General features: G+C 57.4%; 53 protein-coding genes (2 of these 53 cut by a window edge). 45 read left to right on the forward strand and 8 right to left on the reverse strand.

Annotation, left to right across the window (positions count from 1 at the left end):
* Positions 1–402: the 3' portion of a purine nucleoside transporter PunC gene (punC, locus tag HX868_RS15880; protein ID WP_177003499.1), read on the forward strand. It extends 783 nt beyond the left edge of the window; only the last 402 of its 1185 coding nucleotides appear in the window; its start codon lies off the left edge, out of view; its stop codon occupies positions 400–402.
* Here the strand turns inward: punC and HX868_RS15885 are convergent.
* Positions 399–1232, reverse strand: a complete 834-nt coding sequence (locus HX868_RS15885; protein WP_177003500.1) for a nucleoside-binding protein — start codon at positions 1230–1232, stop codon at positions 399–401. The genes punC and HX868_RS15885 overlap by 4 nt on opposite strands.
* A gap of 158 nt (positions 1233–1390) precedes the next feature.
* Between HX868_RS15885 and HX868_RS15890 the strand changes: the two genes are divergently transcribed.
* Positions 1391–2893 (forward strand): nucleobase:cation symporter-2 family protein, encoded by a 1503-nt coding sequence (locus tag HX868_RS15890; protein ID WP_177003501.1) that lies wholly within the window; start codon positions 1391–1393, stop codon positions 2891–2893.
* A 104-nt stretch (positions 2894–2997) separates the two neighbouring features.
* Here the strand turns inward: HX868_RS15890 and HX868_RS15895 are convergent, their stop codons facing one another.
* Complete coding sequence (locus tag HX868_RS15895) at positions 2998–3930, reverse strand: proline iminopeptidase-family hydrolase (protein WP_177003502.1); 933 nt, start codon at positions 3928–3930, stop codon at positions 2998–3000.
* A gap of 92 nt (positions 3931–4022) precedes the next feature.
* Positions 4023–4787: a LuxR family transcriptional regulator gene (locus tag HX868_RS15900; RefSeq protein WP_177003553.1), complete on the reverse strand. Its 765-nt coding sequence runs from the start codon at positions 4785–4787 to the stop codon at positions 4023–4025.
* Positions 4788–4971: 184 nt separating this feature from the next.
* On the opposite strand from HX868_RS15900, the gene HX868_RS15905 reads away from it, so the two are divergent.
* Genes HX868_RS15905 through HX868_RS15930 form a run of 6 tightly spaced genes read left to right on the forward strand, consistent with a single transcriptional unit; the run spans position 4972 to position 11135 of the window.
* Positions 4972–5859 (forward strand): proline iminopeptidase-family hydrolase, encoded by an 888-nt coding sequence (locus tag HX868_RS15905; protein WP_016975311.1) that lies wholly within the window; start codon positions 4972–4974, stop codon positions 5857–5859.
* Between the two features lie 3 nt (positions 5860–5862).
* The gene (locus HX868_RS15910) at positions 5863–6810 is read left to right on the forward strand and encodes an ABC transporter permease (protein ID WP_095015217.1); all 948 of its coding nucleotides are present in this window, start codon (positions 5863–5865) and stop codon (positions 6808–6810) included.
* Positions 6807–7664 (forward strand): ABC transporter permease, encoded by an 858-nt coding sequence (locus tag HX868_RS15915; RefSeq protein WP_177003503.1) that lies wholly within the window; start codon positions 6807–6809, stop codon positions 7662–7664. The genes HX868_RS15910 and HX868_RS15915 overlap by 4 nt, the downstream gene beginning before the upstream one ends.
* Positions 7661–8617, forward strand: a complete 957-nt coding sequence (locus tag HX868_RS15920) for an ABC transporter ATP-binding protein (protein ID WP_177003504.1) — start codon at positions 7661–7663, stop codon at positions 8615–8617. The genes HX868_RS15915 and HX868_RS15920 overlap by 4 nt, the downstream gene beginning before the upstream one ends.
* Positions 8614–9585, forward strand: a complete 972-nt coding sequence (locus tag HX868_RS15925) for an ABC transporter ATP-binding protein (protein ID WP_028619463.1) — start codon at positions 8614–8616, stop codon at positions 9583–9585. Before HX868_RS15920 ends, HX868_RS15925 begins: the two co-directional genes overlap by 4 nt.
* Positions 9586–9620: 35 nt before the next feature.
* Positions 9621–11135 (forward strand): ABC transporter substrate-binding protein, encoded by a 1515-nt coding sequence (locus tag HX868_RS15930; protein ID WP_177003505.1) that lies wholly within the window; start codon positions 9621–9623, stop codon positions 11133–11135.
* 120 nt (positions 11136–11255) lie between these two features.
* Here the strand turns inward: HX868_RS15930 and HX868_RS15935 are convergent, their stop codons facing one another.
* The 4 genes from HX868_RS15935 to HX868_RS15950 form a co-directional block, all read right to left on the reverse strand.
* On the reverse strand, positions 11256–11996 hold the full coding sequence (locus tag HX868_RS15935; protein WP_016975315.1) for a YciK family oxidoreductase: 741 nt from the start codon (positions 11994–11996) through the stop codon (positions 11256–11258).
* Between the two features lie 178 nt (positions 11997–12174).
* Positions 12175–12846, reverse strand: coding sequence for an N-acetylmuramic acid 6-phosphate phosphatase MupP (gene mupP, locus HX868_RS15940; RefSeq protein ID WP_033902529.1), 672 nt, complete (start codon positions 12844–12846; stop codon positions 12175–12177).
* Positions 12847–12850: 4 nt separating this feature from the next.
* Positions 12851–13549 (reverse strand): bifunctional 2-polyprenyl-6-hydroxyphenol methylase/3-demethylubiquinol 3-O-methyltransferase UbiG, encoded by a 699-nt coding sequence (ubiG, locus tag HX868_RS15945; protein WP_010211967.1) that lies wholly within the window; start codon positions 13547–13549, stop codon positions 12851–12853.
* 64 nt (positions 13550–13613) lie between these two features.
* Positions 13614–14945, reverse strand: coding sequence for a TRZ/ATZ family hydrolase (locus HX868_RS15950; protein WP_177003506.1), 1332 nt, complete (start codon positions 14943–14945; stop codon positions 13614–13616).
* A gap of 109 nt (positions 14946–15054) precedes the next feature.
* On the opposite strand from HX868_RS15950, the gene mtnA reads away from it, so the two are divergent.
* From mtnA to HX868_RS16125, 35 genes are all read left to right on the forward strand, one after another.
* A complete protein-coding gene (mtnA, locus tag HX868_RS15955) occupies positions 15055–16131 on the forward strand; it encodes an S-methyl-5-thioribose-1-phosphate isomerase (RefSeq protein ID WP_177003507.1) in 1077 nt (358 codons plus the stop codon).
* 303 nt (positions 16132–16434) lie between these two features.
* Positions 16435–19089 carry a DNA gyrase subunit A gene (gyrA, locus tag HX868_RS15960; protein ID WP_005786294.1) on the forward strand — a complete coding sequence of 885 codons (2655 nt, stop codon included), beginning with the start codon at positions 16435–16437 and terminating at the stop codon, positions 19087–19089.
* 216 nt (positions 19090–19305) lie between these two features.
* Positions 19306–20391, forward strand: coding sequence for a 3-phosphoserine/phosphohydroxythreonine transaminase (gene serC, locus HX868_RS15965; protein ID WP_177003508.1), 1086 nt, complete (start codon positions 19306–19308; stop codon positions 20389–20391).
* Positions 20391–21485, forward strand: a complete 1095-nt coding sequence (gene pheA / locus HX868_RS15970; RefSeq protein WP_003172650.1) for a prephenate dehydratase — start codon at positions 20391–20393, stop codon at positions 21483–21485. Before serC ends, pheA begins: the two co-directional genes overlap by 1 nt.
* Positions 21486–21494: 9 nt before the next feature.
* The gene (gene hisC, locus HX868_RS15975) at positions 21495–22607 is read left to right on the forward strand and encodes a histidinol-phosphate transaminase (protein WP_177003509.1); all 1113 of its coding nucleotides are present in this window, start codon (positions 21495–21497) and stop codon (positions 22605–22607) included.
* 28 nt (positions 22608–22635) lie between these two features.
* Complete coding sequence (locus HX868_RS15980) at positions 22636–24846, forward strand: bifunctional prephenate dehydrogenase/3-phosphoshikimate 1-carboxyvinyltransferase (RefSeq protein ID WP_246355535.1); 2211 nt, start codon at positions 22636–22638, stop codon at positions 24844–24846.
* Positions 24843–25532, forward strand: a complete 690-nt coding sequence (gene cmk, locus HX868_RS15985; protein WP_003172653.1) for a (d)CMP kinase — start codon at positions 24843–24845, stop codon at positions 25530–25532. Before HX868_RS15980 ends, cmk begins: the two co-directional genes overlap by 4 nt.
* A 120-nt stretch (positions 25533–25652) precedes the next feature.
* Entirely contained in the window at positions 25653–27338 is a 1686-nt protein-coding gene (gene rpsA, locus HX868_RS15990; RefSeq protein ID WP_016975322.1) for a 30S ribosomal protein S1, read from the forward strand.
* A gap of 163 nt (positions 27339–27501) precedes the next feature.
* Positions 27502–27786, forward strand: a complete 285-nt coding sequence (locus tag HX868_RS15995; protein ID WP_177003511.1) for a hypothetical protein — start codon at positions 27502–27504, stop codon at positions 27784–27786.
* A gap of 132 nt (positions 27787–27918) precedes the next feature.
* Positions 27919–28221 carry an integration host factor subunit beta gene (ihfB, locus tag HX868_RS16000; RefSeq protein ID WP_053132474.1) on the forward strand — a complete coding sequence of 101 codons (303 nt, stop codon included), beginning with the start codon at positions 27919–27921 and terminating at the stop codon, positions 28219–28221.
* A gap of 19 nt (positions 28222–28240) precedes the next feature.
* Positions 28241–28486 carry a LapA family protein gene (locus tag HX868_RS31225; RefSeq protein WP_177003512.1) on the forward strand — a complete coding sequence of 82 codons (246 nt, stop codon included), beginning with the start codon at positions 28241–28243 and terminating at the stop codon, positions 28484–28486.
* A 786-nt stretch (positions 28487–29272) separates the two neighbouring features.
* The gene (gene wbpA / locus HX868_RS16010; protein WP_177003513.1) at positions 29273–30586 is read left to right on the forward strand and encodes a UDP-N-acetyl-D-glucosamine 6-dehydrogenase; all 1314 of its coding nucleotides are present in this window, start codon (positions 29273–29275) and stop codon (positions 30584–30586) included.
* 17 nt (positions 30587–30603) lie between these two features.
* Complete coding sequence (wbpB, locus tag HX868_RS16015; RefSeq protein ID WP_177003514.1) at positions 30604–31554, forward strand: UDP-N-acetyl-2-amino-2-deoxy-D-glucuronate oxidase; 951 nt, start codon at positions 30604–30606, stop codon at positions 31552–31554.
* Positions 31555–31561: 7 nt separating this feature from the next.
* Positions 31562–32146 (forward strand): UDP-2-acetamido-3-amino-2,3-dideoxy-D-glucuronate N-acetyltransferase, encoded by a 585-nt coding sequence (wbpD, locus tag HX868_RS16020; RefSeq protein ID WP_177003515.1) that lies wholly within the window; start codon positions 31562–31564, stop codon positions 32144–32146.
* Positions 32143–33234: a DegT/DnrJ/EryC1/StrS family aminotransferase gene (locus HX868_RS16025; protein ID WP_177003516.1), complete on the forward strand. Its 1092-nt coding sequence runs from the start codon at positions 32143–32145 to the stop codon at positions 33232–33234. The genes wbpD and HX868_RS16025 overlap by 4 nt, the downstream gene beginning before the upstream one ends.
* A gap of 205 nt (positions 33235–33439) precedes the next feature.
* Positions 33440–34579, forward strand: coding sequence for a DegT/DnrJ/EryC1/StrS family aminotransferase (locus tag HX868_RS16030; RefSeq protein WP_218168691.1), 1140 nt, complete (start codon positions 33440–33442; stop codon positions 34577–34579).
* Positions 34569–35072 carry an acyltransferase gene (locus HX868_RS16035; protein ID WP_177003517.1) on the forward strand — a complete coding sequence of 168 codons (504 nt, stop codon included), beginning with the start codon at positions 34569–34571 and terminating at the stop codon, positions 35070–35072. Before HX868_RS16030 ends, HX868_RS16035 begins: the two co-directional genes overlap by 11 nt.
* Positions 35073–35075: 3 nt before the next feature.
* Positions 35076–36032: a Gfo/Idh/MocA family oxidoreductase gene (locus tag HX868_RS16040; RefSeq protein WP_177003518.1), complete on the forward strand. Its 957-nt coding sequence runs from the start codon at positions 35076–35078 to the stop codon at positions 36030–36032.
* Positions 36029–36997, forward strand: a complete 969-nt coding sequence (locus HX868_RS16045) for a dTDP-glucose 4,6-dehydratase (RefSeq protein WP_177003519.1) — start codon at positions 36029–36031, stop codon at positions 36995–36997. The genes HX868_RS16040 and HX868_RS16045 overlap by 4 nt, the downstream gene beginning before the upstream one ends.
* Before the next feature lie 204 nt (positions 36998–37201).
* Positions 37202–38002 carry an NAD-dependent epimerase/dehydratase family protein gene (locus HX868_RS16050; protein WP_177003520.1) on the forward strand — a complete coding sequence of 267 codons (801 nt, stop codon included), beginning with the start codon at positions 37202–37204 and terminating at the stop codon, positions 38000–38002.
* Entirely contained in the window at positions 37999–38514 is a 516-nt protein-coding gene (locus HX868_RS16055) for an acyltransferase (RefSeq protein ID WP_177003521.1), read from the forward strand. The genes HX868_RS16050 and HX868_RS16055 overlap by 4 nt, the downstream gene beginning before the upstream one ends.
* Before the next feature lie 40 nt (positions 38515–38554).
* Positions 38555–39853, forward strand: a complete 1299-nt coding sequence (locus tag HX868_RS16060) for a glycosyltransferase (protein WP_177003522.1) — start codon at positions 38555–38557, stop codon at positions 39851–39853.
* The gene (locus HX868_RS16065; protein WP_177003523.1) at positions 39846–41306 is read left to right on the forward strand and encodes a lipopolysaccharide biosynthesis protein; all 1461 of its coding nucleotides are present in this window, start codon (positions 39846–39848) and stop codon (positions 41304–41306) included. The genes HX868_RS16060 and HX868_RS16065 overlap by 8 nt, the downstream gene beginning before the upstream one ends.
* 84 nt (positions 41307–41390) lie before the next feature.
* Positions 41391–43232, forward strand: a complete 1842-nt coding sequence (gene asnB / locus HX868_RS16070) for an asparagine synthase (glutamine-hydrolyzing) (protein ID WP_343048243.1) — start codon at positions 41391–41393, stop codon at positions 43230–43232.
* 20 nt (positions 43233–43252) lie between these two features.
* Positions 43253–44377, forward strand: coding sequence for a glycosyltransferase (locus HX868_RS16075; protein WP_177003525.1), 1125 nt, complete (start codon positions 43253–43255; stop codon positions 44375–44377).
* A 24-nt stretch (positions 44378–44401) separates the two neighbouring features.
* On the forward strand, positions 44402–45481 hold the full coding sequence (gene wecB / locus HX868_RS16080; protein ID WP_177003526.1) for a non-hydrolyzing UDP-N-acetylglucosamine 2-epimerase: 1080 nt from the start codon (positions 44402–44404) through the stop codon (positions 45479–45481).
* A gap of 4 nt (positions 45482–45485) precedes the next feature.
* The gene (locus HX868_RS16085; protein WP_177003527.1) at positions 45486–46694 is read left to right on the forward strand and encodes a glycosyltransferase; all 1209 of its coding nucleotides are present in this window, start codon (positions 45486–45488) and stop codon (positions 46692–46694) included.
* 124 nt (positions 46695–46818) lie between these two features.
* The gene (locus HX868_RS16090) at positions 46819–48030 is read left to right on the forward strand and encodes a glycosyltransferase family 4 protein (protein WP_177003528.1); all 1212 of its coding nucleotides are present in this window, start codon (positions 46819–46821) and stop codon (positions 48028–48030) included.
* Between the two features lie 362 nt (positions 48031–48392).
* A complete protein-coding gene (locus HX868_RS16095; RefSeq protein WP_177003529.1) occupies positions 48393–49253 on the forward strand; it encodes a dTDP-4-dehydrorhamnose reductase family protein in 861 nt (286 codons plus the stop codon).
* Between the two features lie 18 nt (positions 49254–49271).
* Entirely contained in the window at positions 49272–50282 is a 1011-nt protein-coding gene (locus tag HX868_RS16100; RefSeq protein ID WP_177003530.1) for a polysaccharide biosynthesis protein, read from the forward strand.
* The gene (gene wecB, locus HX868_RS16105) at positions 50275–51402 is read left to right on the forward strand and encodes a non-hydrolyzing UDP-N-acetylglucosamine 2-epimerase (RefSeq protein WP_177003531.1); all 1128 of its coding nucleotides are present in this window, start codon (positions 50275–50277) and stop codon (positions 51400–51402) included. Before HX868_RS16100 ends, wecB (HX868_RS16105) begins: the two co-directional genes overlap by 8 nt.
* Before the next feature lie 8 nt (positions 51403–51410).
* Positions 51411–52367: a UDP-glucose 4-epimerase family protein gene (locus HX868_RS16110; protein WP_177003532.1), complete on the forward strand. Its 957-nt coding sequence runs from the start codon at positions 51411–51413 to the stop codon at positions 52365–52367.
* Positions 52368–52423: 56 nt separating this feature from the next.
* The gene (locus HX868_RS16115) at positions 52424–54430 is read left to right on the forward strand and encodes a polysaccharide biosynthesis protein (RefSeq protein WP_177003533.1); all 2007 of its coding nucleotides are present in this window, start codon (positions 52424–52426) and stop codon (positions 54428–54430) included.
* Between the two features lie 80 nt (positions 54431–54510).
* Positions 54511–55533, forward strand: a complete 1023-nt coding sequence (locus tag HX868_RS16120; protein ID WP_177003534.1) for an MraY family glycosyltransferase — start codon at positions 54511–54513, stop codon at positions 55531–55533.
* Between the two features lie 162 nt (positions 55534–55695).
* A complete protein-coding gene (locus tag HX868_RS16125) occupies positions 55696–56028 on the forward strand; it encodes a ComEA family DNA-binding protein (RefSeq protein ID WP_177003535.1) in 333 nt (110 codons plus the stop codon).
* An 18-nt stretch (positions 56029–56046) separates the two neighbouring features.
* On the opposite strand, the gene HX868_RS16130 is transcribed toward HX868_RS16125, so the two are convergent.
* Positions 56047–56625, reverse strand: coding sequence for a TetR/AcrR family transcriptional regulator (locus tag HX868_RS16130; protein ID WP_177003536.1), 579 nt, complete (start codon positions 56623–56625; stop codon positions 56047–56049).
* A gap of 120 nt (positions 56626–56745) precedes the next feature.
* Between HX868_RS16130 and HX868_RS16135 the strand changes: the two genes are divergently transcribed.
* Together HX868_RS16135 and HX868_RS16140 are read left to right on the forward strand one after the other, a co-directional pair.
* Positions 56746–57390: a GntR family transcriptional regulator gene (locus HX868_RS16135; protein WP_095015247.1), complete on the forward strand. Its 645-nt coding sequence runs from the start codon at positions 56746–56748 to the stop codon at positions 57388–57390.
* A 15-nt stretch (positions 57391–57405) separates the two neighbouring features.
* Positions 57406–57671, forward strand: partial view of an urea carboxylase-associated family protein gene (locus tag HX868_RS16140; protein WP_177003537.1) — the 5' portion only. It continues 583 nt past the right edge of the window; 266 of the gene's 849 nt are visible here — the first part of the coding sequence; its start codon is at positions 57406–57408; the stop codon falls past the right edge of the window.

The raw sequence follows: 57671 nt of genomic DNA on the forward strand, positions 1-57671 counted from the left end.
AGCGCGTTGCAGCACTTCCAGGGCAAGACCTTGTTGCCCTGGTTGCTGCTGGCGTATTGCATCAGCATGGTGGCGTTGTACCTGGTTGCCACGCTGACGGTGCCGACCCTCACCACCTTGCTGATTCCGTTCTGCCTGATGGCGCTGGTCAACGGTGCCAGTTACCCCATCGTCGTGGCGAATGCGCTGATGCCGTTTGCGGAAAATTCCGGCAAGGCGGCGGCATTGCAAAACACTCTGCAACTAGGCCTTTGTTTCCTCAGCAGCCTGCTGGTGTCGTCGTTGATCGACCAGCCGCTGCTGATCACCGTAATCGTGATGCTGGCGACCGCGCCACTGGCGGTGTTGGGTTACTGGCTGGCGCGGCCGAAAGCCGGTGATTCGGAGCTGGCGACTGCCTAGAACGTTACTTCCAGGTTCACCGTCGGCGTCGATGTGCGGCTACCCCGGCCGCCGTCCACGCCGAACTTGTTATGCCAATACTCGTAACCCACCCCCAGGTACAGGTTTGGCTTGACGCTTTTACCCGGCCGCACCGCCACCATCAGCGCGGTGCGCATCAGGGCCTCCGGCGCAGTATCGCGGCCATGGTAGTCCTCGCCTTTTTCCCCGACGTAATTGATGAAACCCTGGAATTTCGCCGCATGGTTGGCGATTTCGAAGGGGCGCATCCACGTGAGGTTGAGCATGTAGGTGTCGTCAAACGTGTGGTTCGACTCCTTCGCGCCGGGGATGCCGGTGTGGTTCCTTTCCTTGTAGTACATCAGGCTCAGATCCAACACGCCGACGGTGTTGAACTTCAACGTCGGGCCGATCACCAGTGCGCGTTTCTTGGCTGAGGCGAAGTTGTTGTTACGGTTGGCGTCAAACCCCAGGGTCAGCGCGTAATCTTTCACCAGTCCGGTGCCCAGCGGCACATCGAATACCCGCGATGCGTACAGCTGATGGCGATATACCGCGTACACCTCACTCCCACCATGATCAGTGCCCTTGCGTGGGTCACGGCTGTCGGACAGGAACACATCGAGGTTGAGGAAGTTGCTGCCGTACTGGTAGCCGCTGGCGTGGGTGAAGCTGTAGATGCGCTTGCTGAATTCATCGGGGTTATTCGGATTGGTGAACTGCTGGCCGTAGCGAAATCCTACGCTGTTGTTCATCCATTCCACTGCGACGGCCTCCCCGCCGCCGAGCAGAGTGAGTGCGACGGTTGCGCCCTGTAGTGCCTTTTTCATTGTTCTGGGTCCTTTGGCGTTCTGGCTCATCACGGCCGGATTGTTTTTGTAACGCCGATGGAGGGTAACTTGTTCGATTGATTGTATACAACTCTATGGACATCCAGTCCAAACATTGCATACAGTGGCCGCACAACAAAAACAGAGAACCCCTCACCATGACTATCCCGAAGGCATCACCGCAGCGGCCAGAAGATGAGAATCTCGGCGTCGCCGCCAACATGGCTTACGGCCTGCAGCATGTGCTCACGATGTATGGCGGCATTGTTGCGGTCCCCCTGATTGTCGGCCAGGCGGCCGGGTTGTCCCCGGCGGATATCGGCCTGCTAATCGCTGCGTCGCTGTTTGCCGGTGGCTTGGCCACGCTGTTGCAAACCCTGGGTCTGCCGTTTTTTGGCTGTCAGTTGCCGTTGGTGCAGGGCGTATCCTTTGCCGGCGTGGCAACCATGGTGGCGATTGTCGGCAGTGATGGCGCCGGGGGCGTACCGGCGATTCTCGGGGCGGTGATGGCCGCGTCGTTTATCGGGTTGCTGATAACCCCGGTGTTTTCACGGATCACCAAGTTTTTTCCGCCGCTGGTGACGGGCATTGTGATCACGACCATCGGTCTGACCCTGATGCCCGTTGCGGCGCGCTGGGCCATGGGTGGCAACAGCCGCGCGGCGGATTTCGGCAGCATGTCCAACATCGGCCTGGCGGCTTTGACCCTGGTGCTGGTGTTGCTGCTGAGCAAGATCGGCAGCGCGACTATCTCGCGCCTGTCGATTTTGCTGGCGATGGTCATCGGCACGGTGATTGCGGTGTTCCTCGGCATGGCCGACTTCTCCGGCGTGACCCAGGGGCCGATGTTCGGTTTCCCTACGCCATTCCATTTCGGCATGCCAACCTTCCATGTCGCCGCGATCATCTCCATGTGCATCGTGGTGATGGTGACCCTGGTCGAGACCTCGGCGGACATCCTGGCCGTCGGCGAGATCATCGACACCAAGGTCGACTCCAAACGCCTGGGCAACGGCCTGCGCGCCGACATGCTGTCGAGCATGTTTGCGCCGATCTTCGGTTCGTTCACCCAAAGCGCCTTTGCCCAAAACGTCGGCCTGGTGGCGGTGACCGGGGTCAAGAGCCGCTTCGTGGTGGCTACCGGTGGGTTGTTCCTGGTGATTCTCGGCTTGTTGCCTTTCATGGGCAGGGTGATCGCGGCAGTGCCGACTTCCGTGCTGGGCGGGGCAGGGATTGTGTTGTTTGGTACGGTGGCGGCCAGTGGGATTCGCACGCTGTCGAAGGTGGATTACCGCAACAACATGAACCTGATCATCGTGGCCACTTCCATCGGTTTTGGCATGATCCCGATTGCGGCACCGAGCTTCTATGATCACTTCCCGACCTGGTTCGCGACCATTTTCCATTCGGGGATCAGCTCGTCGGCAATCATGGCTATCTTGCTGAACCTGGCATTCAACCACTTCACCGCCGGTAACTCGGACCAGCAGTCGGTATTTGTGGCGGGGACAGACCGCAGTTTGAACGCCCGAGATGTGTCGGAACTGCGTGATGGGGATTACTTCAAAGGCGGCAAGTTGTTTGATGCCGAGGGGAGAGAAATTCCATTGGTGGCGGATGCCCCGAGGAAAACAACCAAGCCTGAGACCTCCGAAGTCTAACGCCACCCCTGTAGGAGCCGGCTTGCCGGCGATAGCGGCCTACCCGTCAACATTGCATCAACTGACAGATTGCTATCGCCGGCAAGCCGGCTCCTACATTGGGGTCAGCCAGCTTTAAGTATGTTGTACTTCGCTGAACACACCTCATCCAAAAACTTCACCACAGTCCCCATGCACGCTTGGCGTTCTTCCACATGGGGCATGTGGCTGGAGTCTTCAAACAGCGCCCAGCGCACATCGGTGATTTCATCCAGGAATGGCTTGACCACCAGCGGCGTGGCCTCGTCGTGCCGACCTGAGATCACCAGCGTCGGCACATTGATCGCCGATAGACGGCCAGTGGACTTCCAGTCTTTCAAGCTGCCGATCACGTGGAACTCGGTCGGGCCGCTCATGGCGTGGTACACCGTCGGGTCTGCATCGACTGCGGCAAATGTGCGCGCTACTTCCTCCGGCCACGGGATGACTCGGCACACGTGCTGGTCATAGAACACCCGCGACGCGGCGAGGTATTCCGGGTCCTGATAGTTGCCAGCGGCTTCATGTTTGAGCAGGGTTTCATGCACACCTTCCGGCAACAATTTGCGCAGTCGGTTGGCTTCGCTGACCCAGGTGCGCATGCACGTCGGCGAGTTGGCGGGGATAAAGGCGCGCAGGCCCTTGGGCTGCAGGATCGCGTGTTCACTGCCGAGCATGCCACCCCAGGATTGGCCGAGGATCGCGTAGTTATCGCTGATCTGCAGGTGGTCCAGCAGGTTGTTGAGTTCTTCGAGGAACAGGCCCACGGTCCAGAAGGACGGGTCTTTGTCGGGCAGATGGGTGGAGCGGCCGTTGCCCAACTGGTCGTAGTGGATCACGGCGTGACCGCTGGCGGCCACGTCCTTGAACGCGTCAACATAATCATGGGTGCATCCGGGGCCGCCGTGGATAACCACCAGGGGCGTGCGGCCGCTCGACAGGTCACCGGTGACGCGGTACCAGGTTTGGTAGGCGCCAAACGCCGCATACCCTTCGCGGATTTTTTCGATGAATTCCATTTCGTACCCTGCTCTGAAAAAAGGATCAGGGACACGATAATGCGTGGCAGAAATTTAAGTAACTAGCAAAACAGCTAGGTTTTGCCGAGCGGTCAGTCTTCCAGCAGGCGGTAATGGGTGGCACGCACGACCGCCTGCACGCGGTTCTTGGCGCCCAGCTTGTGCATCGCCGAGGCCAGGTGCAGGGTGACGACCGCCAGCGAGCGGCTCAATTGCGCGGCGATTTCAGCGGCGGTCAGCCCGTCGGCGGCCCATTTGAGGCACTCACGTTCGCGTTTTGTCAGGTGAATATGCGGATAAGTGCGTAGCTCCTTGCTGAACAGCGGGTAGGCCGCTTCCTGCAAGGCATGGGAAATCAGGCTGAAGTCCGACAAGGTCTGCTGCGCATCCTTCAACACGGTGCGGGCGTTGCCGGTGCGCAGGCCGGTCAGCGAGGCGAAGCCGCCACGGGGCAGGTGGATTGGCACGCTGACGCCGCAGGTCAATTGCTGGTCGTGCAAGTAGGACGAAACCGGCGCATGACAGGGATCAATGATCTTTTGCAGTGGGGTATCGGCCTTGACGTCGTAGGACCATACGAACGGTGACACCGTACTCAGGGCCAGGTGTTGCACCGGATCGATCTGGTAGAACCCTTCGCTGCACCACAGGGCATGCCAGTCAGGCGGGGTATTGCGCAGTGCGAGCACCGAGGGTGTGATCAATGCGCCATCCTGGTCGATCGGCACCGGGGTGTAGTCATACACCAATGCATCGAAGCCCAACTGCTGGGCGAGGATAAACGTGTTATCCATCTGTTCGTCCAGGCTCCTGCCCGGCATCAGACGGTGATTTAACGCAGTCAGCTTGGCCTGCATCCGTTCGGCTCCCGAATTCATTTGAATCTCGACTTGCGGCAAGTAGAATGCCACGCCCCGGCGAAGGACTGCCAGGCCAAACCTATAAGAAATACTAGGTTATGGACGCACGGCATCCTCGGTAGTGTTGGCCTGATAAAACGGCCGCTGCCTGCCAGGCCGATACAACACAAGGAATGTATGCATGTGGCGTGAAATTGCCCCCGACCAGCAGTACAACGTGCAAGTCGACGGCCATAACCTCGTGGTCTACAGCTTTGGCGAAGGCGATGAGGTGCTGTTGTGCCTCAACGGCGGGCCAGGCCTTCCGTGTGACTACTTGCGCGACGCCCATGGCTGGCTCAAAGACCATAACCTGCGAGTGGTTGCATTCGATCAGCTTGGCACGGGCGCATCAGCCAGACCCACCGACGTTTCGCTGTGGGAAATCCGCCGTTATGTCGAAGAAGTCGAAACCGTGCGCCAGGCCCTGGGCTTGGGCCGTGTGCACCTGCTTGGGCATTCCTGGGGCGGCTGGCTCGGTATCGAATACGCTATCCACTACCCCGACGCGCTGAAAAGCCTGATCCTCGAAAACACCGTCGGTGACATTCCGCACCTGTCCCAGGAACTGGAGCGCCTGCGCGGCGCCCTCGGCAGCGAAACCGTGGCGATGATGCAGCGCCACGAAGCCATGGGCACCCTGGACCACCCGCAATACCAGGCCGCGATCACCTTGCTCAACTATCGCCACGTGTGCCGCCTGGATGAATGGCCCGCGCCGGTCAAACGCTCTCTCGACGACTGGAACATGGGCCCCTACGAAACCATGCAGGGCCCCAATGAATTCCTCTACATCGGCAACCTCAAGGACTGGAACCGCATCCCCGAGATGGCCGAGTTCAAGATGCCGATCCTGATCACCACCGGCCAGCATGACGAACTCACCCCGGCCTGCGCCATGCGCATGAAACTCGCGGCCCGGCACGCCGAATTGCACGTCTTCCCCAACAGCAGCCATATGCCGTTTTATGAGGAGCCCCAGGCATATTTCCCGGTGCTGCTGGACTTCCTCTCGCGTCACCGAGGCTGACGGATGAACCTGGCGCGCTACCGTTTTGTGCTGTCCCGGCCGCTGCAATTGCTGCCGGTACTGTTTGGCATCAGCCTGATCACCTTTGTGCTGGTGCGCTCGATTCCCGGCGACCCGGCGCGCGCGCTGCTGGGCTCGCGCAGCACACCCGACGCCTTGCTGAAGATCCGCGCCCAGTACGGCCTCGACCAGCCGTTGTGGCTGCAATATTTCTACTTCCTGAAGAACCTGCTCAAGGGCGACCTCGGCCAATCGCTGCTGTACAAGGTCGACGCCCTCAAGCTGATCGTCACCCGCATCGAGCCCACGTTGGTCTTGGTGCTGGGCAGCGTGGTGCTGGCGCTGCTGATTGCGGTGCCGCTGGCGACCTTGGCTGCGCGCAACAAGGGTGGTTGGGCGGATAACCTGATCCGTGTATTCACCACGGTCGGCCTGGGCATGCCGGCGTTCTGGCTGGGGTTGATGCTGATCCTGTTGCTGAGCGTGCAATGGGGATTGTTTCCGGTGTCCGGCTACGGCCGAACCTGGCTGGACAAGGCGCATCACATGGTTTTGCCCTGCCTGACAATTGCCCTGGCGCTGTCGGCAGTGCTGGTGCGCAACCTGCGCGCGAGCATGCTGATGGAGTTACAGGCCGACCACGTGACCGCCGCCCGGGCACGTGGATTGTCGGAAGCCGCGGTGTTTCGCCGTCATGTGCTGCCCAATTCCCTGGTGCCGGCGGTCAACCTGCTGGCGGTGAACATCGGCTGGCTGATCAGCGGCACGGTGGTCATCGAAAGTCTGTTCGCCATCCCCGGCATTGGCCAATTGCTGGTGCGCGGGATCTTTACCCGCGATTACATGGTGGTGCAGGGCGTGGCCATGGTGCTGGCCTGTGCGACGGTGATCGTCAACTTCATCGCTGACGTCGTGACGGTGGCCCTTGACCCACGGGTGAAGATGCAATGAGCAGCCGCCCGTTGATTGCCCCGTGGCGTTTGCGCCTGCGCTTTGGCTTTCGCAATGGCCGGCTGACGGCGGCGTGGGGCTTGCTGATTCTGCTGGCATGGCTGGTGCTTGCGCTGTTCGCGCCGTGGATCGCGCCCTACGACCCGATTGCGCAGAACACGGATATCAGTTTGCTCGGACCCAGCCTGGCTCATCCGTTTGGTACGGATAACTATGGTCGGGACATCCTTTCGAGGGTGATCTGGGGCGCACGCATTGACCTGCAACTGGCCATCGTCGGGGTGATTTTCCCGTTCATGATCGGCACCTTCGTTGGCGCGGTCTCCGGTTACATCGGCGGACGTTTCGACAGTGTCTGCATGCGTGTGATCGATGTGATCCTGGCATTCCCGTTCCTGGTGTTGATGCTGGCGATCATGGCCATCCTCGGTCCAGGCCTGAAGAGTTTCTACATCGCCATGGCGCTGGTGGGATGGGTGTCCTACGCCCGGCTGATCCGCTCGCAGATCCTGGTGCTCAAGGAAAGCGACTTTGCCCTGGCCGCCAAGAGCCTGGGCTTTGGCCATGGGCGGATTCTGTTTCGGCACCTGCTGCCCAATGCGATGTTCGGCTCCATCGTGTTTTCCATGTCGGACGCGGTGTTGGTGTTGCTCAACGGCGCCGCCGTGAGTTACCTGGGCCTGGGCGTGCAACCGCCGACCGCCGAGTGGGGCACGATGGTGGCCGAAGGGCAGGCCTTCATTACCACCGCTTGGTGGATCTGCACCTTTCCGGGCTTGGCCATCGTGACCTTGGCCATGGGTTTCAGCCTGCTCGCTGATGGCGTGGCGCAAGTGTTGGGGGATCGCTCATGAGCCTGTTGCAAGTGCGCGACCTCAGTGTGATCGCCAACAATGCCGGGCGTGATGTGACCTTGGTCGATCGCGTGTCCTTCGATTTGGCCGAAGGCGAGATCCTCGGTCTGGTCGGGGAAAGCGGCTCGGGCAAAACCATGGCCTGTCGCGGCCTGATGCGTTTATTGCCTTCCCCCAATTTGCGGGTTCACGGCGGTGCCGTAAAGCTGGCTGGCCAGGATCTTCTGTCACTGGATGACGCCGGTATGCGTGCCGTGCGCGGCGGTCAGTTGGGCATGATCTTCCAGAACCCCAGCAGCCACCTCGACCCCTTGATGCGCATCGGTGAGCAGATTGCCGAGGGTATTCGCTTGCACCAAGGCGCCTCGAAAAGGGACGCGCGGCTGCAAGCCATCGACGTGCTGCGCCAAGTGGGCATCCCCGATCCTCAGGCGCGGGTCGACAACTACCCCCATGAGTTTTCCGGCGGCATGCGCCAGCGCGCGATGATCGCCGTCGCCCTGGGCTGCAACCCGAAAGTGCTGATCGCCGATGAACCCACCACCGCCCTGGATGTGACGGTGCAGGCGCAAATCCTGCGGCTGTTGCTGGAGCTGCGTGACCAGCGCGGTCTGTCGATCATCATGATTACCCACGACCTGGGCGTGGTCGCGCAAACCTGCGACGCCATCGCCGTGATGTACGCCGGGCGCCTGTGTGAGCACGGCAGCAAATATGATCTGCTGGCGCATCCGCAGCATCCCTACACCGCAGGCCTGATTGACTGCCAGCCCGCCCACAGCAGTGGCCACGCCTTGCTGCGCACGATTCCTGGGCAACCGCCGTTGCTGGACGCATTGCCCGCCGGCTGCCGCTTCAACCCGCGTTGCCCGCAGGTCGGCACCTTGTGCACCGAGGTGCTGCCGGAAGGCGCGCGAGTCGCCTGTCATTACCCGTTGGGAGTGCACCCATGAGTCTGTTACAGATCAAGGACCTTGAGGTGAAGTTTGCCGCGTCCGGCACGGGTTTGTTCGGCTTGAACAAGCAGTGGGTGAGGGCAGTGAACGGGGTGTCCCTGAACCTGGCGGCAGGTGAAACCCTCGGGTTGGTCGGCGAGTCCGGCAGCGGTAAAAGCACCTTGGGTCGCGCCATTTTGCACCTCAACCCGATCAGTGCTGGGCAGGTGTTGTTTGATGGCATCGACATGGCCCATGGCAGCACCATCGACATCACCCGCCTGCGCCATGAAACCGCAATGATCTTCCAGGACCCGTACGCCGCGCTGAACCCGCGCCACACCATCGGCGAAACCATTGCCGAAGTGTTGCGGGTGCAGCGCAAGGTCACGCCGGAGCAGATCCCGGCGCGTGTGAATGAACTGCTCGACCTGGTCGGCCTGCGCCCCGAACTGGCCAGCCGCAAACCCGGCTCCCTCAGCGGCGGCCAGTGCCAGCGCGTTGGTATCGCCCGAGCGCTGGCGGTGGAGCCTCGGCTGATCATTGCCGATGAGTGCGTGGCGGCGCTGGACGTGTCGATCCAGGGCCAGATCATCAACCTGTTGCTGGAGCTGCAACAGCGCATGAACCTGGCGATCCTGTTCATCGCCCACGACCTGGCCATCGTGCGCCGCCTGTGTGACCGCGTGGCGGTGATGTACCTGGGCAAGATCGTCGAGGAGGGCCCGGTTGAAGCGGTGTTTACGGCGCCACGTCACCCGTACACGGCAGCGTTGATCCAGGCGATTCCCGAGATCGATCCCCATCGGCCATTGCCTACCGAACCCTTGCCGGGTGAACCACCGAGCCCGCTGAATTTGCCTACAGGCTGCGCCTTTCACCCGCGTTGCCGGCATGCCCGAGCCTTGTGTTCCGTGGTGTTGCCGCCGACGCATTTCCTGCACGAGCATCGGTACAGTTGCGTGCTTGAAGAACCGTTGCTTTGACCCTTCCCTGCCATTCATGAACAAGGAGTTATGACATGCAATCGCGCCACTTGAAGTTACTCGCTGCTGCTACATTGACCGCATGGTCTCTCACTGCCGGGCTGGCACACGCCGCCGGTGTCCTGACCATCGGTTGCCGTGAAGACAGCACCACGTTCGACCCGATCAAAAGCGCGCAAAACCGCGACACCTGGGTATTCGCCAACGTCTACGACACCCTGGTACGCGTCGACAACCTGGGCACCAAGATGGAGCCGGGCCTGGCCGAAAGCTGGGACATTTCCAAGGATGGCCTGACCTACACCTTCAAACTGCGTGATGCGAAGTTCTCCGATGGCTCGGCGATCACCGCCGAGGACGCCGCATTCAGCCTGCTGCGCATCCGCGACAACAAGGCCTCGCTGTGGGCCGATCCGTTCAACTTGATCAACACGGCCAAGGCGTCGGACCCGAAAACCCTGGTGGTCACCCTGAAGACCCCGGCGGTAGCCTTCCTCTCGCAATTAGCGTCGCCGACGGTGTCGATCCTGTCGGAAAAAGCCATGACCAAAATGGGCGAAGACGCCTACTCGGAAAACCCGGTGACTTCCGGCGCGTTTACCGTGGACGAGTGGCGCAAGGGTGATCGGGTGATCCTGAAGAAGAACCCGAATTTCTGGCAGGCCAAGAACGTAAGCCTGGATGGCGTGGAGTGGGTCTCCGTGACCGACGACAACACACGCATGCGCATGGTGCAGAACAACGAGCTGGACACGGCGATCTTCGTACCCTTCTCGCGGGTCGAGGAGCTGAAGAAAGACAAGAACGTGGTGATCCACGCCGACCCGTCTACTCGTGAAGATCACCTGCTGATCAACCACGAGCACGGCCTGCTGGCCAAGCCGGAAGTGCGTCAGGCGCTGGACATGGCCATCGACAAACAATCACTGGTGAAGACCGCCACTTACGGTCAAGGCACCGTGGCTTATTCCTACATTCCAAAGGGCTCGTTGTACCACTACGCCAACAACCTGCAACGCCCGTATGACCCGACCGCCGCCAAGAAGCTGCTGGAGCAGGCCGGCGCCAAGGACTTGAAGCTCAACTACGTGGTCAACGCCGGCAACGAAGCCGACGAGCAGATTGCGGTGATCATCAAGGACCAACTGGCCAAGGTCGGTGTGACGGCCAACCTGCAAAAGGTCGACCCGACCCAGAGCTGGCAGATGCTGGTGGACGGTGAGTACGACATTTCGGTGATGTACTGGACCAACGACATCCTCGACCCGGACCAGAAGACCACCTTCGTGCTAGGCCATGACACCAACCAGAACTACATGACCCGCTACAAGAACGACAAGGTCAAGGCGCTGGTGGCACAGGCGCGCATCGAGGCGGACCCGGCCAAGCGTGAGCAGATGTATGTGGAGTTGCAGAAACTGGCGAAACAGGACGTGAACTGGATCGACTTGTACTACAGCCCGTACATCAACATCTCACGCAAGAATGTGAGCAACTTCCTGCAAAACCCGCTGGGCCGTTTCACCCTCGAAGAGGTCGTGAAAAACTGACGGATTCCTGTAGGAGCGAGCTTGCTCGCGAAGAACCTGAGAGCGCCGCGTTAAACCATACTCGCTGCGCCATCGTTAACGATTTTCGCGAGCAAGCTCGCTCCTACAGGGGGCGCAGCATTATTGCGCGTCAAACGCCTGGCCGTTGATGCCCGCACTGTCCGGCCCCATCAGGTACAGGTACACCGGCATGATCTCTTCCGGAGCAGGCCGCTCCATCGGGTTTTCCCCTGGATACGCCTGGGCGCGCATGCTGGTGCGCGTGCCACCTGGGTTGATGCTGTTGGAGCGTACCGCTGCCACATCCTCAAGCTCATCGGCCAAGGTTTGCATCAAGCCTTCGGTCGCAAACTTCGACACGCCATAAGCACCCCAATAAGCCCGGCCCTTGCGCCCGACGCTGCTGGAGGTAAACACCACCGACGCATCCTGGGACAGCTTGAGCAGCGGCAGCAAGGTGCTGGTCAACATGAACATCGCGTTGACGTTCACGTGCATCACCCGCATGAAGTTCTCACCCGACAACTGCTCGATCGGCGTGCGTGGGCCGATGATCGAGGCGTTGTGCAGCAGGCCGTCGAGGTGGCCGAATTCCTTTTCGATCATCGCAGCCAGCTCATCGTATTGATGGGGCAGGGCGGTCTCCAGGTTGAACGGAATCACCACGGGTTGCGGTTGGCCCGCCGCTTCGATTTCGTCATATACCTGGGCCAGGTTGGCTTCGGTCTTGCCCAGCAAAAGCACGGTGGCGCCATGGGCGGCGTAGGTTTTTGCCGCCGCGGCGCCGATCCCGCGACCGGCGCCGGTCACCAGGATCACCCGGCCTTTGAGCAGTTCTGGACGTGCGGAGTAATCAAACATAAACAACCTCGACAGAATTCACAGAAAATCCATGTGATTGATCGCAGCCAGGGCTTTTGTGGCGAGGGAGCTTGCTCCCGCTGGGGCGCGAAGCGGCCCAAAAAGATAGGCCTGCTACGCAGTCCAGCGGGAGCAAGCTCCCTCGCCACAAAAGCGCATCAGCCGCGAGTAGTCTCGATCAGCAACTGCACAGTGCGTTATCCAGCACCTTGCGCAGTTCCAGCGGGTGATCCACCACCACATCGGCGCCCCAATGGCGCGGGTTGTCGTCCGGGTGGATGTAGCCGTAGGTGACCGCTGCAGTGCGCGTGCCAGCGTCGCGGCCGGACTCGATATCGCGCAGGTCATCGCCCACAAACAATACGCTGGCCGGGTCCAGGTCGAGCATCTTGCACGCCAGGATCATCGGCTCCGGGTCCGGCTTGCTGTTCTTCACATGGTCCGGGCAAATCAGCAGCGCCGAGCGCTCGGCCAGGCCCAATTGCTGCATGATCGGTTCGGCAAAACGCAGGGGTTTGTTGGTGACCACGCCCCAGACCAGCTTGGACTTCTCGATGTCTTCCAGCAGTTCGGCCATACCGTCGAACAGTTTGCTGTGGACCGCGCACCCTTTGAGGTAGCGCTCGAGGAATTCCTGGCGCAGTTCTTCAAAGCCTGGGGATTCCGGGTCCATGGAAAAGGTCACGGCCACCATCGCCTTCGCACCGCCGGAGATTTCATCGCGGATGTGCTGAGGGTTGATCGGCGCCAGGTCGCGGTCGGCGCGCATGGCCTGGCAGATGGCGATAAAGTCCGGCGCGGTATCCAGCAGGGTACCGTCCATGTCGAAGAGAACCGCTCGCAACTTCACAGGCTCACTCCTCGCGCAGGGTCTGGATCATGTAGTTGACGTCAACGTCGTTGGCCAGCTTGTAGTGCTTGGTCAGCGGGTTGTAGGTCAGGCCGATGATGTCCTTGACGGTCAGCCCGGCCTGGCGGCTCCAGGCGCCCAGCTCGGACGGGCGGATGAATTTCTTGAAGTCATGGGTGCCGCGCGGCAGCAGCTTCATGATGTATTCAGCGCCGATGATCGCGAACAGGTAGGCCTTGGGGTTGCGGTTGATGGTGGAGAAGAACACTTGGCCGCCGGGCTTGACCATGCGGAAGCAGGCGCGGATCACCGAGGACGGGTCCGGTACGTGCTCGAGCATTTCCAGGCAGGTGACGACGTCGAACTGCTCGGGCATTTCTTCGGCCAGGGCTTCGGCGGTGATCTGGCGGTACTCGACGTTCACGCCGGATTCCAGTTGATGCAGTTGGGCCACGGCCAAGGGCGCTTCGCCCATGTCGATGCCCATCACGGTCGCGCCGCGCTGTGCCATGGCTTCGCTGAGGATGCCGCCGCCGCAACCCACGTCCAACACCTTCTTGCCGGCCAGGTTGACGCGCTCGTCAATCCAGTTGACCCGCAGCGGGTTGATGTCGTGCAGCGGCTTGAACTCGCTCTCGCGGTCCCACCAGCGGTGGGCCAGGGCTTCAAACTTGGCGATTTCGGCGTGGTCGACGTTGCTCATGGTGAATCCTCTAAACCTGATAAATCGTTGGGTCAGTTCTGAACCCAAGGGTTCAAAACCTTCGTTATTCGCTGTGCCCGCTGATGCGTTGGCCCCAGGCAATGGCCGTGGCGGTCAACTGTTGTTCATCCATGCGGGTCAATTGCCGGTCGTCGAGCAACTGCTTGCCGGCGACCCAAAGGTGTTTCACACAATCGCGTCCGGTGGCATATATAAGCTGCGAGACCGGATCGTAGATCGGTTGTTGCGCCAGCCCCGAGAGATCGAAGGCGACGATATCCGCCGCCTTGCCGACCTCCAGCGAGCCAATCTCGCTTTCCAGGCCCATGGCCCGTGCACCGTTGAGGGTGGCCATGCGCAGGGCGCGATGGGCATCCAGTGCGGTGGCCGAACCGGCGACGGCCTTGGCCAGCATCGCTGCGGTGCGGGTTTCACCCAGCAGGTCGAGGTCATTGTTGCTGGCGGCGCCATCGGTGCCGATGGCCACGTTCACGCCAGCCTGCCACAGGCGCTCCACTGGGCAAAAGCCGCTGGCCAGTTTCAGGTTGGATTCCGGGCAGTGAATGATGCTGGTGTTGCTTTCTACCAGCAAAGCCAGGTCATCCTCGCTGATTTGGGTCATATGAACGGCCTGGAAGCGCGGGCCCAGTAGCCCGAGGCGACCCAGGCGCGATAATGGCCGTTCGCCAGTCTGCTCGACGGCTTGCTGCACTTCAAAGGCGGTTTCGTGAACATGCATGTGGATCGCGGCGTCCAGCTCTTCGGCGATTACACGGATTTTCTCCAGGTTGTCATCGCACACCGTGTAGGGCGCGTGCGGGCCGAAGGTGATCTTGATGCGCGGGTGGTGCTTGAGGTCGCCGAATAGCTCGACGCCCTGGCGAATCGCCTCGTCAGGTGTGCTGGCGCCGGGGATCGGGAAGTCGAGGATCGGGATTGCGATCTGCGCGCGCATGCCGCTGTTGTGCACGCAGTCACTGGCGACCTTGGGGTAGAAGTACATGTCGGAGAAACAGGTGATGCCACCTTTGAGCTGTTCGGCGATGGCCAGGTCGGTGCCGTCGCGGACGAAGGCTTCATCGACCCACTTGGCCTCGGCTGGCCAGATGTGCTTTTCCAGCCAGGTCATCAGCGGCAGGTCGTCGGCCAGGCCACGAAACAGGCTCATCGCCGCATGCCCGTGGGCGTTGATTAGGCCGGGGCTGAGCAGCATGCCGGGCAGTTCGCGCACTTCGTTGGCCGAAAGCTTCAACGCCGCGGCCCTGGGCCCGATAAACGCGATGCGCCCGTCGCGAATGCCCAGGCCGTGCTCCTTGAGCACCACGCCAGCGGGTTCGACAGGTACCAGCCAGGTTGGCAGCAACAATAAGTCGAGCGGGGCGGCAGTGGCGGTCATCGCAGGCTTCTTCCCAGGCAGCTATATAAAGAAGGGCGAAGTATACCCGAGCGTCCTGGCTGGCGGATCGCTATAATCGGCGGCTTTGTTTATGAGTGCGGAGTAAGGGATGCGCGATCGACTGTTGGCAGCGGAGAAAGTGAAGGCCATCGATTGGCGTGATGGCGCGCTGTACCTGCTCGATCAGCGTGCCTTGCCGTCCCGGGAAAGCTGGGTGGCCTGCGTGACGGTCGATGACGTGGCGGCCGCCATTCGTTCGATGGTGGTGCGCGGTGCGCCGGCCATCGGCATCAGCGCCGCGTATGGCCTGGTGCTGGCCGCCCGTGAGTGCATCGCCGAGGGTGGTGACTGGCAGGCCGCGTGGGAAGAAGACTACGCACTGCTGGCTGATACCCGTCCCACCGCGTCGAACCTGTTCTGGGCGTTGAAACGCATGCGCGACCGCCTGGACCGCGTCAAAAAACACGCCGATCCGCTGGCGGTGCTGGAGGCGGAAGCCATTGCCATCCATGAAAGTGATCGCGAAGCCAATCTCACCATGGCTCAGTTGGGCGTCGAACTGATCCGCAAGCATCAGGGCAATGCCCAGGCCATCCTTACCCACGGCAATGCAGGCGCCCTGGCGACCGGCGGCGTGGGTACGGCGCTCGGGGTGATTCGTGCGGCCTACCTGGAAGGGATGGTCGAGCAGGTCTACGCCAATGAAACCCGGCCCTGGCTGCAAGGTTCGCGGCTGACCGCCTGGGAGCTGGCGGGCGAGGGCATCCCGGTGACGGTGAATGCCGATTCGGCCGGCGCGCACATTCTCAAGACCAAAGGTGTGACCTGGGTGATCGTCGGTGCCGATTGCATTGCCGCCAATGGCGATGTGATCAGCAAGATCGGTACTTACCAGTTGGCGGTGTGTGCGATGCACCACGGCGTGCGCTTCATGGTGGTGGCGCCGAGTTCAACCCTCGATCTGATGATGGCCACTGGTGATGACGTCGCTCTGGAAGAGCGCGATACCGGCGAGTTGCTGGAAGTCGCCGGCCAGCGTTTTGCCGCCGATGTCAGCGCCTTCAATCCGGTGTTTGACGTGACCCCGGCGGACCTGATCGACGTGATCGTGACCGAAAAAGGCGTGGTCGAACGGCCGGACACCGCCAAGCTGGCTAAACTGATGTGCCGTAAACGCCTGCATTAAGCCAATTTGCTTTCGAAATTGGGCTTGGATCCAGCTCTGAGCCCCTCTCGTCGCCCTCAAGCCTGTCATCCGTCAAATTACTAGCCTCCATGCGCATCAGGGGGATAGGTGCGTGGCGGCGATTGTGATAACATCCGGCGGTTTCCAGGGCCGCCCCAAGGGGTTGCCCATAACGTGCAGATCCGTGTCATAACTCGTTGATTTGTCGTAAGTCGTTGTCCGGCGCTTTGCCGGCAACGGCGAGCTTCGTTCGTCCCATATGGATGTGACGAGGTTTCACCCGAAAAAGGAATCAGGCTTCTCATGGGCGAACTGGCCAAAGAAATCCTCCCGGTCAATATCGAAGACGAGCTGAAACAGTCCTACCTCGACTACGCGATGAGCGTAATTGTCGGTCGGGCACTGCCTGATGCGCGCGATGGCTTGAAGCCCGTGCACCGGCGTGTGCTGTTCGCGATGAGCGAGCTGGGTAACGACTGGAACAAGCCGTACAAGAAATCTGCCCGTGTTGTCGGTGACGTGATCGGTAAGTATCACCCTCACGGCGACACTGCGGTGTACGACACCATCGTTCGGATGGCCCAGCCGTTTTCCCTGCGCTACCTGCTGGTAGACGGCCAGGGCAACTTCGGTTCGGTCGACGGCGACAACGCCGCGGCCATGCGATACACCGAAGTGCGCATGACCAAGCTGGCGCACGAGCTGCTGGCCGACCTGCACAAAGAAACCGTGGACTGGGTGCCGAACTACGACGGCACCGAAATGATCCCGGCGGTCATGCCGACCAAGATCCCCAACCTGCTGGTCAACGGTTCCAGCGGTATCGCCGTGGGCATGGCGACCAACATCCCGCCGCACAACCTCGGTGAAGTCATCGACGGTTGCCTGGCCCTCATCGACAATCCCGAGCTGACCGTCGATGAGCTGATGCAATACATCCCGGGTCCGGACTTCCCGACCGCCGCGATCATCAACGGTCGCGCCGGCATCATCGAAGCCTACCGCACCGGTCGTGGCCGCATTTACATGCGCGCCCGCTCGATGATCGAAGACATCGACAAGGTCGGTGGCCGCCAGCAGATCGTCATCACCGAACTGCCGTACCAACTGAACAAAGCGCGTCTGATCGAGAAGATCGCCGAGCTGGTTAAAGAGAAGAAGCTCGAAGGCATCACCGAACTGCGCGACGAGTCCGATAAAGACGGTATGCGCGTAGTGATCGAGCTGCGTCGTGGCGAAGTGCCTGAGGTGATCCTCAACAACCTCTATGCCCAGACCCAGCTGCAAAGCGTGTTTGGTATCAACGTGGTTGCACTGATCGACGGCCGCCCGCGCATCCTGAACCTCAAGGACCTGCTGGAAGCCTTCGTGCGTCACCGCCGCGAAGTGGTCACCCGCCGTACCGTGTTCGAACTGCGCAAGGCGCGCGAACGTGGCCACATCCTGGAAGGCCAGGCGGTTGCGCTGTCGAACATCGACCCGGTGATCGCACTGATCAAGGCTTCGCCAACCCCGTCGGAAGCCAAAGAGGCGCTGATCAGCACGCCTTGGGAATCCAGCGCCGTGGTGGCCATGGTTGAACGTGCCGGTGCCGATTCGTGCCGTCCAGAGACCCTGGACCCGCAATACGGCCTGCGCGAAGGCAAGTACTTCCTTTCCCCGGAACAGGCCCAGGCCATCCTGGAACTGCGTCTGCACCGCCTGACCGGCCTGGAGCACGAGAAGCTGCTGGCCGAGTACCAGGAGATCCTCAACCAGATCGGCGAGTTGATCCGCATCCTCAGCAGCGCCGTGCGCCTGATGGAAGTGATCCGCGAAGAACTGGAAGTGATCCGCGCCGAATACGGCGACGTGCGCCGCACCGAGATCCTCGATGCGCGCCTCGACCTGACCCTGGGTGACATGATCCCGGAAGAAGAGCGCGTGGTGACCATCTCCCACGGTGGCTATGCCAAGACCCAGCCATTGGCGGCGTACCAGGCCCAGCGTCGTGGTGGTAAAGGTAAATCGGCTACCGGCGTGAAGGACGAGGACTACATCGCTCACCTGCTGGTCGCCAACAGCCATACCACGCTGCTGCTGTTCTCCAGCAAGGGCAAGGTGTACTGGCTGAAAACCTACGAAATCCCGGAAGCGTCCCGCGCCGCTCGTGGTCGTCCGCTGGTCAACCTGCTGCCGCTGGACAGTGATGAATACATCACCACCATGCTGCCGGTCGAGGAATATACCGAAGGTCACTTCATCTTCATGGCCACCGCCAAAGGCACCGTGAAGAAGACCCCGCTGGAATCCTTCAGCCGTCAACGCAGCGTGGGCCTGATCGCTCTGGAGCTGGACGAAGGCGACGTACTGATCTCCGCTGCCATCACCGATGGTGAGCGTGAAGTCATGCTGTTCTCCGACGGCGGCAAGGTCACGCGCTTCAAGGAATCCGACGTTCGTGCCATGGGTCGTACCGCTCGTGGTGTCCGCGGCATGCGTCTGCCGGAAGGGCAGAAGCTGATTTCGATGCTGATCCCGGAAGAAGGCAGCCAGATCCTCACCGCTTCCGAGCGTGGTTACGGCAAGCGTACGGCCATCAGCGAGTTCCCGGAGTACAAGCGTGGCGGCCAAGGCGTGATCGCCATGGTCAGCAACGACCGCAACGGCCGTCTGGTCGGCGCGGTGCAGGTGCTCGACGGCGAGGAGATCATGCTGATTTCCGACCAGGGCACACTGGTACGTACCCGTGTGGCTGAAGTGTCGAGCCTGGGTCGTAACACCCAGGGCGTGACCCTGATCAAGCTGGCCAAGGACGAAAAACTGGTCGGCCTGGAGCGTGTCCAGGAGCCGTCGGAAGTCGAAGGCGAGGAGCTGGAAGGTGAAGAGTTTGACGGCGAGGTGATCGCAGCCGGCGATGACAACGTCGACGAGCCGACCCTCGACGCTGCCGCAGACGAAGAAGAACCGCAGGAATAAGCGGACACACAGGGGGCGGATGAAGATTCGCCCCCTTGTTGTTTGTCCCCTTTGAAACATGTGGGAGCTGGCTTGCCTGCGATGGCATCACCGCGGTATCACTGAAATACCGAGGCGCCTGTATCGCAGGCAAGCCAGCTCCTACAACGGTCCGCTCCAACAAAAGAGTGTTGCCGAATACGATTGCAGCCCCACCAGATCAGAGTGAGATTGGATGTGAGCAAGAGAGCCTATAACTTCTGTGCCGGTCCCGCGGCGCTTCCTGAAGCAGTCCTGCAGCGTGCGCAGGGTGAACTCCTCGACTGGCATGGAAAAGGCCTCTCCGTGATGGAAATGAGCCATCGCAGCGATGAGTTCGTGTCCATCGCCACCAAGGCCGAGCAGGATCTGCGCGACTTGCTGGACATCCCATCCAATTACAAAGTGCTGTTCCTGCAGGGCGGCGCCAGCCAGCAGTTCGCCCAGATCCCGCTGAACCTGCTGCCGGAAGACGGCACGGCTGACTATATCGACACGGGCATCTGGGGCCAGAAGGCCATTGAAGAGGCCTCCCGTTACGGCCACATCAATGTCGCGGGTACCGCCAAGCCGTACGACTACTTCGCCATTCCCGGTCAGAACGAGTGGAAGCTATCGAAGGACGCTGCCTACGTGCACTACGTCGCGAACGAAACCATCGGCGGCCTGGAGTTTGACTGGGTGCCGGAGGTGGGTGACGTGCCGCTGGTGTGCGACATGTCCTCGGACATCCTTTCGCGTCCTATCGATGTATCCAAGTACGGCATGATCTACGCCGGTGCGCAGAAGAACATCGGCCCGAGCGGCATCCTGGTCAACATCATTCGCGAAGACCTGCTCGGTCGCGCCCGTTCGCTGTGCCCGACCATGCTCAACTACAAGGTCGCGGCCGATAATGGCTCGATGTACAACACGCCGCCGGCGTTTGCCTGGTACCTCTCCGGCCTGGTGTTCGAATGGCTTAAAGAGCAGGGTGGTGTGGCTGCCATGGGTAAGCTCAACGAAGTGAAGAAGCGCACCCTGTACGACTTCATCGATGCCAGCGGTCTGTACAGCAACCCGATCAACCTGACTGACCGCTCATGGATGAACGTGCCGTTCCGCCTGGCTGACGACCGTCTGGACAAGCCATTCCTGGTCGGTGCCGACGAACGTGGCTTGCTGAACCTCAAGGGTCACCGTTCGGTCGGTGGCATGCGCGCGTCCATTTACAACGCCGTCGACATCCACGCGATCAACGCGCTGGTTGCCTACATGGCGGAGTTCGAAAAGGAACACGGCTAATGTCTGAGCAAGAACTCAAGGCCTTGCGCGTACGCATTGACAGCCTGGACGAGAAAGTCCTGGAGCTGATCAGTGAGCGCGCGCGGTGCGCCCAGGAAGTGGCACGGGTGAAGATGGCGTCCCTGGCGGAAGGTGAGGTGCCGGTGTTCTACCGACCCGAGCGTGAAGCCCAGGTGCTCAAGCGCGTGATGGAGCGTAATAAAGGCCCGCTGGGCAACGAAGAGATGGCGCGGCTGTTCCGCGAAATCATGTCGTCGTGCCTGGCCCTGGAGCAGCCGCTGAAAGTGGCTTACCTCGGCCCCGAAGGGACCTTCACCCAAGCTGCGGCCATGAAGCACTTCGGCCACGCGGTGATCAGCAAGCCAATGGCGGCGATCGACGAAGTGTTCCGTGAAGTGGCGGCCGGTGCGGTGAATTTTGGCGTGGTGCCGGTGGAAAACTCCACCGAGGGCGCGGTCAACCACACGCTGGACAGCTTTCTCGAACATGACATGGTGATCTGCGGCGAAGTCGAACTGCGCATCCACCATCACCTGCTGGTGGGCGAGAACACCAAGACCGACAGCATCAGCCGTATCTACTCCCACGCCCAGTCCCTGGCTCAGTGCCGCAAGTGGCTGGACGCGCATTACCCGAATGTCGAGCGCGTGGCGGTCTCCAGCAATGCCGAGGCGGCCAAGCGGGTCAAGGGTGAGTGGAACTCGGCGGCCATCGCTGGTGATATGGCAGCGGGCCTGTATGGCCTGACGCGTCTGGCCGAGAAAATCGAGGACCGCCCGGACAACTCCACGCGCTTCCTGATGATCGGCAGCCAGGAAGTGCCGCCAACTGGCGACGACAAGACTTCCATCATCGTCTCCATGAGTAACAAGCCCGGCGCGCTGCATGAGCTACTGGTGCCGTTCCACGATAACGGGATTGACCTGACGCGCATCGAGACTCGTCCTTCGCGCAGCGGTAAATGGACTTACGTGTTCTTTATCGACTTCATCGGCCACCACCGCGACCCACTGGTCAAAGGTGTGCTGGAGAAAATCAGTCAGGAAGCCGTGGCACTCAAGGTGCTGGGCTCTTACCCGAAAGCGGTTTTGTGAGGCTTTAACATGAGTGGCAACTTCCTCGCCCTGGCTCAGCCGGGCGTGCAACAACTGTCGCCTTACGTTCCGGGCAAGCCTGTGGACGAGTTGGCGCGTGAGTTGAACCTGGATCCGGTGAACATCGTCAAGCTGGCCAGTAACGAAAACCCGCTGGGCCCGAGCCCAAAAGTGTTGGCGGCGATTCGTGAAGAACTGGTTGAACTGACCCGCTACCCCGATGGCAACGGCTTTGCCCTCAAGTCACTGCTGGCGGAAAAATGCCGGGTCGAGCTGAACCAGGTCACCCTGGGCAACGGCTCCAATGACATTCTTGAGCTGGTTGGCCGTGCATACTTGGCGCCGGGCTTGAACGCGGTGTTCAGTGAGCACGCGTTTGCGGTGTATCCGATCGTGACCCAGGCGGTCGGCGCTGATGCGCGCGTTGTTCCTGCGAAGGATTGGGGGCACGACCTGCCAGCCATGCTGGCGGCCATCGACGCCCAGACCCGGGTGGTGTTTATCGCCAACCCGAACAACCCGACCGGCACCTGGTTCGACGCACAGGCGTTGAATGACTTCCTGCAAGACGTGCCGGAACACGTGCTGGTCGTGCTGGACGAGGCCTACATCGAATATGCCGAAGGCAGTGATATGCCGAACGGCCTGGATTTCCTGGCGGCGTACCCGAACCTGCTGGTTTCGCGCACGTTCTCAAAGGCTTATGGCCTGGCGTCGCTGCGGGTCGGCTATGGCCTGTCCACTGCTGTAGTTGCCGATGTGCTGAACCGTGTGCGCCAGCCGTTCAACGTCAACAGTCTAGCCCTGGCGGCGGCCTGTGCTGCGGTGAAGGATGCCGAGTACCTGGAAGAAGGCCGTCGCATCAACGAAAGCGGCATGCTGCAACTGCAGGAAGGCTTCCGTGAGCTGGGGCTGGGCTGGATTCCGTCCAAGGGCAACTTCATTTGTGTTGATCTCGGCCAAGTGGCCGCGCCGGTGTTCCAGGGTCTGTTGCGCGAAGGCGTGATCGTGCGTCCGACCGCCAACTACGGCATGCCGAACCACCTGCGTATTACCATCGGTCTGCCGGCAGAAAACGCCCGCTTCCTGGAGGCGCTGGCCAAGGTTCTGGCCCGTGGTTGATGTCACTGCATTGCAACCTGCTGTGCCTATGATCGGTCGCCTGGTGGTGGTCGGTCTGGGATTGATCGGCGGCTCCTTCGCCAAGGGCCTGCGTGAAAGCGGGCTGTGTGGCGAAGTGGTCGGTGTGGACCTGGACCCGCAATCGCGCAAGTTGGCGGTTGAGTTGGGCGTGGTGGATCGCTGTGAGGCGGACCTGGCGCTCGCGTGCCAAGGCGCAGACGTGATCCAGTTGGCCGTGCCGATCCTGGCCATGGAGAAATTGCTCGCCGTACTGGCGGGCATGGACCTGGGCCAGGCGATCCTGACGGACGTCGGCAGTGCCAAAGGCAATGTGGTGCGCGCGGCGCAACGGGCCTTTGGTGGTATGCCGGCGCGTTTTGTACCGGGCCATCCGATTGCCGGTTCCGAGCAGAGTGGGGTGGAGGCGTCCAATGCGCAGCTATTCCGTCGCCATAAAGTCATCCTGACGCCGCTGGAGCAAACCGATCCGGCTGCACTGGCGGTGGTGGATGGTTTGTGGCGTGAGTTGGGCGCGGATGTCGAGCACATGCAGGTCGAGCGTCATGACGAAGTGCTGGCCGCGACCAGTCATCTGCCGCATTTGCTCGCATTTGGCCTGGTGGACTCCCTGGCCAAGCGCAACGAAAACCTCGACATTTTCCGATACGCAGCCGGTGGCTTCCGTGATTTCACGCGGATTGCCGGCAGCGACCCGGTGATGTGGCACGACATCTTCCTCGCCAATCGCGAAGCGGTGTTGCGCACGCTGGATACCTTCCGCAGCGACCTCGACGCCTTGCGCGACGCGGTTGATGCTGGAGATGGCCATCAATTATTGGGCGTGTTCACCCGCGCGCGGGTGGCGCGGGAGCATTTCAGCAAGATCCTGGCGCGCCGGGCCTACATGGAAACCGCGGTGAACGCTGATGAGTTGACCTTCCTCGCCGAACCGGGTGGCCGCTTGAGCGGAAGCATTCGGGTGCCGGGCGACAAGTCGATCTCCCATCGCTCGATCATGCTGGGTTCGTTGGCTGAAGGTGTGACTGAGGTCGAAGGTTTCCTTGAAGGCGAAGACGCCCTGGCGACCTTGCAGGCATTTCGCGACATGGGCGTGGTGATTGAAGGCCCGCACCATGGGCGCGTAACCATTCATGGTGTCGGGCTAAATGGCCTGAAACCGGCGCCGGGGCCGATTTATCTCGGTAATTCCGGGACTTCCATGCGCCTGCTGTCCGGTTTGCTAGCAGCGCAGAGCTTCGACAGTGTGCTGACCGGTGACGCGTCCCTCTCCAAGCGTCCGATGAATCGCGTAGCCAAGCCCTTGCGGGAAATGGGTGCGGTGATCGAGACAGGGCCAGAAGGGCGTCCGCCGCTGACCATTCGTGGTGGCCAGTCGTTGAAAGGCCTGGCTTACGCAATGCCGATGGCCAGTGCCCAGGTCAAATCCTGCCTATTGCTGGCCGGGTTGTACGCTGAAGGCAAAACCGCGGTGACCGAGCCTGCGCCGACCCGTGACCACACCGAGCGCATGTTGCGCGGCTTTGGTTATCCGGTCGCGGTGGAGGGTGCGACGGCGTCGGTGGAGTCTGGTCATGCGCTGACGGCTGCCCATATAGAAGTGCCGGGGGATATTTCTTCTTCGGCGTTTTTTCTGGTGGCAGCCTCGATTGCCGAGGGTTCTGAACTGCTGCTGGAGCATGTGGGTGTCAATCCAACGCGTACCGGCGTGATCGATATCCTGCGACTGATGGGGGCGGATATCACCCTGGAAAACCAGCGTGAGGTGGGTGGAGAGCCTGTCGCGGATATGCGCGTACGAGCGGCACCGCTGAAGGGTATCGAGATTCCCGAAGCACTGGTGCCGTTGGCGATAGATGAGTTTCCGGTGCTGTTCGTCGCGGCGGCCTGTGCCGAGGGACAAACGGTGTTGCGCGGCGCTTCAGAGCTGCGCGTGAAGGAGTCCGACCGTATCCAGGTGATGGCCGACGGTCTGTTGGCGCTGGGCGTGAAGTGTGAACCGACCCCCGATGGGATTATCATTGAGGGTGGACCGTTGGGCGGTGGCGACGTGCATGCCCATGGCGATCACCGGATTGCCATGGCCTTCAGCGTGGCTTCCCTGCGGGCGGCGGCGCCGATTCGTATCCGTGACTGCGCCAATGTTGCTACGTCTTTTCCGAATTTTCTTACACTGTGTGCCCACGTCGGCATCCGTGTTGCCCAAGAGGCTCAATTGTGAATATCAAAGCACCGGTGATTACCATCGACGGGCCAAGCGGCTCGGGCAAAGGCACGATCGCCGGCATCCTGGCCAAGCGCCTGGGCTGGTGCCTGCTGGATTCCGGCGCGCTGTACCGCCTGCTGGCATTTGCCGCACGCAACCATGGCGTCGACCTGACCAACGAAGAATCCCTGAAGCTGCTGGCGGCGCACCTTGATGTGCAGTTTGTCGGTGCGACGGAAGGTCATCCCCAGCGCATCATCCTTGAAGGGGACGATGTGACGGATGACCTGCGCAACGAACAAGTGGGTTCCTGGGCATCCCAGGTTGCCGCGCTGCCGGCCGTACGTGATGCGCTGCTGCAGCGTCAGCGGGCTTTTCAAGAGCCGCCGGGCCTGGTGGCCGATGGCCGTGACATGGGAACTGTGGTGTTTCCCGAGGCGCCCTTGAAGATTTTCCTGACCGCCAGCGCCGAGGAGCGGGCTCGCCGCCGCTACTTGCAGTTGAAGGGCAAAGTCGATGGTGTTAGTCTGTCGAGTCTGCTAGATGAGATCCGTGCACGCGATGAGCGTGATACCCAGCGCGCAGTAGCCCCGCTCAAGCCGGCGGCTGATGCCATACAGCTGGATTCCACGGAGTTGTCCATCGAGCAGGTGCTGGAACGCATCTTGAGTGAAATCGCCATTCGCGATATCGCCGGGTGATCAAGAAGGCCGCAGGGGACCAGTCATAGTCCTGCGGTGGCTTCTTTTAACTGAAACTGACCCACACCGTCTGGGGTGTGGAGATGGGCGTATTCTTCGCCCTTATCAACAGGAATTAAAATGAGCGAAAGCTTTGCGGAACTCTTTGAAGAAAGCCTAAAAACCCTGAACCTTCAGGCAGGCTCCATCATCACCGGTGTTATCGTTGATATCGATTACCAAGCTCGCTGGGTAACCGTTCACGCTGGTCTGAAGTCTGAAGCTCTGATCCCGCTGGAACAGTTCTACAACGATGCTGGTGACCTGACTATCAATGTCGGTGACGAAGTTCACGTTGCTCTGGACTCGGTTGAAGACGGTTTCGGTGAAACCAAGCTGTCCCGTGAAAAAGCCAAGCGCGCTGAATGCTGGATTGTTCTCGAAGCAGCCTTCGCAGCTGAAGAAGTGGTCAAGGGCGTTATCAACGGTAAGGTTAAAGGCGGCTTCACTGTCGACGTTAACGGCATCCGTGCGTTCCTGCCAGGTTCTTTGGTCGACGTTCGTCCTGTGCGCGACACCACGCACCTGGAAGGCAAAGAACTCGAATTCAAGGTCATCAAACTCGACCAGAAGCGCAACAACGTTGTCGTTTCCCGTCGCAGCGTCCTGGAAGCAGAGAACTCCGCCGAGCGTGAAGCTCTGCTGGAATCCCTGCAGGAAGGCCAACAAGTCAAAGGTATCGTCAAAAACCTCACCGACTACGGCGCATTCGTCGACCTGGGTGGCGTGGATGGCCTGCTGCACATTACCGACATGGCTTGGAAGCGCATCAAGCATCCTTCCGAAATCGTCAACGTTGGCGACGAGATCGATGTCAAGGTTCTGAAATACGATCGCGAGCGCAACCGTGTTTCCCTGGGCCTGAAGCAACTGGGTGAAGATCCATGGGTTGCTATCAAAGCCCGTTACCCAGAAAGCACTCGCGTTACCGCGCGTGTTACCAACCTGACCGACTACGGCTGCTTCGCTGAGCTGGAAGAAGGCGTGGAAGGCCTGGTACACGTTTCCGAAATGGACTGGACCAACAAAAACATCCACCCTTCGAAAGTCGTACAAGTCGGCGACGAAGTGGAAGTTATGGTTCTGGACATCGACGAAGAGCGTCGTCGTATCTCCCTGGGCATCAAGCAGTGCAAATCTAACCCATGGGAAGATTTCTCTGGCCAGTTCAACAAGGGCGATAAAATCTCCGGCACCATCAAGTCGATCACCGATTTCGGTATCTTCATTGGTCTGGACGGCGGCATCGACGGCCTGGTTCACCTGTCCGACATCTCCTGGAACGAAGTGGGCGAAGAAGCTGTTCGTCGTTTCAAGAAGGGCGACGAGCTGGACACCGTTATCCTGTCGGTTGACCCAGAGCGCGAGCGTATCTCCCTGGGTATCAAGCAACTGGAAAGCGATCCGTTCTCCGAGTACGTTCAAGAGAACGACAAAGGCGCAATCGTTAAAGGCACTGTGAAAGAAGTTGACGCCAAAGGCGCCATCATCGTTCTGGCCGACGATATCGAAGCGACTCTGAAAGCCTCCGAAATCAGCCGTGACCGCGTTGAAGACGCGCGCAACGTTCTGAAAGAAGGCCAGGAAGTAGAAGCCAAGATCATCAGCGTTGATCGCAAGAGCCGCGTAATCCAACTCTCCATCAAGTCGAAAGACGAAGTTGAAGAGAAAGAAGCTATCCAGAGCCTGAAATCTGCTCCGGAAGCTGCACAAGGTGAGACCACTATGGCCTCCCTGCTGCGTGAAGCAATGGCTAAGCAGAACTAAGTTCTGTAAGGCTGTAGAAAAAGGGCGACTTCGGTCGCCCTTTTTTGTGCCTGAAATTCGTTGAATCAACAACCTAGAACCAAGGCGTTCAGCTCGGTGTCAGAACTGGCTATAGTCTTAAGAAAAAAGCGGTTCCCGTGTTGTAGCTTCAATAAGGATTTAAATGAACAGGCTTATCGTAATACTCGCATTGGTAATGCTTGCAGGCTGCTCCACTACCAGCGCCAAGACTCACGTCAAGCGCGGCGTCAGCGGCATCGAGATCGACTGCTCAGGGCTTGGCAACAACTGGCAGAAGTGTGAAAAGCGCGCCGCCCGAGAATGCAAGATGCAAGGCTACAAGGTCATCACCAGGTCCAGCGACGCCAAGGATGAAGAGGGTGACTCTCTCTTCGGCTGGAACCCCGCCGGTGCAGTGACGCGGACGATGCTGGTTATCTGCAATTGAGCGTATCGCAGGTTCGATACGAGTGTTTATTCAACCGACAGATAAGTTTATGCATGGGCTGTTCAAATTCATCAAGTCATGCTAAAACCTTCGAAGCGCTTTTCCTAGCTGCTTGAAAAAGAAGGGAAAAATATGACGAAGTCGGAGTTGATCGAACGAATTGTCACCCATCAAGGGCTGCTCTCATCCAAGGATGTCGAGTTGGCTATCAAGACCATGCTTGAGCAAATGTCCCAATGCCTGGCGACCGGGGATCGCATTGAGATCCGCGGGTTTGGCAGCTTTTCACTGCACTATCGCGCACCGCGTGTGGGCCGTAATCCAAAAACCGGCCAGTCCGTCAGTCTTGACGGAAAGTTCGTACCTCACTTCAAACCGGGTAAGGAATTGCGTGATCGGGTAAATGAGGATGAGGAAGATGAAGGTAGCTTGTGAGCGAGGCTTGGGGGTCTAAATGAATAAAGTCAGGCAATTCGTCGGAATCGCGCTGCTCATTTTGATTGTTGCAGTCGTGGTTGTATTCACTCTTGAGAATGATCAGCGCGTAACGCTTGTTTTTCTTACTTGGTCGACGCCTCAGGCTCCAGTTGCAGTCTATATCGTCTTGGCTTTGTTGATAGGTTGCTGTCTTGGTCCTATTGTTGGATCGTTGTCACGCCTGCGTGTAAAGCGTGCAACAAAAGCGCGAGTTGAAGTCTAGTGCGCTATTGTTTTGTTTTGCGGCTGTAGGGCGCTGGTAGCAGGGTTTAATCTATCTGGATCGGGTTTGCGTATAGTTGTCCTCTATGTTGTGCGCTCCTTTTTCGGGTAGGAGTATAAGCTTGTTTTTTATTGTTGGTGAGTTGCCCCGGCGGCGCAATGCTTCTCGGGTTATAACGGTTTGGATTTCCAGCTAAGTGGTTTTCCATTAGGCGATGATGGTGCGAGGGGCAGTATCATTGCTTTAGTGTGTCCACCCCTATATTGCATCAGCGACACGGGGGCATGAGCTGCGAATGCCGGGCATCGGTGATGCGGTTATAACATCTCAAAAAACGTCTTAGCCCTCTGGTTGTGTATCCCGCGGTCAGCGCAGCGGGAAGATTGCTGTGTTCTGTAATGCTGCAGCGCTGCATCGGATGCGTGAGAGAGGCAGCTGATTTCGGTTAGGAGCAACAGCCCTGTTTCAGTGGTGTGCGCTCATGGGGCGCGTGAATCTGCCGCCTGGATTTGCTCGCCGCCACGCCATGATTACAGGTATTTCTCTCTGCGGCTGTTGTGGAAACATCCATTTGGCTACAGCTATGCACGTAGAATAACGGCATAATGTGCTCTTTGATACATTGCCCTTGGTGTATGCGCTTGCGCTATCTCGCAGGTTGCTCAGTCCCAAGCGGCGGCGCTCCCAGTGGGGTGTATGAGAAATGAGAGCCTCAGCATCGGGTTGTGAGTCCCGGGATAGTTGATGTGTTGATCGTTCCAGAATTAGCTAATGGAGTTTTACCTGATGTCAGGCATCAAGCAGTCAAGTGTTGATAAATTCAAGCGCAAAGAAGCCCTCATTGGAATTGTCGGTTTGGGGTATGTCGGTCTGCCTCTGATGTTGCGGTACAACGCCATTGGCTTTCGTGTATTGGGTATCGACATTGATGAAGCCAAAGTCTCGCGGTTGAATGCGGGTCAAAGTTATATCGAACATATTTCTGCTCAAAAAGTACAAAGTGCCCGTCAAAGCGGTTTTGAGGCAACTAGCGCATTTGAGCGTGTGAGCGAGTGTGATGCGCTGATTTTATGTGTTCCAACGCCCCTGAACAAATATCGCGAGCCGGACATGAGCTTCGTGATCAACACTACGGAAGCAATCAAGCCCTATTTGCGTGAAGGTCAGGTTGTCTCGCTTGAAAGCACCACCTATCCGGGAACAACGGAAGAAGAGTTGCTTCCGCGCGTTGAGGGAGGAGGGTTGAAGGTCGGTGAAAATATCTTCTTGGTTTACTCGCCGGAACGTGAAGATCCGGGTAATCCGAATTTTGAAACTCGTACTATTCCCAAAGTCATCGGTGGTCACACTCCAGCGTGCCTCGAAGTCGGTATTGCCCTTTACGAGCAGGCTATTGACCAGGTGGTCCCGGTGAGTTCTACCAAGGCCGCTGAAATGACCAAGCTGCTGGAAAATATTCACCGTGCTGTGAATATCGGATTGGTCAACGAAATGAAAGTTGTCGCTGATCGGATGGGGATCGATATATTCGAGGTGGTCGACGCGGCGGCGACCAAGCCTTTCGGCTTCACACCTTACTACCCGGGCCCGGGCCTGGGTGGGCACTGCATTCCCATCGATCCGTTCTACCTTACCTGGAAGGCCCGCGAGTACGGCCTGCACACGCGTTTCATCGAACTCTCCGGCGAAGTGAACAAAGCCATGCCCGAGTACGTAGTGAGCAAGCTGATGGACGGCCTCAACAACAACAGCAAGCCGTTGAAAGGTAGCAGGGTGTTGGTGCTTGGCATTGCCTACAAGAAGAACGTGGACGATATGCGTGAGTCGCCCTCCGTAGAAATTATGGAATTACTGGAAGCCAAAGGTTGCATCGTGGCTTATAGCGATCCGCACGTTCCGGTGTTCCCGAAGATGCGTGAGCACCACTTCAACCTGTCGAGCGAAGCGCTGACCGCGGAAAATATTGCGCAATTCGATGCCATTGTCCTCGCGACTGACCACGATAAATTCGATTATGAGCTGATTCGCCAGCACGCACAGTTGGTGATTGATAGTCGCGGCAAATACCGCACCCCTGAAGCCCATATCATCAAAGCCTGATTGCTGGAGTGTTCCCTTTGAAACGTTTTGCCCTTATCGGCGCTGCCGGTTACATCGCCCCTCGGCATATGCGCGCAATCAAAGACACCGGTAACGAGTTGGTGTCGGCCTATGACATCAATGATTCCGTGGGGATCATTGACAGCCTGTCTCCGCAGAGCGAGTTTTTCACGCAGTTCGAGCGTTTCAATGAACACGCTTGGCAGCTCAAGCGCGATCCGGCCACGGCCTTGGATTACGTCGCCGTTTGTTCGCCCAATTATCTGCATCACTCGCATATCGCGGCCGGCTTGCGCCTTGGCTGCGATGTGATTTGCGAAAAGCCACTGGTGCCTACGCCCGAAATTCTCGACGAGCTGGCTTTGATCGAGCGCGAGACGGGTAAGCGCGTCTACAACATCCTGCAACTGCGTCATCACCAGGCCATTCTCGATCTAAGGGAGAAAGTTGCCCGTGAGTCCCGCGACGGTAAGTACGATGTAGAGCTCACCTACATCACTTCGCGTGGCAAGTGGTACATGGAGAGCTGGAAGGGTGACCCGCGCAAGTCCTATGGTATTGCGACCAATATCGGCGTGCACTTCTACGACATGCTGCATTTCATCTTTGGCAAGTTGCAGCGTAACGTTGTGCACTTTGCCAATGATTACAAAGCCGCTGGCTATCTTGAGTACGAAAATGCCCGCGTGCGCTGGTTCTTGTCCATTGACGCCGATGACTTGCCGGATTCGGTCAAGGGCAAGAAGCCAACGTATCGCTCTATCACAGTTGATGGTGACGAGATGGAGTTCTCCGAAGGCTTTACCGACCTGCATACCACCAGCTACCGGGAGATACTCGCTGGCCGTGGTTATGGCATCGAGGACGCGCGTCACTGCGTCGAGACGGTGAACACCATTCGTTCCTCTGCAATCGTTACGCCGCAGAATGGCGAGGGCCATCCTTTTCTTGCAACCTTGAGTCGTTGAGGCTGGCATGAGTTATCAAATTCATCCTTCCGCAATTGTCGATGACGGCGCGCAGATCGGTGACGACTCGCGGGTGTGGCATTTCGTGCACGTCTGCAGTGGCGCACGTATCGGCAAATGTGTGTCTCTTGGGCAGAACGTCTTTGTCGGTAACAAGGTAGTTATCGGCGACAATTGCAAGATCCAGAACAACGTTTCGGTCTACGACAATGTAACGCTGGAAGAGGGCGTATTCTGCGGGCCGAGCATGGTCTTCACCAACGTCTACAACCCGCGTTCGTTGATTGAGCGCAAAAGTGAATACCGCGACACCCTTGTCAGAAAAGGCGCCACTCTGGGCGCCAACTGCACGATCGTTTGCGGTGTCACCATCGGTGAATATGCGTTCGTCGGTGCGGGTGCAGTCATCAACAAGCCTGTTCCGGCCTATGCCTTGATGGTGGGCGTGCCGGCTCGGCAAATCGGCTGGATGAGCGAGTTCGGCGAGCAGTTGGACTTGCCCCTGGAAGGCGATGGGGTTGCGATTTGCGAGCACAGTGGTGCTCGCTACATCTTGAGCGCAAACACGCTGGTCAAGGAGGCCGGGCAATGATCGAGTTTATTGACCTTAAGGTCCAGCAAGCCAGAATCAAGGACAAGATCGATGCCGGGATCCAGCGTGTCCTGGCCCATGGCCAATACATCCTTGGTCCGGAAGTCGCTGAGCTCGAAGAGCGCCTTGCCGCTTTTGTCGGTGCTAAGCATTGCATCACTTGTGCCAACGGCACCGATGCCTTGCAGATTGCCCTGATGGCCTTGGGTATAGGTCCTGGCGATGAAGTGATCACGCCGGGCTTTACGTACATCGCTACTGCAGAAACAGTCGCGTTGCTGGGTGCCAAGCCTGTTTATGTCGACGTCGACCCGCGTACCTACAACCTGGATCCGGCGTTGCTTGAAGCGGCAATTACACCGCGTACCAAAGCAATTATTCCGGTTTCCCTGTACGGCCAGTGTGCGGATTTTGACGCGATCAATATCATTGCGGCCCAACATGACCTCCCGGTAATCGAGGATGCGGCGCAGAGTTTTGGTGCGACCTACAAGGGGCGTCGATCCTGCAATTTGACGACCATTGGTAGTACGAGCTTTTTCCCGAGCAAGCCACTGGGGGCCTACGGTGATGGCGGGGCGCTCTTTACCAATGACGATCAGTTGGCAGTTGTCATGCGGCAAATCGCCCGCCATGGCCAGGACCGCCGCTACCACCACGTGCGCGTCGGCGTGAATAGTCGTCTGGACACGCTGCAGGCCGCGATTCTCTTGCCCAAGCTGGAGATCTTCGCTGAAGAATTGGAGTTGCGGCAAAAGGTCGCTCAACGTTACAGCCAATTGCTCGCCGAAGCCGGTATTACTGTGCCCTTTGTAGAAGCCTTCAATACCAGTGCATGGGCTCAGTTCACCGTGCAGGTCAATGCGCGGGACGAGGTTCAAAACCAACTGAGGGCGCTGGGCGTACCGACTGCGGTGCATTATCCGATCCCTCTCAACCGCCAGCCCGCGGTGAAGGATGATAGTGCCGAGCTACCGGTGGGTGATGCTGCGGCCTCGCGGGTCATGAGTTTGCCGATGCATCCCTATCTCGATGAGGCGGCATTGCAATCCATTGTCCAGGCGTTAAGCGATAGTCTGAGGGAGTGAGTCCTGGTGGTCAGGCTCGACCACCGGTAGATTTTTGATCTTGATAAGGTCTTATGAATTAAGATATTGATTTTTAAAGTATTTATAATGAATTCCCCCGGGCGTATGAGGCCTGTAGACGGCACCTGGAGGGGGTGACACCAGTTATGAGATTGGTCCGGATTGCTGATAAAGTGGCAGCCATTTTTGGGCTTATCTAAGGAGATTGAAAATTAAAGTTCCCTTCATTGATCTCAAGCGCTTTGAGCCTGGGTTCCACGACGCGTTGTTGCAAAAATTCCACACGATGACGATCAACGCACAGTTCATCGGTGGCACCGAAGTGACTACTCTGGAATCACGCCTGCAGTCGGATCTGCAGGTGGCCCATGCCGTGAACTGTGCAAACGGTACGGATGCTCTTCAGCTCGCCCTGCGTGCAGTAGGCGTTGGTGAGGGGGACGTGGTGCTGGTTCCGAATGTGACCTTCTGGGCGACCTTCGAAGCGGTCGTCAATGTGGGCGCGAAACCAGTCACCGTTGATGCTGACATCACTGATGGGGGCGTCGATTTTGTCGCTTTCGAGCAGGCTATTCGCGAAGCGTCGCCCAAGGCAGCGATCATTGCCCACCTGTACGGCTGGGGCAGTGCGCGTCTGCAGGATCTGCGCGATCTCTGCAAAAAACACTCAGTATTTCTGATCGAGGACGGTGCTCAGTCTTACGGTGCTGAATTCGGTGGTGAGCCGATCTGCAAGGGGGCGTTCATTTCCACCACCTCCTTCTACCCTGCAAAGGTTCTGGGTGCGGCTGGCGATGGTGGTGCAGTGTTCACCAATGACGCTGCGCTTGCCGACAAGGTTCGACGCCTCGGTAATCACGGACGCACGGCACATTACGGTTATGGTGATGTCGGCTGGAATTCGCGCCTGGATTCGCTGCAAGCGGCATTCCTCAATTTATCCATCGGACATATCGAGGAGCGCCTTGCATCCCGTCGCAAGGCGGTCGCATTTTACCGGGAGGCCCTGCCTTCGACCGGCATCGAGCTGATGTCGGCCCCGGCGATATACAAAGAAAATGGTTACTGCAATGTCTGCCTGGTGCCTGACGCGGATACCAAAATCGCACTGGAGTCCGCACTTAAAGCGGCCGAGATCGGTTTTGCGAACATCTACCCTGGCGTTATGTCTAGCCAGCCGGGCGCTGCCGCCTATATCAAAGGGCACTTCGGCGGCCAGGTCGGCGAGCAACTGTGCGCGTCGGTGCTGAACTTGCCCCTGTTTCCCTATATGACCGAGGAGGAACTGCAGAGTGTGGTGTCCGTGGTCCGTGCAGCGCTGGCCAGAGGTACCCATGGCAAATGATGTCTATATCCATCCGACGGCGAACGTATCGGACAAATCCAGTATTGGTCAGGGCACCAAGGTCTGGATCAACGTGCAGATCCGCGAAGATGTGGTGATCGGCGCAGGGTGTATCCTCTCCAAGGATGTCTATGTCGATCACGCGGTGAAGATCGGCGATCGTTGCAAGATCCAGAATAGCGTCTCGGTCTATAACGGCGTTGAAATCGGTGACGATGTCTTCGTCGGCCCCAACGCTTGTTTCACCAATGACAAGGTGCCACGCGCCTTCAATGCTGACTGGTCTATCACGCCGACCTTTGTGCATAACGGCGCCAGTATCGGAGCCAATGCGACCATCGTCTGCGGAATTACCATCGGCGAGTACGCCATGGTTGCAGCCGGTAGTGTCGTTACCAAGGATGTTGCGCCTTACACCCTGGTCATGGGGAACCCTGCTCGTGCGGTCGCCAAGATCGACAGGGAAGGCAATCGCGTTTCCGGAGACGTTTGAGATATGTTTGAAGAAGTGCTCAAGGTAGGCCTGATTGGCCTGGGGAATATGGGGCGCAATCACTTGCGCGTGCTGTCCCTGCTCAAAGGCGTGGAACTGGCCTTTGTCGCCGATGCGAACGCTGCCGTGGCAGCTCGTGCTGGCGAAGCGCACGGCATCCCCGGGGTGGTTGACCCAACCCCGTTGCTCGCAAACGTCGACGCGGTGGTGATTTGTACCCCGACCGTGACCCACGCCGATTACATCCGCCTGGTAGCCGCTCAGGTGAAGAATATCTTCGTCGAAAAGCCCCTTGCTGCGACCTTGGAGGAGTGCGATGAAGTCGCAGCTTTCGCCAAGGACAACAACCTGAATATCCAGGTCGGCTTCATCGAGCGCTTCAACCCAGCAGTGCAGGCGCTGAAGGTGGTCCTGGAAAAAAGCGAGCAGATCATCAGTATCGACTTCACGCGGACCAACAAAGTGAGCTCGCGTATCACCGATGTTGATGTCGTCACCGACCTGATGATTCACGACATTGACCTGGCACTGTTCCTTAACGGCCCGGCTAAGTCCGTGGTGGCTCATGGTTTCGCGCAGGGAAGCATGATTGATTTCGCCTCTGCGTTGATTACCCATGAAAACGGTCACTTTTCAAGGATTCAGGCGAGTCGTGTAACAGACAAGAAGAAGCGCCAGATCGAGGTTACTTGCACGGACATGTTCGTCGACTGCGACCTGCTGCGTAAGGAAATTATCATAAATCGCCAGTCCGAGACCCAGCAGGGTGGTGTATTGCCTTACACCATCTCGGCGATTCAAGAAGCGGTTGCGGTGCCTCCACAGGAAGCCCTGTTGTCCGAGCTGCAAGCCTTTATGGCAAGTTGCCGGCAGCCATCGTCGGTCAGCGTACCGGGGGTCAATGCAGGTGTTGAGGCAATGAAGATTTGTGCAGTGATTCAAGCGGCGGTGCAAGCATGACGATTCGGGATGATGTACGGGGCAAGACAATCCTTGTCACCGGCGGTGCTGGCTTTATTGGCAGTCACCTTGTGGACAAACTATTGGTCGAGGGGGCAGCGCATGTTGTAGTGATCGACAACCTGTTTGTCGGCTCGGAAGACAACCTGGAGGAGGCTCTGGCGACTGGCAAAGTCACCTTTTATCGCGATGATGCTGAATTCAACACCAGCCTGGAATATATCTTTTCCAATCACGCGATTGATATCGTTTTCAATTGCGCGACCAAGGCACTGAATTATTCGTTCCTCAATCCGGCCAATGCTTTCGATACCAACGTACGTGTAACGCTTAACCTGTTGGAGTTGCAGCGACGGGGCCTGTTCAAGACGCTGTGCCATTTCTCCACTTCAGAAGTTTACGGCTCTGCCGTTTACGAACCGATGGACGAAGCTCATCCGCGTAATCCGACCACCACCTATGCCGCAGGTAAAGCTGCTGCCGATCTGGCAGTGGAAAGCTATGTGCGGATGTTTGGGCTGGATGCATTCATCGTGCGTCCGTTCAATAACTATGGTCCACGCCAGAATTACAAAGGTATGCTCGCCGGCGTGATCCCGATCACGGCGATGCGCTTACTGACTGGCGGTACGCCTGAGATCCACGGCGAGGGTACCCAGAGTCGCGATTTCATCTATGTGCAGGACACGGTTGATGCGGTTGTGAAACTGTATTCGGTGCAACCGTCAGGTGAGACAGTCAACATTTCTACCGACAATCAGATTTCCATCACGGAGCTGATTGAGCGTATCTGCAAGGCTTTCGACTATAGCGGTGAGATCCTGCGCAAACCGGCACGCCATTCGGACGTGCTTTGCCACAATGCCAGTAACGAAAAGGTTAAAAGCCTTATCCAGTACTCTCTGACACCGTTCGATAAAGGGCTGGCCGACACGCTTGCCTGGTACAAGCAGCGAATCGATTAACGGGCGTAAGCCTTGCTTCAGGTTGGCAGAAGTTGATTCATCCTGCCGCTGATGTGCATCAAGCCTGGTTGGTTCTGGCGTATGTAGCGCCGGGATGAGCCAATACCGGGTTTGAGGCTTGTCGTAGACGCGTCAGTTTCAGCGTCCAACCTGGGCTGTACCGAAAAAGAGTATCGGCGGGTCTGGTTTTATCAGGTGTTAAATATGAATGTTGGAATCGTGGGCGCAAACGGCTTTGTCGGCAGTCACCTGGTTTCCAGGCTAACTGCGGCGGGGCATGAGGTTCGAGCTTACGGTCGCGGCGATATCGATCTTGTTAAACCTGAGTCATTCGATTGTCTTGAAGATCACGATGCGGTGATCAACTGCGCGGCTTATGTGGGGGCGGATCGGGAGAGGCTGTTCGCCGTCAACGTGCAGGGGGTCATCCACCTTTGTGCGATGTTGCAGGCGCGCACAACACCCCCTTTTTTGCTTAATGTATCCAGCGGTGCTGTGTACGGTTACTCCGATGGCCCGGCGGCGCCCGAAAGTCCGGCAGCTCCTGTGGGTGATTATGCTTTAAGCAAGTACCTCGGCGACGAGGTCGTCCGCCTGCATTATCGAGGGCCTTCTGCAGTTGCTCGTTTGTATTACCCCTACGGTGAAGGTCAGGCCGAGGAGCGCCTGATGCCAAGGTTGATCCAGCGCATACTGAACCGTGAGCCGATTGATATTTCTATCCATGCCTCGTGCCCACTCATCAATCCGCAGCACATTGATGACCTGTGCGATCAGCTCTCTGCAATTGTGCTGGGACGAGCCGAGGGAATGCATGTGTTGGGTGGAAGCGAGATCGTAAGTATTCAAGACATTACGCGGATGGCGGGGCGAATTCTAAATATTGAGCCCGTTTTCAATCAGGTAGACGGTGCTAAATCCAGTATGTATTGCAAAGGGCGAGGGTCGGTTTCCCTGGAGTCCGGTCTGGGTCGTTTAATCGACAGTATTCGAGGTGGGCAATGAAAGCATATCGATCAGAAGGGCCAGGTATTCCTGACCTGAGCAAGTTTGCGCGTGTAGGCACGAATGTCATTATTGAAGATGGCGTGCGAGTCTTTCACCCGGAAAATATCGAGCTTGGAGATAATGTTTACATCGGCCACGACACGATTTTGAAAGGTTATTACAAGGACAAGATCGTTCTGGGAAACAATGTATGGATCGGCCAAGGCTGTTTTCTGCATGGTGCGGGTGGCATTGAAATCGGTGACTGCGTGGGTATAGGCCCAGGGGTGAAAATCCATGCGGCTTACCACGAAGATAGCGGGCGTGAAGTGCCGATCATGTTTCAGAGCTTGAGTTTTGCCAAGGTTGTCATTGAAGACGATGTAAACATTGGTATTGGCGCAATCATCATGAACGGCGTAACCGTCAGCAAGGGCAGTAAAGTGGGAGCAGGTGCCGTCTTGACTAAGACCTTTCCTGAATACTCTGTCGTTGCGGGTGTTCCGGCTAAGTTGATTCGCAGCAGATGATTACGATGCTCTCCTGCTCAAGTCTTATCCCGGAGGTGGTATGAGGGTTTTGATCGGCCCGGTCGAGATCGCGGGTGTTGCCAAAGGATTGGCCAAGGGCTTTGCCGAAAATGGTATCTCGGCTGACTTGGTGTTGGAGAGCAGGCACATCTTTTCCTACGGTGGGGCGCGTGACTCGTGGCTGATTCGTGCCTGGCAGGCAATCGGTGTGCGTCGTGCCACGACGCAATCACGTCAATTGTTGCGCAAGATCTTTTATGTACTGCTGCACAAATCGTGGAGCTGGCTGGTTTTTCTATGGTCGGTTTTTTGCTATGACGCTTATATTTTCCTATACGGTCGTACGTTAACCGACTCTCATCTCGAGCTGTTTCTGCTCAAGGCTTTCAGGAAGAAAGTTGTATTCATCAACGTGGGCAGTGACTTCCGTCCCCCTTATCTGGACGGGTCGGTTTACCCGTGCGTGCCAGAGTCGCCTGATTTTCATAAATTAGGACAGGTGGTGAAAACACTGAAAAAGCGTATCGCGCTGCATGAGCGCTACGCTGACTTTATTGTCAGCTCGCCGAGTAGCTCCCATTTCCATGAGCAACCTTTTATAAACTGGTTCTCTATGGGGGTGCCTGCCGCCTTTGATGCTCTTGTTAGTGCCGACGCAAAGCCCGCAGCGGGGAAAGTGACTATTTTGCACAGCCCCTCAAGTCCCATAGCCAAAGGCAGTCAAAGGATATGTGAGGTTATCGATGGGTTGATCGCCCGAGGCCTCCCTATCGAGTTCATCAAGCTTCATGGTGTTAGCAATCAGGAAGTCCTCAAGCAATTGGCCCGTTGTGATTTCATCGTGGATCAACTGTACTCGGACATCCCGCTCGCCGTTTTTGGCTCAGAAGCGGCTCGCTTTGGCAAACCTTGCGTCATCGCAGGCTACATGGCCGAGAATGTCTCGCGCTATATCCAGGCCGAGGATGTCCCACCCAGTTTTTACGTGTTACCAGAGAATCTGGAATTCGCGATAGAGAAGCTGGTTTGCGATCCCGAGTACAGGATGGAGTTAGGCCGACGGGCGCAGCGTTTCGTTCAGGAGCGCTGGTCGTGTGCGGTCGTTGCCAGACGTTATCTGGATCTTCTTGAGGGCGCTCCGCGCGCCGAATGGTGGTTTGATCCCTCAAATATCGATTATGTCGGTGGATGTTGCGCCCCCGATTTTCACGTACGTTTCCTGGTGAACGGTGTAGTCGAACAGTTGGGTGTCAGCGCTTTGGGGATGGGGGATAAACCGGTGTTGGAGCGTGCTCTGCTTGATTTGGTCAAAGCCGAGGACCAGGCCCCCAATGCTTAAGGCGATTTTGCGTGACAGCCTGATCTATGGCCTGGCTTCTGTCTTGTCCAGAGGCCTGGCGATTTTTCTGCTACCGCTCTACACACGGGTACTCTCGACCGGTGATTACGGGGCTTTTGACTTGCTCATCACGTTGGGTGCGCTGGTGAATCTGACCGTTGCGCTGGAAGTGTCGCAGGGGTTGGCCCGTTACTGGGGAGATGTTGAAGAGCCCTCCGAAAGGCGCACGCTGGCCAGTACGACCTTTTGGTTCACGTTGGGCATGTACAGTGTGTTTCTATTGGCGGGCCTGTTAGCTTCGTCACGCCTGAACCTGTTAGTGCTCGGTGACGCAGCATACCTCGACACCTTTCGCCTTGGCCTGGGCTTCATCACCATCAATGGCATCTATTATTTGCTGCTCAATCAGTTTCGCTGGGAGCTGCGCAGTAAGGCCTATGCCATGGTCAGCTTTGGTTATGCACTGATGACATTGGGCTTTGCCGTGGTGCTCTGCCTGTGGCTTGGTAAGGGTTTGGAAGGGGTGATGCTTGGCCAGCTACTGGCCGCGTCGTGTTCAACACTGGTCTGTCTTTGGCTTCTGCGCCACACATTCGGCTTTTCCTTCGATGTAGAAAGGCTCGTGGCGATGTTGAAGTTCTCCATGCCTTTGGTTCCGGCTGGCTTGGCGGTCTTTGTCAGCCTCTATATCAACCGCGTCGCGTTGATGCACTTCGGCTCGCTGGAGGACGTAGGTTTGTTCGGCATTGGCAGCCGTGTTGCGGGTCTTTCTGCCTTGCTGCTGCTCGGTATCCAGGCCGCGCTGACGCCTTTGGTCTACCAACACTACCGGGAGCCGGAGACGCCAGGACAGATTGCCCGGTTGTTCAGTTGGTTTGTCGCCGTCGCGCTGGCCGGCTGTCTGTTCCTGACCCTGTTTGCCCGCGAGCTGCTGATGGTGTTTGCGACTGCAGATTACCTCGCAGGCGCCTCTCTGGTTGCCTTCCTCGCACCTGCATTGCTGCTCTCTCAGATGTATATTTTTGCGCCGGGCATCGCCATCCAGAAAAAAACCATCTGGCAGCTGTGGGTCACGCTGCTGTCAGCGGCGGTCAGTGCAGCGGCCAACTGGCTGCTGGTGCCGCTGTGGGGTGTCTACGGGGCGGCAACGGCGACACTTCTGGCAGCGCTGGTGTTCTTCTTCGCCTGGCTGTTGGTCAGTCAGCGTCTCTATCGGATTCCCTACAACTGGCGTGCGTGCATGGCCGGGGTAGTGGCCTTCATTATTTGTGCAGGGGTGAGCGCGCAACTGGATCGATTGGATCTCTATGTGCCGCTGACGCTCATGTTGAAATCGTTGCTGTTGATTGCACTGTCGATTGTCGTGGTGGCGAGTGGTCTGCTGCCACTGGTGGATATTCGTACGCTGTTGCTGCAGGTTCGCCAGCGTATCGGTCGGCGATCTAATGTGTGATTCGTCAGGCTTAACCTTGTTTTTGGAGATTGGATAGCCATGTGCGGTATTGCAGGGGGATGGTGGCCGACCCGGTCATCCTTGGTGGATGACAGCCTGGCCAGGGCGCTCGACGCCATGCGCCTAAGAGGCCCGGATGACCGGGGATACGAGCTGTTCGATGTAGCAAGCGCCGTCGTCGGCCTGGGGCACACGCGCCTGTCGATCATTGATCTGTCCTCGGCAGGGCATCAACCGATGCATTCTGCCGAGGGAGCGCTTTCGATCGTTTTCAACGGTGAGATCTATAACTACCGTGAGCTGCGCGAGGAACTGCGGGCGCTCGGGCACCACTTTGTTTCCGACTCGGATACCGAAGTGCTGCTGGTCGCGTGGCAGCAGTGGGGCCGAGCGTGCTTGCCACGCCTGACGGGCATGTTCGCTTTCGCGGTGTTTGATCGGGTAGCGGCAACCCTGACCTGCGTGCGTGACGCTTTCGGCATCAAACCGTTCTTTTATAGCCAGGAACAAGGTGCGTTCCTGTTCGCCTCGGAAGTGGCGGCAATCAAGGCGTTGAAGCGGGAAAAGGCGACTCTGGACTGGCAGCGTGCCTACGATTATCTGGTTCACGGCGATTATGAAAGCGGGCCCGGCACCTTTTTTGAGGGTGTGTTGAACCTGTTGCCAGGGCATTTGCTGACGGTTGACCTCAAGACTGGTGCGGTCAGTGACCCGCTGCGCTGGTGGGCACCCTCTATCAAAGAGCGCAGCGACTTGAGTTTCGCGCAGGCCACAGAACTTGTCCGAGATAACTTTCTTCAGAGCATTCGCCTGCACCTGCGCAGTGACGTAGCGATAGGTGCGGCGCTCTCCGGCGGTATCGACTCATCTGCAGTTGTTTGTGCCATGCGCCACGTCGAGCCGGACTTGCCGATCAATACCTTCAGCTACATTGCGCGGGGCAGTGATGTAAGCGAAGAGGTATGGGTCGATCGAGTCAATGAACATGTGAGGGCGGTCCCCCACAAAATGGTGGTCAGCGCCGATGAACTCGCGCGCGACCTCGACTCCATGATCCTGGCGCAGGGCGAACCTTTCGGCAGCACGAGTATTTACGCCCAGTATCGGGTGTTTCAACTGGCGAAAGAGCAGGGCGTCACGGTTACCCTGGATGGTCAAGGGGCTGATGAGATGATGGCCGGCTACAGCGGTTATCCAGGGCAACGCCTGCGAAGTCTGATCGAGAAGGGAAAGCTGGGGGAGGCCTGGAGTTTCCTTGATGAATGGTCGAAGTGGCCGGGTCGCAGTCGGATGGGGGGAGCCAAGCGATGCGTCGCAGAAATGACGCAGGGCACGTTGAATCAGGCTCTGCGCTCACTGAATGGCATGAGCGCATTACCCGCCTGGATCAAAAGTGAGCCGCTGGCCGAGCGTGGCATTGTTCAGCGTTTTCCGCTGCAGCGTTCTGATGTGTCCGAGTCTGGTCGCCGCGTGGTCGCCGAGCTGGCCCTTTCATTGACGCGGCGTGGGTTGCCCGCGTTGCTGCGCCATGGAGACCGCAACTCTATGCGTTTTTCGGTTGAAAGCCGGGTGCCTTTCCTGACGCTGGACATGGTGAATTTGTTGCTGTCACTGCCCGAGTCCTACCTGATCTCGCCCAAGGGCGAGACGAAGTCAGTGTTCCGTGCCGCCATGCGCGGTATCGTGCCCGATGATGTCCTGGATCGTCGCGATAAGATCGGCTTCGCCACGCCGGAACAGGTTTGGCTGACATCGATGGTGGATACGATTCGCGGTTGGCTGCGAGTCGATCTGCAGTTGCCGTTCTTTGACCAAACTGAGGCGTTGCGTGAGTTTGAGTTGATCATGGCCGGCAAAAAGCCTTTTACCTGGCAGGTCTGGCGATGGATTAATTTCTGTCGCTGGCACAGTCATTTTATTGCGTGACATTGGATCAAGGTTTTACTTTGAAAAGCATACTGATCATTTCTTTTTCCGTTATTCATAGCGACCCTCGGGTGATGCGTCAGGTTCGCTTGCTCGAATCCGATTACCAGGTGACCGTTGCAGGTTATGGTCAAAAGCCTGATGCGAATATACGTTTCGTGAAGCTCGAGAAATCACCTGCGAGCCTGCCGAAGAAGCTGTTCTGGGCGGCCAAGTTGCTGCTCGGTGCGTTTGAAAACTACTATTGGAATCAGCAACAGGTCCGCAGCGCCCAGGCACTTCTGAGCACCGGCAGTTTTGACCTTGTCATTGCCAATGATCTCTCCAGTGCTCCACTGGCGTTGAAGCTGGCGGGTACTACGCCGGTGCTGGTGGATGCGCACGAGTACTCCCCTCGGGAGTTCGACGATAAATGGGCATGGCGGCTGCTGTTCGGTCGTTACAACCACACGCTGTGCCAACGCTACCTGCCACTGGCCGCGGGCATGGTTACCGTGTGCCAGGGCATTGCCGACGAGTATGGGCGCGTTTATGGCGTTCAACCGGTGGTTGTGCACAATGCGCCACTTGATCAGAAACTGACGCCGTCACCTGTCAATGAACACCAGGTTCGCCTGATCCACCATGGCGCCGCCATTCGCTCTCGTCACTTGGGCGTCATGATCGAGATGATGCAACATCTCGATGAGCGCTTCAGCCTGGACTTCATGTTGATGGAGTCGGATGCGGCCTACATGAAGGAACTGCGCCAGGCTGCCAGCGCAGACGCGCGGATCAGGTTTATCGAGCCTGTCCCGATGCCGCAGATATGCCAGGCGCTCAACCAATACGATATGGGTGTCTACTTGCTCCCACCGGTCAACTTCAACCATGAGCACGCGTTGCCCAATAAATTCTTTGAGTTTGTGCAGGCCCGTCTCGCGGTCGCCATCGGCCCTTCGACTGAAATGGCAACGCTGCTGAACAAGTATCGCTGTGGCGTGGTGGCTGACTCGTTTACCGCCAAGGCGCTGGCCGCCTCCATGAATGCGCTCAGCCGTGACCAGATCGCTGAGTTCAAGGACGCGTCTCATCGTGCGGCGAGTGAACTCAATTACGAGCATGATGGAAAGGTTTTGCTCTCGGAAATCACACGGCTGCTTTGAACACCGTCACTTATGAGTAAATGTATGAAAATTGTTACCGTCGTCGGTGCTCGCCCTCAGTTCATCAAGGCCGCTACTGTCTCCCGTGCAATGGCAGAGCAAGGCGACTGCGTTGAAGTCATGATCCATACCGGACAACATTTCGACGCGAATATGTCGGATGTTTTTTTTCAAGAGCTGGAGATCCCTAAACCCGCCTACAGCCTGGGGGTGGGAGGCGGGAGCCACGGCCAGAACACGGGGCGCATGATTGAGGCCATTGAGGCTGTACTGATCAAGGAATGCCCCGATGCGGTGCTGGTTTACGGGGACACGGACTCCACCCTGGCGGGCGCGTTGGCGGCTGCAAAGTTGCACGTACCCATTGTTCATGTCGAGGCCGGACTTCGTTCCTTCAATCGGGCCATGCCTGAAGAAATCAATCGCAAGTTGACTGATCACCTCAGTGATTTGCTGTTGACCCCTAATCAGCAGGGTATCCAGAACCTGGCGCACGAAGGTATTACCGGTTCTCACGTCATCAATGTGGGGGACGTGATGTTTGATGCTGCCTTGTACTTTGGGGCAAGAGCCGACGAGACCAGCAAGATTCTTCAAACATTGTCACTGAAGCCCAAAGCATATTGGTTGGCGACCGTGCATCGGCAGGAAAATACCGACGATCCGCTACGACTGCAGCGCATCTTCGATGGCTTGTCCCGTTCGCCTCTGAAAGTCGTTCTGCCCTTGCATCCGCGGACCCGCAATCGCCTGGCTGATCAAGGGATCGTCATGCCCGCGAATATTCTGATAGTGGAGCCGCTCGGGTATATCGACATGGTGATGCTGGAGAAGCACGCCGCACTGATCGTCACTGATTCCGGCGGCGTGCAGAAAGAGGCGTATTTTCATCGGGTTCCCTGTCTCACACTGAGAGATGAGACCGAGTGGCTGGAATTGATCGATATGGGCTGGAACCGCCTTGCGTCGCCACTGAGCGAAGATTTTTTCAGTGCATTTGAACAAGAGTATGTGCCAGGCACGGCAGAGGGTGAACCTTATGGTGACGGTCAGGCCGCTGGCCGGGTTGTTCAGTCGCTTCGCTTGATTTCAGGCCAGAGGTAGTTCGGTGCGAGTATTGTTCCTCCACCCGGCTGCAGCGTTCGGTGGCGCATCCAAGAGTTTGATAGAGCTGTTCGGGTGTCTGCGTGCCTACGGTGTGCAGGGGACGGTGCTAGCCCCCTCCGGTACGGTCTGTCAGGCCTTTGCTCAGGCAGGGATGGATGTCAGGAGGGTCAGGGGGTTGAGTCAATTCGACAATACCCGCTATGGCTATTATCGACGCTTGCGCTGGATCATTCTTCTGCGCGAATTCTTCCTGCTGCCCTTTTCCCTGATTGCGATTTGGCGCTTGCGGCATGAGCGCTTCGACGTGTTGCATCTGAACGAAGTGACGTTGTTGCCCTTGGGCATACTGGCGAAGTTGTTATTGCGGATACCGATGGTGGTGCATGTACGATCCCTGCAACGTCCTCCCGGTCGGGGCCTGCGCACAAGGCTTTTGAGTGCGGTGTTGCAGCGTTTTGCAGAGGCGGTCGTGCCTATCGACCACACGGTAGCCTCTACACTTTCAAACGATTTGCCTTTGCGCGTTGTGCACAATGGCCTGAGCATTGATAGCCCGCCGAATGAAATGTCGCCGCGCGACAGGGATGGGCCTGTACGAGTCGGGTTCGTAGGTGGCCTCATTCCTCTGAAGGGGGTTTATGAGCTTGTGGAAGCCATGCGCATCCTCAAGGACCGTCGGGTTCGGATCGAATGCTGGATTGCGGGCGAAAATGCCCGTGATCTCTCCGGGCTAAAGGCTTGGGTGCTGCGCAAGCTTGGATTTGCGCACGACGTACGTAAGGATCTCGAATGTTTCATCGTAAAACATGATCTGCAAAGCAATGTGCACCTGCTGGGCTTTGTAGACGATGTCAGGCTGTTGTATCCGCAACTCGATATTCTATGCTTCCCTTCCCATCTTGATGCGGCGGGCCGGCCGGTGTTCGAGGCGGCGTTCTACTCAATTCCAAGTGTGGTTGCCGTGGCGAATCCCGTACCGGACGCGATACTTCATGAAGTGACGGGATTAGCCATACCTCGTTCGGATCCGGAATTGCTTGCAGATGCCTTACATCGTCTAGCACAGGACAGCGAGTTTCGTTTGGCCCTTGGTCGCCGTGCCCGCCGGTGGGCTGAGGATAATTTCGCCATCGAAGTGAATGCGCGGCTTATGTACCGGATTTATCAGGACGTCTGTGGTCGGCCCCCCCAGGACAATCACCAGGGATAATCATGGGACTGTTCAAAAGGCCGCTGAATTTGCTTAAGTGCGCACGTGTCTGGCCTATCCTGGCCAGCAACCTTGCCATACAGAGCACGTCACTTGAATCAATGATTGAGTACTCCGATTCCCTATGAAGATTCTCGTTGTCTCGCAATACTTTTGGCCCGAAAGTTTCATCATCAACGACATCGTGCGTACCCTTGATGAGCAGGGCCATGAGGTTGTAGTGGCTACCGGCAAGCCCAATTACCCGGATGGCAAGATATTTGATGGCTATAGCGCTAAGGGCACCCAGCACGACTGTTATCTCGGAAAGATAGATGTGCTGCGCGTTCCGCTCTGGCCAAGAGGGGAAGGCGGTGCGAAAAACCTGACGCTCAACTACTTGTCGTTCGTCGTTGCCGGCCTGCTATTTTTACCGTGGATGCTGCGTAAACGAGAGTTCGACGCGATCCTGGTCTTCGCCCCTTCGCCGATCCTGCAGGCTATTCCCGCGATTCCATTGAAATGGCTGAAGAAGGCCAAGCTGGCTCTGTGGGTGCAGGATCTCTGGCCGGATAGTCTGTCTGCTACCGGGTTCATTCATAACCGGCATTTGTTGAGGTGGGTGGGGAAGACAGTCAAGGCAATCTATCGCCATTGCGATACGCTGCTGGTGCAGTCGCACGCATTCGTAGAACCGGTTGCCCAGTACGCGGCATGCGAAAAAATTCAGTATTACCCTAACTCAATGGACGCGCGGAAAGCGCCATCGCATTTTGTCGTTCCCCCTGAGCTGGACGCAGTGCTCAAGCAGTATTTTTGTGTAGTGTTTACTGGAAATCTGGGCACTGCCCAAGCTCTCGATACGTTGGTCGAAGCAGCCCAGCAACTGCGTGATGACGCGCAAATTCGCATTGTGCTGGTCGGTAGCGGGAGCCGGCTGGACTGGCTCAAATCGCAAAAGTTGGCCCTGGAGTTGGACAATCTGGTGCTGCCAGGGCGTTTCCCGATGGAGGCGATGAACGCAATTTTCGAACGATCATCGGCATTGTTGGTTTCGCTGACGGATGAAGAGGTGTTCACGCGGACAATTCCGAGCAAGATTCAGGCTTATCTCGCGGCGGGGCGGCCAATCATTGCTTCCATGAACGGAGAGGGGGCGCGCGTGATCGATGAAGCCCGTGCAGGCCTGACTTCGCCCGCTGAGCAAGTTTCCTCCTTGGTGGCTAACATTCGACGTCTGAAGGCTATGGGGACTCAGGAGCGTGATGCAATGGGCGAAGCAGGTCGGGCTTACTTCCATGCCAATTTTGAAATGGAAAGCCAAGTCATCCGTCTGGTGGGGCTGCTGCAGCGTTAGAGGTGCGTGATGCTGCGTGTGATGATAGTCCCCGTTTACTAGAGCCCCTGGGCGGGTATTAGTTGTTCAGGGCCATTATTTTTAAATGACAGTTCTGAACAATTGGAAAATCGGGGGTAATGCGATTTTGTGAAGTAAAATCAAGTCGGTTCATGTAGGTGTCGAGTTTTAAGTGTTGGCTGAAGAGCGTGTATTGCGGTATGTGTTGGCTGCATGGGTAAGCGATTTTTCCATGCAAAATAGTATGTTTAAATGTGAAGTTATTTGCTGATCAATTCTCTATGTTGACGTGCTTATCCTGTTACTTATTTATAGGTTTTGCTCGTTTTTCCACATCCGAAAATTTAGAAGGTTTATGAATCATGGCACGTGTTCTTGTTCTTGGCGTCACCGGTATGCTGGGCAGTGCTGTCTTCAAGACATTCAGTTCCAGCTCGGAGCATGATGTGTGGGGAACGTTGCGAAGCGCTGCCGGACTGCAATATTTCCCCGCCGCAAACTACGGGCGCCTCCTTGCGGGTGTTGATGTACTGGATCAGGATTCGCTGGTTGCCGTGCTTGCCAAGGTTCGTCCAGACGTCGTGATCAATTGCGTAGGTCTGATCAAGCAATTGGCCGATGCCAACGATCCACTCACCGCATTGCCAGTCAACGCCATGTTGCCGCATCGGTTGGCGCGATTGTGCGCCCTCAGCGACGCACGCCTGATTCAGATCAGTACCGATTGCGTCTTCTCGGGTCAAACAGGTGGATACCTGGAAAGCCACGTATCAGATGCCAGTGATCTGTATGGAAAGTCCAAGTACATCGGCGAACTTCATGACGTGCCCAATGCCGTGACACTGCGAACATCAATCATCGGACACGAATTGAATTCCAGTCATTCTCTAGTGGACTGGTTCCTGTCACAACAGGGCAGCACACGCGGTTTCTCCAAAGCCATTTTCTCGGGCCTTCCCACTGTTGAATTGGCTCGGGTCATGAAAGACTTCGTCATTCCGCACCCAGAGCTCAATGGTCTGTATCATGTGTCCGCAGATCCAATTGCCAAGCTTGATCTGTTGAAACTGATTGCCAACCAGTACGGCAAATCCATCGAGATTCGCCCTGACGCGGCACTGGTCATTGATCGCTCCCTCAACAGCGAGCGCTTCACCCAGGCTACTGGATACAAAGCTCCAACTTGGCCCCAGCTCATTGAGCTGATGCACGCCACTCGCTAACGAATTCGGAAGGTTTACATGTTCGACGACAAGGTATTGATGATCACCGGTGGCACCGGTTCCTTCGGCCATACGGTCCTCAAGCGTTTTCTCAATACCGCTGTGCGCGAGATTCGCATCTTCAGTCGTGATGAGAAGAAGCAGGAAGACATGCGTATTGCCCTGGCCAACGACAAAGTCAAGTTCTACATCGGCGATGTGCGTGATCGCGATAGCCTGGATCAGGCGATGGTGGGTGTGGACTATATCTTTCACGCCGCGGCCCTGAAGCAGGTTCCATCCTGCGAGTTCTATCCGATGGAAGCGGTGCGCACCAACGTCCTTGGCACCGAGAACGTGCTGAATGCCGCCATCGCCAGTCGAGTGCAGCGGGTTGTGGTGTTGAGCACTGACAAGGCGGTCTACCCGATCAACGCCATGGGCATTTCCAAGGCAATGTCCGAAAAGTTGATGGTTGCTAAGTCGCGCATGATCCCAGCCAATGGTCCGATTATTTGCGCGACACGATATGGCAATGTCATGGCTTCGCGCGGCTCGGTCATTCCTCTGTTTGTTGACCAACTACGCGCAGGGGGCGCGTTGACGGTGACCGATCCGGAAATGACCCGCTTCCTGATGTCGCTGGAAGATTCGGTTGATCTGGTTTTGCATGCTTTCGAGCACGGCCAGCAAGGTGATCTGTTTGTCCAGAAGGCTCCGGCCTCGACAGTTGGCGACTTGGCCGAAGCACTTAAGCAACTGTTCGCCAAGAAAAACGATGTCAAGGTGATCGGCACACGGCATGGCGAAAAGCTTTACGAGTCACTGGTTTCCCGCGAGGAAATGGCCAAGGCCGAGGACATGGGGCGTTACTACCGGATTCCGGCTGATAACCGCGACTTGAACTACAACAAGTATTTTGTCGAAGGCGAGGAGCGTATTTCCGAATTCGACGACTACACCTCGCACAATACCGATCGTCTGGACATCGCTGGTATCAAGCAACTGTTACTCAAGCTTGATTACATCAAGGAGCAACTCGATGCTTAAGGTTATGACGCTCGTGGGTACGCGCCCCGAACTGATCAAAATGAGTCGGGTCATCGCTGAGCTTGATCGCCAAGTCAATCACGTCCTGGTGCATTCCGGGCAGAACTACGATTACGAACTCAATCAGGTGTTCTTCGACGATCTGGAAATCCGCAAACCGGACCATTTCCTCGGTGCTGCAGGTGATACCGCCGCCAAAACCATCGCCGAAGTCATCGCCAAGTCGGATGAAATTTTCGAGCTGGAACAGCCTGATGCGTTGCTGTTGTATGGGGACACGAATACCTGCCTTGCGGTGATCGCCGCCAAGCGCCGCAAGATTCCCGTATTCCATATGGAAGCCGGCAACCGCTGCTTCGATCAACGCGTGCCAGAGGAACTCAATCGCAAGGTCCTCGACCACCTCAGCGACATCAATATGGTGTTGACTGAGCACGCTCGCGGTTATCTGATCGCCGAGGGCATTCGCCCGGAAACGATCATTAAGACGGGCTCGCACATGCAGGAAGTCCTTGACTATTACATGCCCAAGATCGAGCAGTCTGATGTGCTTGCTCGAAGTGGCCTGGAGCAGGACAAGTTCTTCATCGTCAGTGCTCACCGGGAAGAGAACGTCGATACGCCAGACAACCTGCGTGATCTGCTGGATACCCTTCGCGCTCTCGCGGACCATTATGGTTTCCCAGTGATCGTTTCCACTCACCCACGTACGCGCAAGCGTCTTGAAGCGTTGGGCGAATCCCTTGATCATCCACTGATCCGTTTCGTTAAACCGTTCGGTCTATTGGACTACATCAAGCTGCAGATGTCGGCGTTCTGCGTGCTGTCCGACAGCGGTACCATTACCGAAGAAGCGTCGTTGTTGAGTCTCCCTGCCGTCACATTGCGCAACGCCCATGAACGCCCTGAGGGGATGGACGAAGGTACATTGATCATGAGCGGGCTCAAGCGTGAATCGGTGATGGATGCGGTTCGAGTGGTTACCAGCCAGCACGCCCGTGAGTATCGCAAGGTACCCGTGGTCCAGGATTATCAAGGCGGGCCGGTTTCGTTGCAGGTGGTACGTGTTGTTCTGAGCTACACCGACTACATCAATCGTACGGTGTGGAAGAAGGCTTGAGCGTCCTTATGACACGCGTTCTTTTGACAGGCGCCAGCGGATTTGTCGGCTCCGCTGTCCAGGCACAGCTGCTGAGTGATCCGCAATACGTGGTGCGTTCGGTTTACCGCCAGCTACCGCAGCAGTCGTCAGCCCATCTGCAGACCTTTCAGGTGCCCGGGATTGAGCCGAGCACCGACTGGCTCAGGCCACTCGAAGGCGTTGAGGTCGTCATCCACTGCGCCGCTCGCGTACACGTCATGGACGAGCGCGAAGCCGATCCGCTGGAGGCTTTTCGTCGTGTGAATGTACGGGGTACTTTGCGCCTGGCGGAACAGGCGGCACAGGCTGGCGTGCGCCGCTTCATTTACCTGAGCTCGATCAAGGTCAACGGTGAGGGCACGCTGCCAGGCCACGCTTATACGGCAGACAACTCGCCGGCCCCGCTGGATCCATACGGCATTTCCAAGCAGGAGGCCGAGCAGGCCTTGCTGCTGCTCGCAGCAAAAACCCAAATGGATGTTGTGATTATTCGACCAGTGCTGGTATACGGCCCAGGTGTGAAAGCCAATTTTCGTAGCATGATGGCTTGGCTCAATCGAGGCGTGCCTCTGCCCTTGGGTGCGATTACCAACAAGCGAAGTCTCGTAGCGTTGGACAACCTGGTCGACTTGGTTATGACGTGCGTGCATCATCCTGCAGCTGCTAACCAAGTGTTCCTGGTGAGCGACGATGAAGACCTGTCGACGACGGAATTACTGCAAAGGATGGCGCGGGCGCTGGGGCGTCCAGCGCGTCTGTTGCCACTGCCAGCGGGAGTGTTGAGTGCGGTCGCTCAGTTGTTTGGCAAAAAAGCGATATCCCAACGTCTGTGTGGATCGCTTCAGGTTGACATCAGTAAAACCAAAGCACTTCTTGGTTGGACCCCTACGATCAGTGTGAATGGGGCACTCGAAAAGACAGCAAAAGACTTTCTGGAGCATTGAACGTGAATGGGAAGGGAGGTAGGCAATCTGACAGTCGAGCGAAAGGATCTCGAACAATGCGTGAGCGTTTATTAAGTTTGCCGCGCAGTTACAAGCGTGTCATGCAGTTGATGGTCGATGTGGTTTTGGTGTGGGTGGCGCTGTGGCTCGCGTTTGTCGTGAGATTGGGCATTGAGCAACCCATCAACCCGTTCGGTGACTACGCTTGGTTATTCATCGCCGCGCCGATCATTTCCGTTCCAATTTTTATCCGGTTTGGCCTGTACCGCGCGGTGATGCGTTACTTTGGTAACGAAGCGTTGGTCAGCATCTTCAAGGCTGTGGCGTTGTCATCGCTGGTATTAACGGTCTATGTGTATTTATACCGGCCGGATGTATTGGTCCCACGGTCATTGATTATCAACTACTGGTGGCTCAGCTTGTTGATGATCGGCGGATTACGGCTGTTCATGCGCCAGTATTTCCTCGGCGACTGGCTACTCGCCGGTCAGCATGTACCTTTTTTACGTCAGGACGATGACGCCACCAAGGTCGCTGTCTATGGTGGTGGCGCGGCAGGCAACCAGTTAGTCGCAGCACTGCGGTCGGACAAGTCAATGCGGCCAGTTGCGATTATTGACGACGACCAAAGTATTGCGCGTCGGGTAATTGCTGGCCTCAAGGTTTACCCTTTTTCTGATATCGAACAGATGATTGAGGAAACAGGTGCTACCGAAATCCTATTGGCCATCCCATCGGCTTCGCGCGCCCGGCGCCGTGAAGTGCTTGCTGCGCTTGAACGCTATCCGGTACATGTGCGCACGATTCCGGGGTTCATGGATCTGGCCAATGGTCGGGTCAGTGTCAGCGACCTTCAGGAAGTCGACATTGTCGATCTGCTCGGCCGCGATCCGGTTGCTGCGCAGCAGGCTTTATTCGAACGCTGCATACGCGATCACGTTGTGCTTGTGACGGGCGCTGGTGGCTCCATCGGGTCAGAATTATGCAGGCAGATTCTCACCAGTAAGCCAACGGCGTTGATTCTTTTCGAGCACAGCGAGTTCAATCTTTACAGCATCCAGATCGAACTGGAAAAGTTGATTCAGGACAAAGGATTAAACCTGGAATTGGTACCGATCCTAGGCTCGATTCGCAACAGCGAACGTCTTCTGGACGTAATGCGTACTTGGAAGGTCAATACGGTTTATCACGCAGCCGCCTATAAGCACGTCCCCATCGTTGAGCATAACGTCGGTGAGGGGGTGTTGAATAATGTCTTGGGCACGCTGCTCACCGCTCAGGCTGCGGTGCAAGCAGGGGTGGAACACTTTGTATTGATTTCCACAGACAAGGCAGTGCGACCGACTAACGTCATGGGGTGCACTAAACGACTGGCAGAGATGACTTTACAGGCGCTGAGTCGCGAGCCCCAGCCGCTGCTGTTTGGTGAGCACTTCGTAAAGCCTTGCATCAACAAGACGCGTTTTACCATGGTCCGTTTTGGCAATGTGCTGGGCTCATCGGGCTCAGTCATTCCGCTGTTTCGAGAGCAAATCAGGAGTGGGGGGCCGATAACGGTCACTCATCCAAACATGACCCGCTATTTCATGACCATTCCAGAAGCTGCGCAGTTGGTCATTCAGGCGGGCTCGCTGGGGCAGGGCGGTGATGTATTTGTTCTCGACATGGGGCAACCGGTAAAAATCGCGGACCTGGCGGAGAAGATGGTGCATCTTTCCGGCTTGTCATTGCGCAGCCCCGAGAAGCCCAGCGGAGACATCGCGATCGAGTTCACAGGGCTGCGTCGTGGTGAAAAACTGTATGAGGAATTGTTGATTGGGGACAACGTGACGCCGACCGAGCACTCGATGATTATGCGGGCCGACGAGGAGCATTTACCTTGGGAGCAGTTAAAATCCGCACTTTCGGCGCTCCTCGATGCTGTCCATTCGGATAACTATATCCGGGTCCGCGAATTGCTCGGCAGCACCGTGAGTGGTTATGTTCCCGAGTGCCAGATAGTTGATCTGATTCACATGCGCCGTCTAGAAATGCTGGCGGTCCTTGATTCAAGCAGAGACTAAATTGCCACTTCCCGAATCGTGCAACAGGCCAAGCGGTCATCAGCACCAATAGCAAATTTTGGTTTGGAGTTTTTTGGATAATGAGCTTTTGGTGGCTGATTCCGGCATTGGCCGGACTTTCTTTTTTTCTAACGGCAGCCCTGCGTCGCTATGCATTGTCGCGAAAGATGCTCGATGTTCCCAATGGGCGTAGCTCCCATTCCATTCCTACGCCGAGGGGAGGTGGCGTTGCAATTGTGCTGAGCTATCTGGTGGCCTTGATTGGAGTGTTTGCGGGTGGCCTTATAGCTGCGCCTTTGTTTTATGCGCTCATAGGCGCCGGCGTATTGACCGCGGTCGTCGGATTTCTGGATGACCATGGGCATATAGCTGCACGCTGGCGATTGTTAGCCCACTTCGCAGCTGCGGGGTGGGCGGTGGTATGGCTCGGAGGCTTGCCAAGTATAAGTGTGTTCGGCTTGAGTGTTAACGTCCGCTGGGTTGGCTATGTTTTCGCGATCATCTATCTGGTTTGGATGCTCAACCTTTATAACTTCATGGACGGCATCGATGGGATCGCCGGCGTTGAAGCTATAACAGTTTGCTTGAGCGGTTTTCTCTTGTATTGGGTCAACGGTACCCCGGTTGAAGGTTGGTCGTTAGTTACGCTGGCCTGTTGCGCTGCAGGGTTTCTGTTCTGGAACTTTCCGCCAGCCAAGATTTTTATGGGCGATGCGGGGAGTGGGTTTCTTGGCATTGTGTTGGGCGTATTGTCGCTTCAGGCTGCGTGGGTTTCGCCAACGATGTTTTGGGCATGGCTGATACTGCTTGGCGTATTTATTGTAGATGCTACGTTTACGTTGCTACGCCGTCTGATACGAGGTGACAAAGTTTACGAAGCGCACCGCAGCCATGCCTATCAGTTTGCGTCGCGCCAATTTGGCAAGCATTTACCTATCACGCTGGCTGTAGGAATAATCAACGTCTTCTGGCTGCTACCCGCTGCACTGTGTCTGATGTTTTACGATTTGGACGGTGCCACGGTATTAGCAGTGGCTTATGCGCCCTTGATAATGTTGGCCATTAAGTTTCGTGCGGGTGAATTGGAGCACAGTGCTGCCTGAGTAGTACTGCTGCAGTGTTACTGGGTGTAAGCGCGAAAAGTCACACTGCCGTTATATTTAATATTCTGCAATGAACGCATTTTTGACAGTTCCCTGATATCACCTAAGTTTGGGAGGCAGCTTCGGAAAAGCTGCTTTCTCTCATCATCATGGAACGTCACAATGCAAACTACCTACCTTTCTTCCCTGATCTTCGCCTTCCTCACCAGCCTCTCCGTCACCACCACCGCAGCCCCTTCCATCAAGCCCGAAGCGCCAACGCCTATTGCCACTCAGATGTCCAAGGCCGAACAATCCGCCAAGGTCAACCTGAATGCCGCCGATGCCGAAACCCTGCGCCGTGATCTCTTCGGCATCGGTGCCGCCAAGGCCAAGGCGATCGTTGCCTACCGCGAAAGCAATGGGCCGTTCACGGCGGTAGATGAGTTGTTGGAAGTGAAGGGGGTAGGCAAGGCATTGCTGGAGAAGAACCGCGAGAGGCTGACGATCAATTAAATCAGCCGGGAAAGCCGGTCACTGACCGGCTTTTTCATCCTCTGAAACCTGGGTTTTCAAGCTCTCCCGCACCACGTCCATGATCGTTCTGGCCAATGCCGGATCTGCGACACTCCTGGCCAGCACCAACGCTCCCACCAGCGTCGACATCATTACCAGACTTTGCGCATCCGCCCGTCCATTCGTTAAAGCCGTTTCAATCTGCTTTAGCCGTGCGTCGAGTACTGCGTCCGTCGTTGCACTGTGCTGGCCCCTCAGGCCCAGTTCGGATGACATGGTTGGCAGCGGACAGCCTTGGTCCGGGGACGTCAGGTGCCACTCCGACAGGTAGCTATCAATAAACGCCTCCAGCGGCCGCTCCTGGCTGAACAGCATCTCGCAATGGGTATCCAGTTCTGCCGCAGCCGCCTGCAGCGCCTTCTCCACCAACTCATCCTTGGATTTGAAGTGGGCATAAAACCCGCCATGCGTCAGGTTCAGCGCCTTCATCAACGGCTGTAAGCCAGTCGCGCCGATACCGTCGCGTCGAAAGCGTACGGAAGCCTCTTTGATGATGCGCTGGTGGGTCTGGGCTTTATGATCGGATGAATAACGCATAGGACCGCCTCGGTTACAGGCTGGCAGTTTAACCAACTTGAGTCTTTTTACACGCATGCACATTGGCATGAAACGTGATTACCTCTACGTCGTAGATTGTTCAACAATCATGAGGTGCCCATGACGCTCAGTTTGTCTTTAGCCGACCAGATTGCCCTGGAGCTTCGCGCCGACATCATCGGCGGGCGGTTGTTGCCGGGGATGCCGTTGGTCGAGGTAGAACTGGTGAAGGCTTACAACGCATCACGCAATACTATTCGCGAAGCGTTGCATCGCCTGGGCCAGGAAGGGCTGACGCGTTATGTGCGCAACAAAGGGGTAATGGTCCGTCGTCTGCAACGAGAGGAGGTGCGCGATTTGTTTGTCGTCCGTCGTACCTTGGAACTGCAGGCCATCGCCCAAAGCGGTCCCCTCACAGAAACCCAATCCGAACACATGCAAAACGCAATCGACGCCACCACTTTGGCCCGTGAGCGCGAAGACTGGCGCGCGGTCGCCACCCACAGCCTGGTGTTTCACCAGCAGATCGTCGGGTTGATACGCAGCCCCTTGTTCGATGAGTTTTTTGCCCAGGTCATCGCTCAGCTGCGTCTGGTGTTTTGCGCTGCGCCTGATGAGCAGCGTTTTCAATCGCCATGGTTGGAGCGCGACCGGGAGATTTTCACATTATTGGCCCAGCAGGATAAACCGTCGGCAGGGGAGGCGATGAGCTTGTACCTGGATGATTCGGAACGCCTGTCACTGGCCTTGTTTAACCAGCCCTGATCGAGGATCTGCACCATGTACAAAGACTACCCGGCCGCTTATCAGGTCAGTAAAGGTTCCGCGTTGCAGGTCGACACCGCGTTTTACGAACGCATTCGTGACCGAAAAGATCAACGCAGTTTGATTGAGCAGTTTGAGGTGCCTATTCGTACGGGCAGGGCATGGAAGGTGCCGGCCGGCCACGTGTTCCGCGTGACTACACCGGTCGGCCCGCAGGTGGGTGACTTCAATGTGTGGAACGCCAACGACCCTCGCGAACGTCTGTGGGCAGCGCGTACACG

This window comes from Pseudomonas reactans (genome assembly GCF_013385825.1).
Classification (GTDB): domain Bacteria; phylum Pseudomonadota; class Gammaproteobacteria; order Pseudomonadales; family Pseudomonadaceae; genus Aquipseudomonas; species Aquipseudomonas reactans.

Bases quoted from the DNA above. Each gene is read 5' to 3' on its own strand.
- HX868_RS16115 (WP_177003533.1), top strand. From the start codon at position 52,424: ATGCGTGAGCGTTTATTAAGTTTGCCGCGCAGTTACAAGCGTGTCATG.
- HX868_RS31225 (WP_177003512.1), top strand. From the start codon at position 28,241: ATGAATAAAGTCAGGCAATTCGTCGGAATCGCGCTGCTCATTTTGATT.
- HX868_RS15925 (WP_028619463.1), top strand. From the start codon at position 8,614: ATGAGTCTGTTACAGATCAAGGACCTTGAGGTGAAGTTTGCCGCGTCC.
- hisC (WP_177003509.1), top strand. From the start codon at position 21,495: ATGAGTGGCAACTTCCTCGCCCTGGCTCAGCCGGGCGTGCAACAACTG.
- wecB (WP_177003531.1), top strand. From the start codon at position 50,275: ATGCTTAAGGTTATGACGCTCGTGGGTACGCGCCCCGAACTGATCAAA.
- HX868_RS15915 (WP_177003503.1), top strand. From the start codon at position 6,807: ATGAGCAGCCGCCCGTTGATTGCCCCGTGGCGTTTGCGCCTGCGCTTT.
- HX868_RS16050 (WP_177003520.1), top strand. From the start codon at position 37,202: ATGAATGTTGGAATCGTGGGCGCAAACGGCTTTGTCGGCAGTCACCTG.
- HX868_RS16060 (WP_177003522.1), top strand. From the start codon at position 38,555: ATGAGGGTTTTGATCGGCCCGGTCGAGATCGCGGGTGTTGCCAAAGGA.
- HX868_RS15885 (WP_177003500.1), bottom strand. From the start codon at position 1,232: ATGAAAAAGGCACTACAGGGCGCAACCGTCGCACTCACTCTGCTCGGC.
- HX868_RS16120 (WP_177003534.1), top strand. From the start codon at position 54,511: ATGAGCTTTTGGTGGCTGATTCCGGCATTGGCCGGACTTTCTTTTTTT.
- gyrA (WP_005786294.1), top strand. From the start codon at position 16,435: ATGGGCGAACTGGCCAAAGAAATCCTCCCGGTCAATATCGAAGACGAG.
- wecB (WP_177003526.1), top strand. From the start codon at position 44,402: ATGAAAATTGTTACCGTCGTCGGTGCTCGCCCTCAGTTCATCAAGGCC.
- HX868_RS16100 (WP_177003530.1), top strand. From the start codon at position 49,272: ATGTTCGACGACAAGGTATTGATGATCACCGGTGGCACCGGTTCCTTC.
- wbpA (WP_177003513.1), top strand. From the start codon at position 29,273: ATGTCAGGCATCAAGCAGTCAAGTGTTGATAAATTCAAGCGCAAAGAA.
- ubiG (WP_010211967.1), bottom strand. From the start codon at position 13,549: ATGAGCAACGTCGACCACGCCGAAATCGCCAAGTTTGAAGCCCTGGCC.
- HX868_RS15900 (WP_177003553.1), bottom strand. From the start codon at position 4,787: ATGCAGGCCAAGCTGACTGCGTTAAATCACCGTCTGATGCCGGGCAGG.
- HX868_RS15950 (WP_177003506.1), bottom strand. From the start codon at position 14,945: ATGACCGCCACTGCCGCCCCGCTCGACTTATTGTTGCTGCCAACCTGG.
- HX868_RS15890 (WP_177003501.1), top strand. From the start codon at position 1,391: ATGACTATCCCGAAGGCATCACCGCAGCGGCCAGAAGATGAGAATCTC.
- HX868_RS16090 (WP_177003528.1), top strand. From the start codon at position 46,819: ATGAAGATTCTCGTTGTCTCGCAATACTTTTGGCCCGAAAGTTTCATC.
- ihfB (WP_053132474.1), top strand. From the start codon at position 27,919: ATGACGAAGTCGGAGTTGATCGAACGAATTGTCACCCATCAAGGGCTG.
- HX868_RS15895 (WP_177003502.1), bottom strand. From the start codon at position 3,930: ATGGAATTCATCGAAAAAATCCGCGAAGGGTATGCGGCGTTTGGCGCC.
- HX868_RS16125 (WP_177003535.1), top strand. From the start codon at position 55,696: ATGCAAACTACCTACCTTTCTTCCCTGATCTTCGCCTTCCTCACCAGC.
- mtnA (WP_177003507.1), top strand. From the start codon at position 15,055: ATGCGCGATCGACTGTTGGCAGCGGAGAAAGTGAAGGCCATCGATTGG.
- HX868_RS16065 (WP_177003523.1), top strand. From the start codon at position 39,846: ATGCTTAAGGCGATTTTGCGTGACAGCCTGATCTATGGCCTGGCTTCT.
- HX868_RS15980 (WP_246355535.1), top strand. From the start codon at position 22,636: ATGATCGGTCGCCTGGTGGTGGTCGGTCTGGGATTGATCGGCGGCTCC.
- wbpD (WP_177003515.1), top strand. From the start codon at position 31,562: ATGAGTTATCAAATTCATCCTTCCGCAATTGTCGATGACGGCGCGCAG.
- HX868_RS15910 (WP_095015217.1), top strand. From the start codon at position 5,863: ATGAACCTGGCGCGCTACCGTTTTGTGCTGTCCCGGCCGCTGCAATTG.
- HX868_RS15935 (WP_016975315.1), bottom strand. From the start codon at position 11,996: ATGTTTGATTACTCCGCACGTCCAGAACTGCTCAAAGGCCGGGTGATC.
- HX868_RS16095 (WP_177003529.1), top strand. From the start codon at position 48,393: ATGGCACGTGTTCTTGTTCTTGGCGTCACCGGTATGCTGGGCAGTGCT.
- rpsA (WP_016975322.1), top strand. From the start codon at position 25,653: ATGAGCGAAAGCTTTGCGGAACTCTTTGAAGAAAGCCTAAAAACCCTG.
- HX868_RS16040 (WP_177003518.1), top strand. From the start codon at position 35,076: ATGTTTGAAGAAGTGCTCAAGGTAGGCCTGATTGGCCTGGGGAATATG.
- HX868_RS16055 (WP_177003521.1), top strand. From the start codon at position 37,999: ATGAAAGCATATCGATCAGAAGGGCCAGGTATTCCTGACCTGAGCAAG.
- pheA (WP_003172650.1), top strand. From the start codon at position 20,391: ATGTCTGAGCAAGAACTCAAGGCCTTGCGCGTACGCATTGACAGCCTG.
- HX868_RS16110 (WP_177003532.1), top strand. From the start codon at position 51,411: ATGACACGCGTTCTTTTGACAGGCGCCAGCGGATTTGTCGGCTCCGCT.
- HX868_RS16135 (WP_095015247.1), top strand. From the start codon at position 56,746: ATGACGCTCAGTTTGTCTTTAGCCGACCAGATTGCCCTGGAGCTTCGC.
- HX868_RS16130 (WP_177003536.1), bottom strand. From the start codon at position 56,625: ATGCGTTATTCATCCGATCATAAAGCCCAGACCCACCAGCGCATCATC.
- HX868_RS15920 (WP_177003504.1), top strand. From the start codon at position 7,661: ATGAGCCTGTTGCAAGTGCGCGACCTCAGTGTGATCGCCAACAATGCC.
- HX868_RS16025 (WP_177003516.1), top strand. From the start codon at position 32,143: ATGATCGAGTTTATTGACCTTAAGGTCCAGCAAGCCAGAATCAAGGAC.
- HX868_RS15930 (WP_177003505.1), top strand. From the start codon at position 9,621: ATGCAATCGCGCCACTTGAAGTTACTCGCTGCTGCTACATTGACCGCA.
- HX868_RS15905 (WP_016975311.1), top strand. From the start codon at position 4,972: ATGTGGCGTGAAATTGCCCCCGACCAGCAGTACAACGTGCAAGTCGAC.
- HX868_RS16035 (WP_177003517.1), top strand. From the start codon at position 34,569: ATGGCAAATGATGTCTATATCCATCCGACGGCGAACGTATCGGACAAA.
- HX868_RS15995 (WP_177003511.1), top strand. From the start codon at position 27,502: ATGAACAGGCTTATCGTAATACTCGCATTGGTAATGCTTGCAGGCTGC.
- HX868_RS16045 (WP_177003519.1), top strand. From the start codon at position 36,029: ATGACGATTCGGGATGATGTACGGGGCAAGACAATCCTTGTCACCGGC.